The sequence below is a fragment of the Streptomyces sp. NPDC028907 genome (genome assembly GCF_055564995.1).
The window spans coordinates 226,814-282,079 of sequence record NZ_JBVHVE010000003.1; the positions used below are offsets into that span (position 1 = coordinate 226,814).

Annotated in this window: 53 protein-coding genes and 1 pseudogene (2 of these 54 only partly in view); 16 read left to right on the plus strand and 38 right to left on the minus strand. The window is 71.5% G+C overall.

The genetic code is table 11. The features are described 5' to 3' along the window. A protein-coding gene (locus tag ACZ4UU_RS09995; protein WP_468038253.1) for an ABC transporter permease crosses the window boundary here: on the plus strand, positions 1–44 show its 3' end. The gene continues 1,561 nt to the left of window position 1, outside the view; only the last 44 of its 1,605 coding nucleotides appear in the window; its start codon lies beyond the left edge, outside the window; the stop codon is at positions 42–44. Positions 45–53: 9 nt separating this feature from the next. On the opposite strand, the pseudogene ACZ4UU_RS10000 reads toward ACZ4UU_RS09995, so the two are convergent. From ACZ4UU_RS10000 to ACZ4UU_RS10040, 9 genes and pseudogenes are all read right to left on the minus strand, one after another. Then, positions 54–344, minus strand: a pseudogene (locus tag ACZ4UU_RS10000) (Uma2 family endonuclease); the annotation flags it as partial. Then, positions 314–1,558, minus strand: a complete 1,245-nt coding sequence (locus tag ACZ4UU_RS10005) for a cytochrome P450 (RefSeq protein WP_468038255.1) — start codon at positions 1,556–1,558, stop codon at positions 314–316. The gene ACZ4UU_RS10005 and the pseudogene ACZ4UU_RS10000, both read right to left, overlap by 31 nt. Before the next feature lie 65 nt (positions 1,559–1,623). Beyond that, on the minus strand, positions 1,624–2,289 hold the full coding sequence (locus ACZ4UU_RS10010; RefSeq protein WP_062723992.1) for a response regulator: 666 nt from the start codon (positions 2,287–2,289) through the stop codon (positions 1,624–1,626). Continuing rightward, positions 2,286–3,611 (minus strand): sensor histidine kinase, encoded by a 1,326-nt coding sequence (locus tag ACZ4UU_RS10015; protein ID WP_468038257.1) that lies wholly within the window; start codon positions 3,609–3,611, stop codon positions 2,286–2,288. The genes ACZ4UU_RS10010 and ACZ4UU_RS10015 overlap by 4 nt, the downstream gene beginning before the upstream one ends. Positions 3,612–3,748: 137 nt before the next feature. Continuing rightward, positions 3,749–4,423, minus strand: coding sequence for a response regulator (locus tag ACZ4UU_RS10020; RefSeq protein ID WP_468038259.1), 675 nt, complete (start codon positions 4,421–4,423; stop codon positions 3,749–3,751). 16 nt (positions 4,424–4,439) lie between these two features. Then, positions 4,440–5,786, minus strand: a complete 1,347-nt coding sequence (locus ACZ4UU_RS10025; RefSeq protein ID WP_468038261.1) for a sensor histidine kinase — start codon at positions 5,784–5,786, stop codon at positions 4,440–4,442. Beyond that, the gene (locus ACZ4UU_RS10030) at positions 5,779–7,005 is read right to left on the minus strand and encodes an acyltransferase family protein (RefSeq protein WP_468038263.1); all 1,227 of its coding nucleotides are present in this window, start codon (positions 7,003–7,005) and stop codon (positions 5,779–5,781) included. The genes ACZ4UU_RS10025 and ACZ4UU_RS10030 overlap by 8 nt, the downstream gene beginning before the upstream one ends. Beyond that, the gene (locus tag ACZ4UU_RS10035) at positions 6,998–8,011 is read right to left on the minus strand and encodes an alpha/beta hydrolase (protein WP_468038265.1); all 1,014 of its coding nucleotides are present in this window, start codon (positions 8,009–8,011) and stop codon (positions 6,998–7,000) included. Before ACZ4UU_RS10035 ends, ACZ4UU_RS10030 begins: the two co-directional genes overlap by 8 nt. 239 nt (positions 8,012–8,250) lie before the next feature. Then, positions 8,251–9,162: an alpha/beta hydrolase gene (locus tag ACZ4UU_RS10040; protein WP_468038267.1), complete on the minus strand. Its 912-nt coding sequence runs from the start codon at positions 9,160–9,162 to the stop codon at positions 8,251–8,253. Between the two features lie 209 nt (positions 9,163–9,371). Between ACZ4UU_RS10040 and ACZ4UU_RS10045 the strand changes: the two genes are divergently transcribed. After that, complete coding sequence (locus tag ACZ4UU_RS10045; RefSeq protein WP_468038269.1) at positions 9,372–9,974, plus strand: TetR/AcrR family transcriptional regulator; 603 nt, start codon at positions 9,372–9,374, stop codon at positions 9,972–9,974. A 34-nt stretch (positions 9,975–10,008) separates the two neighbouring features. On the opposite strand, the gene kynU is transcribed toward ACZ4UU_RS10045, so the two are convergent. The 3 genes from kynU to ACZ4UU_RS10060 form a co-directional block, all read right to left on the minus strand. Further along, positions 10,009–11,220 (minus strand): kynureninase, encoded by a 1,212-nt coding sequence (gene kynU / locus ACZ4UU_RS10050; RefSeq protein WP_468039176.1) that lies wholly within the window; start codon positions 11,218–11,220, stop codon positions 10,009–10,011. A gap of 19 nt (positions 11,221–11,239) precedes the next feature. Further along, the gene (locus tag ACZ4UU_RS10055) at positions 11,240–12,067 is read right to left on the minus strand and encodes a tryptophan 2,3-dioxygenase family protein (RefSeq protein ID WP_468038271.1); all 828 of its coding nucleotides are present in this window, start codon (positions 12,065–12,067) and stop codon (positions 11,240–11,242) included. 150 nt (positions 12,068–12,217) lie between these two features. Beyond that, positions 12,218–12,631, minus strand: coding sequence for a DUF3151 domain-containing protein (locus tag ACZ4UU_RS10060; RefSeq protein WP_468038273.1), 414 nt, complete (start codon positions 12,629–12,631; stop codon positions 12,218–12,220). A 216-nt stretch (positions 12,632–12,847) separates the two neighbouring features. Between ACZ4UU_RS10060 and ACZ4UU_RS10065 the strand changes: the two genes are divergently transcribed. The 4 genes from ACZ4UU_RS10065 to ACZ4UU_RS10080 all read left to right on the plus strand — a co-directional run bounded on the left by ACZ4UU_RS10065 (position 12,848) and on the right by ACZ4UU_RS10080 (position 17,214). Next, positions 12,848–13,645: an aldose epimerase family protein gene (locus tag ACZ4UU_RS10065; protein WP_468038275.1), complete on the plus strand. Its 798-nt coding sequence runs from the start codon at positions 12,848–12,850 to the stop codon at positions 13,643–13,645. A 10-nt stretch (positions 13,646–13,655) separates the two neighbouring features. Further along, positions 13,656–14,204: an orotate phosphoribosyltransferase gene (gene pyrE / locus ACZ4UU_RS10070; protein WP_468038277.1), complete on the plus strand. Its 549-nt coding sequence runs from the start codon at positions 13,656–13,658 to the stop codon at positions 14,202–14,204. 412 nt (positions 14,205–14,616) lie between these two features. Continuing rightward, the gene (fbaA, locus tag ACZ4UU_RS10075; protein ID WP_468038279.1) at positions 14,617–15,639 is read left to right on the plus strand and encodes a class II fructose-bisphosphate aldolase; all 1,023 of its coding nucleotides are present in this window, start codon (positions 14,617–14,619) and stop codon (positions 15,637–15,639) included. Between the two features lie 84 nt (positions 15,640–15,723). Then, on the plus strand, positions 15,724–17,214 hold the full coding sequence (locus tag ACZ4UU_RS10080; RefSeq protein ID WP_468038281.1) for an MFS transporter: 1,491 nt from the start codon (positions 15,724–15,726) through the stop codon (positions 17,212–17,214). A gap of 198 nt (positions 17,215–17,412) precedes the next feature. Here the strand turns inward: ACZ4UU_RS10080 and ACZ4UU_RS10085 are convergent, their stop codons facing one another. The 4 genes from ACZ4UU_RS10085 to ACZ4UU_RS10100 form a co-directional block, all read right to left on the minus strand. Then, positions 17,413–18,237 (minus strand): SRPBCC domain-containing protein, encoded by an 825-nt coding sequence (locus ACZ4UU_RS10085; protein ID WP_468038283.1) that lies wholly within the window; start codon positions 18,235–18,237, stop codon positions 17,413–17,415. A 130-nt stretch (positions 18,238–18,367) separates the two neighbouring features. Next, positions 18,368–20,026 (minus strand): polyamine aminopropyltransferase, encoded by a 1,659-nt coding sequence (locus ACZ4UU_RS10090; protein ID WP_468038285.1) that lies wholly within the window; start codon positions 20,024–20,026, stop codon positions 18,368–18,370. A 75-nt stretch (positions 20,027–20,101) separates the two neighbouring features. Further along, positions 20,102–20,650 carry a DUF2617 family protein gene (locus ACZ4UU_RS10095; protein ID WP_468038287.1) on the minus strand — a complete coding sequence of 183 codons (549 nt, stop codon included), beginning with the start codon at positions 20,648–20,650 and terminating at the stop codon, positions 20,102–20,104. 346 nt (positions 20,651–20,996) lie between these two features. Further along, positions 20,997–21,275: a hypothetical protein gene (locus tag ACZ4UU_RS10100; protein WP_468038289.1), complete on the minus strand. Its 279-nt coding sequence runs from the start codon at positions 21,273–21,275 to the stop codon at positions 20,997–20,999. 140 nt (positions 21,276–21,415) lie between these two features. On the opposite strand from ACZ4UU_RS10100, the gene ACZ4UU_RS10105 reads away from it, so the two are divergent. Then, the gene (locus tag ACZ4UU_RS10105) at positions 21,416–22,606 is read left to right on the plus strand and encodes a pyridoxal phosphate-dependent aminotransferase (RefSeq protein WP_468038291.1); all 1,191 of its coding nucleotides are present in this window, start codon (positions 21,416–21,418) and stop codon (positions 22,604–22,606) included. A gap of 77 nt (positions 22,607–22,683) precedes the next feature. Here ACZ4UU_RS10105 and ACZ4UU_RS10110 read toward each other — a convergent pair whose 3' ends face one another. Beyond that, the gene (locus ACZ4UU_RS10110) at positions 22,684–23,211 is read right to left on the minus strand and encodes a YbjN domain-containing protein (RefSeq protein WP_062723971.1); all 528 of its coding nucleotides are present in this window, start codon (positions 23,209–23,211) and stop codon (positions 22,684–22,686) included. Between the two features lie 148 nt (positions 23,212–23,359). Here ACZ4UU_RS10110 and ACZ4UU_RS10115 point away from each other — a divergent pair, with 148 nt between their 5' ends. After that, the gene (locus ACZ4UU_RS10115; RefSeq protein ID WP_468038293.1) at positions 23,360–23,494 is read left to right on the plus strand and encodes a hypothetical protein; all 135 of its coding nucleotides are present in this window, start codon (positions 23,360–23,362) and stop codon (positions 23,492–23,494) included. Positions 23,495–23,529: 35 nt separating this feature from the next. Here ACZ4UU_RS10115 and clpB read toward each other — a convergent pair whose 3' ends face one another. After that, positions 23,530–26,127 carry an ATP-dependent chaperone ClpB gene (gene clpB / locus ACZ4UU_RS10120; RefSeq protein WP_468038295.1) on the minus strand — a complete coding sequence of 866 codons (2,598 nt, stop codon included), beginning with the start codon at positions 26,125–26,127 and terminating at the stop codon, positions 23,530–23,532. 131 nt (positions 26,128–26,258) lie between these two features. On the opposite strand from clpB, the gene ACZ4UU_RS10125 reads away from it, so the two are divergent. Beyond that, entirely contained in the window at positions 26,259–26,672 is a 414-nt protein-coding gene (locus ACZ4UU_RS10125; RefSeq protein ID WP_234764987.1) for a pyridoxamine 5'-phosphate oxidase family protein, read from the plus strand. A 219-nt stretch (positions 26,673–26,891) separates the two neighbouring features. Here the strand turns inward: ACZ4UU_RS10125 and ACZ4UU_RS10130 are convergent, their stop codons facing one another. After that, positions 26,892–27,227: a hypothetical protein gene (locus ACZ4UU_RS10130; RefSeq protein WP_383456390.1), complete on the minus strand. Its 336-nt coding sequence runs from the start codon at positions 27,225–27,227 to the stop codon at positions 26,892–26,894. A gap of 307 nt (positions 27,228–27,534) precedes the next feature. Between ACZ4UU_RS10130 and ACZ4UU_RS10135 the strand changes: the two genes are divergently transcribed. Both ACZ4UU_RS10135 and ACZ4UU_RS10140 read left to right on the plus strand, forming a co-directional pair. Continuing rightward, on the plus strand, positions 27,535–28,554 hold the full coding sequence (locus ACZ4UU_RS10135) for a helix-turn-helix transcriptional regulator (RefSeq protein WP_468038298.1): 1,020 nt from the start codon (positions 27,535–27,537) through the stop codon (positions 28,552–28,554). Continuing rightward, positions 28,551–29,540, plus strand: coding sequence for a LuxR C-terminal-related transcriptional regulator (locus tag ACZ4UU_RS10140; protein ID WP_468038300.1), 990 nt, complete (start codon positions 28,551–28,553; stop codon positions 29,538–29,540). The genes ACZ4UU_RS10135 and ACZ4UU_RS10140 overlap by 4 nt, the downstream gene beginning before the upstream one ends. Here the strand turns inward: ACZ4UU_RS10140 and ACZ4UU_RS10145 are convergent. Beyond that, positions 29,503–30,549 carry a helix-turn-helix transcriptional regulator gene (locus ACZ4UU_RS10145; RefSeq protein WP_468038302.1) on the minus strand — a complete coding sequence of 349 codons (1,047 nt, stop codon included), beginning with the start codon at positions 30,547–30,549 and terminating at the stop codon, positions 29,503–29,505. The genes ACZ4UU_RS10140 and ACZ4UU_RS10145 overlap by 38 nt on opposite strands. A 533-nt stretch (positions 30,550–31,082) precedes the next feature. Further along, positions 31,083–32,216, minus strand: a complete 1,134-nt coding sequence (locus ACZ4UU_RS10150; protein WP_468038304.1) for a sugar ABC transporter substrate-binding protein — start codon at positions 32,214–32,216, stop codon at positions 31,083–31,085. A 294-nt stretch (positions 32,217–32,510) separates the two neighbouring features. On the opposite strand from ACZ4UU_RS10150, the gene ACZ4UU_RS10155 reads away from it, so the two are divergent. Beyond that, the gene (locus ACZ4UU_RS10155) at positions 32,511–34,592 is read left to right on the plus strand and encodes a fibronectin type III domain-containing protein (protein ID WP_468038306.1); all 2,082 of its coding nucleotides are present in this window, start codon (positions 32,511–32,513) and stop codon (positions 34,590–34,592) included. 12 nt (positions 34,593–34,604) lie between these two features. Here the strand turns inward: ACZ4UU_RS10155 and ACZ4UU_RS10160 are convergent, their stop codons facing one another. The 10 genes from ACZ4UU_RS10160 to lxmA all read right to left on the minus strand — a co-directional run bounded on the left by ACZ4UU_RS10160 (position 34,605) and on the right by lxmA (position 44,045). Further along, positions 34,605–35,252 carry a Uma2 family endonuclease gene (locus tag ACZ4UU_RS10160; RefSeq protein WP_468038308.1) on the minus strand — a complete coding sequence of 216 codons (648 nt, stop codon included), beginning with the start codon at positions 35,250–35,252 and terminating at the stop codon, positions 34,605–34,607. A gap of 154 nt (positions 35,253–35,406) precedes the next feature. Next, complete coding sequence (lxmJ, locus tag ACZ4UU_RS10165) at positions 35,407–36,384, minus strand: F420-dependent peptide dehydroalanine reductase LxmJ (protein WP_468038310.1); 978 nt, start codon at positions 36,382–36,384, stop codon at positions 35,407–35,409. Next, positions 36,381–37,670 (minus strand): M16 family metallopeptidase, encoded by a 1,290-nt coding sequence (locus ACZ4UU_RS10170; protein WP_468038312.1) that lies wholly within the window; start codon positions 37,668–37,670, stop codon positions 36,381–36,383. The genes lxmJ and ACZ4UU_RS10170 overlap by 4 nt, the downstream gene beginning before the upstream one ends. Next, positions 37,667–38,944: a M16 family metallopeptidase gene (locus tag ACZ4UU_RS10175; protein ID WP_468038314.1), complete on the minus strand. Its 1,278-nt coding sequence runs from the start codon at positions 38,942–38,944 to the stop codon at positions 37,667–37,669. The genes ACZ4UU_RS10170 and ACZ4UU_RS10175 overlap by 4 nt, the downstream gene beginning before the upstream one ends. Next, the gene (locus tag ACZ4UU_RS10180; RefSeq protein ID WP_468038316.1) at positions 38,941–39,750 is read right to left on the minus strand and encodes a class I SAM-dependent methyltransferase; all 810 of its coding nucleotides are present in this window, start codon (positions 39,748–39,750) and stop codon (positions 38,941–38,943) included. The genes ACZ4UU_RS10175 and ACZ4UU_RS10180 overlap by 4 nt, the downstream gene beginning before the upstream one ends. Further along, the gene (locus ACZ4UU_RS10185; RefSeq protein ID WP_468038318.1) at positions 39,747–40,808 is read right to left on the minus strand and encodes a T3SS effector HopA1 family protein; all 1,062 of its coding nucleotides are present in this window, start codon (positions 40,806–40,808) and stop codon (positions 39,747–39,749) included. The genes ACZ4UU_RS10180 and ACZ4UU_RS10185 overlap by 4 nt, the downstream gene beginning before the upstream one ends. Beyond that, positions 40,805–42,172 (minus strand): class V lanthionine synthetase subunit LxmK, encoded by a 1,368-nt coding sequence (gene lxmK, locus ACZ4UU_RS10190; protein ID WP_468038320.1) that lies wholly within the window; start codon positions 42,170–42,172, stop codon positions 40,805–40,807. The genes ACZ4UU_RS10185 and lxmK overlap by 4 nt, the downstream gene beginning before the upstream one ends. Further along, positions 42,169–43,110 carry a hypothetical protein gene (locus ACZ4UU_RS10195; protein WP_468038322.1) on the minus strand — a complete coding sequence of 314 codons (942 nt, stop codon included), beginning with the start codon at positions 43,108–43,110 and terminating at the stop codon, positions 42,169–42,171. The genes lxmK and ACZ4UU_RS10195 overlap by 4 nt, the downstream gene beginning before the upstream one ends. Beyond that, positions 43,107–43,715 (minus strand): peptide terminal cysteine decarboxylase LxmD, encoded by a 609-nt coding sequence (gene lxmD / locus ACZ4UU_RS10200; RefSeq protein ID WP_468038324.1) that lies wholly within the window; start codon positions 43,713–43,715, stop codon positions 43,107–43,109. Before lxmD ends, ACZ4UU_RS10195 begins: the two co-directional genes overlap by 4 nt. A gap of 111 nt (positions 43,716–43,826) precedes the next feature. Beyond that, positions 43,827–44,045, minus strand: a complete 219-nt coding sequence (lxmA, locus tag ACZ4UU_RS10205) for a lexapeptide family class V lantibiotic (RefSeq protein ID WP_217210041.1) — start codon at positions 44,043–44,045, stop codon at positions 43,827–43,829. Positions 44,046–44,325: 280 nt separating this feature from the next. Between lxmA and ACZ4UU_RS10210 the strand changes: the two genes are divergently transcribed. Together ACZ4UU_RS10210 and ACZ4UU_RS10215 are read left to right on the plus strand one after the other, a co-directional pair. Beyond that, the gene (locus ACZ4UU_RS10210) at positions 44,326–46,092 is read left to right on the plus strand and encodes an ABC transporter ATP-binding protein (protein WP_468038327.1); all 1,767 of its coding nucleotides are present in this window, start codon (positions 44,326–44,328) and stop codon (positions 46,090–46,092) included. Positions 46,093–46,128: 36 nt separating this feature from the next. Then, positions 46,129–46,758 (plus strand): hypothetical protein, encoded by a 630-nt coding sequence (locus ACZ4UU_RS10215; RefSeq protein ID WP_468038329.1) that lies wholly within the window; start codon positions 46,129–46,131, stop codon positions 46,756–46,758. Positions 46,759–46,836: 78 nt separating this feature from the next. On the opposite strand, the gene ACZ4UU_RS10220 is transcribed toward ACZ4UU_RS10215, so the two are convergent. Then, a complete protein-coding gene (locus ACZ4UU_RS10220; RefSeq protein WP_468038331.1) occupies positions 46,837–47,094 on the minus strand; it encodes a helix-turn-helix domain-containing protein in 258 nt (85 codons plus the stop codon). A 279-nt stretch (positions 47,095–47,373) separates the two neighbouring features. Between ACZ4UU_RS10220 and ACZ4UU_RS10225 the strand changes: the two genes are divergently transcribed. Further along, positions 47,374–48,384: a LuxR C-terminal-related transcriptional regulator gene (locus ACZ4UU_RS10225; RefSeq protein WP_468038333.1), complete on the plus strand. Its 1,011-nt coding sequence runs from the start codon at positions 47,374–47,376 to the stop codon at positions 48,382–48,384. Between the two features lie 159 nt (positions 48,385–48,543). Here the strand turns inward: ACZ4UU_RS10225 and ACZ4UU_RS10230 are convergent, their stop codons facing one another. From ACZ4UU_RS10230 to ACZ4UU_RS10255, 6 genes are all read right to left on the minus strand, one after another. Then, on the minus strand, positions 48,544–48,807 hold the full coding sequence (locus ACZ4UU_RS10230; protein WP_468038335.1) for a hypothetical protein: 264 nt from the start codon (positions 48,805–48,807) through the stop codon (positions 48,544–48,546). Between the two features lie 374 nt (positions 48,808–49,181). Further along, entirely contained in the window at positions 49,182–49,637 is a 456-nt protein-coding gene (locus tag ACZ4UU_RS10235; RefSeq protein WP_217210567.1) for a heat shock protein transcriptional repressor HspR, read from the minus strand. Positions 49,638–49,642: 5 nt separating this feature from the next. Then, positions 49,643–50,827 carry a molecular chaperone DnaJ gene (gene dnaJ, locus ACZ4UU_RS10240; protein ID WP_468038338.1) on the minus strand — a complete coding sequence of 395 codons (1,185 nt, stop codon included), beginning with the start codon at positions 50,825–50,827 and terminating at the stop codon, positions 49,643–49,645. Between the two features lie 36 nt (positions 50,828–50,863). After that, entirely contained in the window at positions 50,864–51,520 is a 657-nt protein-coding gene (gene grpE / locus ACZ4UU_RS10245) for a nucleotide exchange factor GrpE (protein ID WP_468038340.1), read from the minus strand. Then, on the minus strand, positions 51,520–53,367 hold the full coding sequence (gene dnaK / locus ACZ4UU_RS10250) for a molecular chaperone DnaK (RefSeq protein ID WP_048584191.1): 1,848 nt from the start codon (positions 53,365–53,367) through the stop codon (positions 51,520–51,522). The genes grpE and dnaK overlap by 1 nt, the downstream gene beginning before the upstream one ends. A 94-nt stretch (positions 53,368–53,461) precedes the next feature. Next, positions 53,462–54,526 carry an MraY family glycosyltransferase gene (locus ACZ4UU_RS10255; RefSeq protein ID WP_468038343.1) on the minus strand — a complete coding sequence of 355 codons (1,065 nt, stop codon included), beginning with the start codon at positions 54,524–54,526 and terminating at the stop codon, positions 53,462–53,464. Between the two features lie 204 nt (positions 54,527–54,730). Here ACZ4UU_RS10255 and ACZ4UU_RS10260 point away from each other — a divergent pair, with 204 nt between their 5' ends. Next, positions 54,731–55,266 carry the 5' end (the start) of a (Fe-S)-binding protein gene (locus tag ACZ4UU_RS10260; protein ID WP_468038345.1) on the plus strand. It continues 1,747 nt past the right edge of the window, so the window shows 536 of its 2,283 coding nt (coding positions 1–536); its start codon is at positions 54,731–54,733; its stop codon lies off the right edge, out of view.

The following is a 55,266-nucleotide window of genomic DNA, read 5'->3' on the forward strand; positions in this document are numbered from 1 at the left end:
CCGCAGGGCTGGCAGGGCTGCGGCGGCGGGACATGACGACTTGAGGTAGCGGCTCAGTCGACGTACTGCTTGAGGTCCTCAGTGTCGAGTTCGATGCCGACGGGATCTGGGAGGGTGACCTTGCCGCCAAGCCTGACCACGTGGATGTCCCGGTACCCATCCTCCACGTCCGGATCGCTGTGCACGAGGATGGACAAGTTGTCCCGGTCGATCAGCAGATAGACCGGGATACCTGCCTCGGCGTACGCCCGAGGCTTCTCGATCCGGTCGCGCTCATGGGTGTCCGAGTCGTAGGACGTGATTTCGACCGCCATCAGCACGCCCCGGGGGTCGGCCCACTCCCCACCTCGACGCGCAACCCCTCCAACCCCCGAATCACAAAGTGCGGCTTCCGCGCCGGCTCCGCGGCAAGTCGCAGCGTCGGCGCCTGTTCCAGCAACGCCGTCATCGACGCCGCCAGCTCGATCCGGGCCAGCGGCGCCCCGATGCAGTAGTGGATGCCGGCGCTGAAGGAGATGTGCGGGTTCTCCTTGCGGGTGAGGTCCAGCTGGTCCGGGGCCTCGAAGACCTCCGGGTCATGGTTGGCGGAGCCGAACAGCATCGCGATTTCCGCGCCGCGCGGGATCACCGTTCCGTCGATCTCGATCTCGTCCAGCACCCACCGCTCGAAGAGCTGCAGCGGCGTGTCGTAGCGCATCAGCTCCTCGATCGCCGAGGGGATCAGGGAGTGGTCGGCGCGCAGGGCGGCCAGTTGGCCGGGGTTGCGGAACAGGGCCCACCAGCCGTTGACCGTGGCGTTCACCGTGGCCTCGTGACCGGCGTTCAGGAGGAGGACGGCCGTGGAGATCATCTCCTGCTCGGTGAGGCGGTCGCCCTCGTCGTGCGCCTCGATCAGGCCCGAGATCAGGTCGTCGCCCGGCTCCTTGCGGCGGGCCGCGATCAGCTCACGGAGGTACTCCGAGAACTCGACCGAGGCCCGGACCGCCTTCGTCGCCGTCTCCTGCGACGGGTTCAGCTCGTACATCCCGCAGATGTCCGCCGACCAGGGCCGCAGCTGCGCCCGGTCCGACTCGGGGATGCCCAGCATTTCGGCGATCACCGAGACCGGCAGGGGCTCGGCCACATCCGTCAGCAGGTCACCGCCGCCCGCCTCGACCAGCCCGGCCACCAGCTCGCCCGCCAGCTGCCGCACATACGGTTTCAGCCGCTCCACCGTGCGCGGCGTGAACGCCTTCGACACCAGCCGGCGGATCCTGGTGTGGTCCGGCGGCTCCAGGTCGAGCATCCCGTGGTCGTTGAGGACGTGGAACGGCTCGTGCTCCGGCGGAGGTGCGGTCCGTCCGAAGTCCTCGTGGCTGAAACGGTGCTGGTACGTCCGGCCCAGGCGGCGGTCGCGCAGCAGCGCCGAGACGTCCGCGTGGTGCGGGACCAGCCACTGGTTCGTGGGCTCGTAGTAGTGGGCCCGGCCCCGGGCACGCAGTTCTGCGTAGGCGGGGTACGGGTCGGCCAGGAACGCCGGGTCCCACGGGTCGAAGGCGAGGGCGGAAGGAGCTGCCATGTCCGGACGTTAGCCCGGGCTCCCCCTGCCTGACCAGGGGGGTCGGTCGGCGGGCGGGTGTCCGCTCAGCCCGGTGTGACCAACCGTGCCTCGTAGGCGAACACCGCCGCCTGTGTACGGTCCCGCAGGCCCAGCTTCACCAGGATCCGGCTGACGTGGGTCTTGATCGTCGACTCGGCGACCACCAGCCGCTCGGCTATCTCCGAGTTCGACAGGCCCTGTGCGATCAGCACCAGCACCTCGGTCTCCCGCTCGGTCAGATCCCCGTACGCCGCGTGCGCGGAGGACATCAGACGCGGGGAGTCGGACAGCTTGGAGAACTCCGTGATCAGCCGCCGGGTGACGGAGGGGGCGAGCAGGGCCTCGCCGGCCGCCACCACCCTTACGCCGTCGGCGAGCTGGCGGGCCGAGGCGTCCTTCAGCAGGAAGCCCGAGGCACCCGCGCGCAGCGCCTGGTAGACGTACTCGTCGAGGTCGAAGGTGGTCAGCACCAGCACCTTGGACGTGCTGTCGGCCGCGACGATCTCGCGGGTCGCCTCGATGCCGTTCAGCTCCGGCATGCGGATGTCCATCAGCACGATGTCGGGGGAGAGCTCACGGACCCGGTCCACCGCCTCCCGGCCGTTGACCGCCTCGCCGACGACCTCGATGTCCGGCATCGCGTTCAGCAGGACCGAGAAGCCCTCGCGCACCATCATCTGATCGTCCGCGATCAGCACGCGGATGGTCATGAGCCGTCCTCTGTCGCCGTGACGACCGGCAGGAACGCGGCCACCTCGTAGCCGCCGTCCTCCGTCCGGCCCGCCGTCATCTCGCCGGCCAGCATGGTGACGCGCTCGCGCATCCCGGTGATGCCGTGCCCCGCACCGGGTGAGGGCTTCACCAGGGCCGGCGCGGGCGGCGGGCCGTTGACTATGCGCAGTCCGAGGCCGCCGAGCACGTACCCGATCTCCACCCGGGCGCTCGCGCCGGGCGCGTGCCGCAGGCTGTTGCTGAGTGCCTCCTGCACGATCCGGTACGCCGACAGCTCCACGCCCGGCGGCAGCTCGCGGACCGCGCCGGTCGTCGTCTTCTCGACGCTCAGTCCCGCGTCCCGCACGTTCGCCAGCAGCGCGTCCAGGTCGGCGAGGGTGGGCTGCGGGGCGTCCGGGGCCTCGTAGTCCTCGGCGCGGACGACGCCCAGGATGCGGCGCAGTTCGGTGAGGGCCGCCACCGCGTTCTCCCGGATGGTGACGAAGGCCCGCTCCAGCTCCGGCGGCGGGTTCTCCACCCGGTAGGGGGCGGCCTCCGCCTGGATGGCGACGACCGACATGTGGTGGGCGACCACGTCGTGCAGCTCCCGCGCGATCGTCGTGCGCTCCTCCAGCAGGGTGCGCTTGGAGCGCTCCTGCGTCAGCTGGGCGGTGACCTCGTGCCGGGCGTCGCGGCGTATGTGCCAGAGGGCGACGACGAGGAGGACCATCGTGGAGATGACCATCATGGGGCCGGTGTTCGTGCCGTAGTAGCCACTGCCGACGCCGGCATCCACCAGGAGGCCGTACGCCCCCGTCACCCCCCACATCCACGCCGCCGTGCGGGGCCTGGTGCGAATGGCCACGACGGTCAGCACGGTCAGATGGCAGGCGAGGCTGCCCGGCATCCACGGCCATTCGCCCGCGCCGCCGATCACCGCGACGATCGGGGTGGCGGCCATGGACAGCCAGAACGCTCCGACGGGCCGCGCCATGGTCAGCAGGATCGGGATCGCGCAGAGCGGGCCCACGAGCAGGGTCGGCCCGTTGGTGTCGACACTGCCGATGAACAGGGTGAACAGGGCCGCCGTGGCGATCAGGGCGTGCGGTGTCCAGGCCGCGTACTCGCGCAGACGGCCGGGCAACCGGTGGGTCAGCGGGCCGTCCACCCGCATCCGCTGCAGCGGACGGTAGGCGAAGGCGTCGTGGAACAGGTCCTGCCGCAGCCCTTGCAGGGCGTCCGCGGCCAGCCGGAACTCCGGGCTGCGCGGCTTGGCCCCGTCCCCCGGTGGCGGTGTCTGCATGTGAGTCGTCTCGGTCACGTACAGAACGGTAGGCGCAAGGCGGTGTCGCGGTCGTCCCCAGTGAGAGGGTTCCCACAGGTCCATCTCAGGTACTACGGGTATCGCCCCAGGTGGCACCGGATGTGACGGCCGGAACCGGACGGCGGTGCCCGCGCTCAGCGTCCCGAGGGCCGCACCAGACCTGACTCGAACGCGAACACCGCCGCCTGCGTCCGGTCGCGCAGCCCCAGCTTCACCAGGATCCGGCCCACATGGGTCTTCACGGTCTGCTCGGCCACGACCAGGCGCTCGGCGATCTCCGCGTTCGACAGGCCCTGCGCGATCAGCGCGAGCACCTCAGTCTCGCGTTCGGTCAGCTCACCGACCCGCTGCTTCAGCGGGGCCTGGGGCCGCTTGTCCAGGCGGGAGAACTCGGTGATCAGGCGGCGGGTGATGCCCGGCGCGAGGAGGGCGTCGCCGGCCGCCACGACACGGACCGCCTCGGCCAGCTGGTCGGCGGAGGCGTCCTTCAGGAGAAACCCCGAGGCGCCCGCCCGCAGCGCCTCGTACACGTACTCGTCGAGGTCGAAGGTGGTCAGCACCAGCACCTTGATCTGCGGTGTCGCCGTGGTGATGCGGCGGGTGGCCTCGATGCCGCCGAGCTCGGGCATGCGGATGTCCATCAGCACGACGTCGGGGGCGAGCTCGGCGACCTTCTCGACCGCGTCCAGGCCGTCGACCGCCTGGCCGACCACGTCGATGTCGGGCTTGGTGTTGAGCAGCACGGTGAATCCCTGCCGGACCATCTGCTGGTCGTCGGCGATGAGTACGCGGATGGGGCTGCTCGTCATGGGGTCGGTTCTCCTGTCAGGGGTGGACGGTCGGCGGGGTGTCGCCCCGCGGGAGGAAGGCCGAGACCGCGAAGCCGCCCTGCTCGGTGGGGGCCGCGGTGAGCCGGCCACCCAGCATCGTCGCTCGCTCGCGCATGCCCAGCAGACCGTGTCCCGCACCGGGGGAGGGCGGCACGGTCCGTTGTGGACGGGAGTTGACGACGCCCAGCCGCAGCCCGTGGAAGTCGTGGGAGATCTCGACGCGCACTTCCGATCCCGGGGCGTGCCGCAGGGCGTTGCTGAGCGCCTCCTGGACGATCCGGTACGCGGACAGCTCCACTCCCGTGGGGTAGGGGGGAGCCTCGCCGCTGACGTCGGTGACGACGTCCAGTCCGGCGGCACGGGTGTTCTCGATGAGGGCGTCGAGCCGGTCGAGCATGGGCTGGGGGGCGTCGGGGGCGGCTCCGGTGCCGGGCTGGCCGAGGCCGTAGGGGTCCTCGCGGCTCTCGGAGCGCAGGACGCCCAGCACATGGCGCAGTTCGGTGAGCGCGTCCAGGGCGTTCTGCCGGATGCCCGCGAGGTTCTCCTTCAGCTCCTCGGAGGGGTTCTCCACCAGATGCGGGGCCACCTGGGCCTGGATGGAGATCACCGACATGTGGTGGGCGACCACGTCGTGCAGTTCGCGGGCGATGTTGGCGCGCTCCTCCAGCAGGGTGCGCCGGGCCCGCTCCTCGGCGGTGATCGTGGCCTGCCGGCCGAGTTCGGCCTTGGCTTCCCTACGACCGCGCAGCGCCATGCCGAGCACCACGGCGATCGTGAACAGCCAGAAGGCGAGCACCCCGGTGCGCACATTGCCCGGCGCGCCCAGCAGGCCCTGGAGGACGTAGGTGGCCAGCAGGGACAGGGCCAGCGCCTCGGCGGCCACCCGGGCGGGCACCCGGAGCGCGAGCAGCAGCAGCACGACCAGGTGCGCGATGAGCCCGGCCGCCGTCCACGGCCAGGTGAAGTCCTGCGCGTCACCGGACAGCAGCCGTGGACGCACCACGAGGGCCGTGACCACGGTGGCCGCGAGCGACAGCCACCAGGCCGGGATCGGCCGCCGCAGGGCGAGCACCACCGCTCCGCCCTGCGCGATCGCGATCGGGAAGGCCAGTCCGAAGGCCAGCCGCCCGTTGTCCTGGAGCTGTCCCGTGTCGCCGATGGTGATGCCGAGCGCGGCCAGGCACAGCACGGCGTGCGGCAGCCACCGCAACCGCTCGGAGCGGGGCAGCGGGTCCGCCCTGCGGGTCCACAGGTCGTCGCGCAGTACGCGCAGCCAGTGGCGCACTCGGCTCGCGAACGAGCGCTGGGTCCCCGTCTCCGTCACATGGCCAACCCTAGGCATGGTGGTGTTCCTTCATGTCACTGCCGCGAGCGGACGGCCGGGACCGGACGATCCTGGACCGGCGGCCGGTCGAACGGCGAGGACCCTGTTCGTGGACCCGGAACGCCGCCCAGCACAGGGCCAGGACCAGGGTGAACAGCGGCAGCCGGGCCAGCCGGGCCGCCACCCAGCCCAGGTTGTCGGGGGCGGTGTGCAGGCCGGGGAGGTGGCCCGTCGGCAGGAGCGTGGCCGTGGTGGCCATCAGGGCCGTCTGGTGCCAGAGGAAGATCGTCATCGCGGAGAGGTTGAGCAGGGCCACCGCCGCCCAGGCCAGGGGACGGCTCATCGCACGGCGCAGGGGTTCGCGCAGCAGCAGGGCGAGGCCGCACTGGGCCACGCCGAAGGCCACGGCGGCCAGTGTCGGCGGGTTGAGGTTGGAGAGGACCGCGCCGGGGACGCCGACCATCGACGCCGGATAGCCCGCCCAGGCGACCAGGGCGGCGGTCGCCGCCGCGCCGCCCGTCAGCAGGATCCAGCCCGCGCGACGCCGCTCCAGCTCGCCCCGGGTCCAGGCCGCGCCCAGGGTGTACGGCACCAGCCAGCCGGCCGCCAGGTTCACCCAGCCGAGCCAGGCGGGGGCGCCCAGTGCGAAGCGCAGGAGGTCCACATGGAGGACGACTGCCAGGGGCCACAGAGGGTTGAGCCTGAGCAGGAGGGGCGTCGCCGCCGTCAGCGCCGCGAAGACCAGCAGGAACCACAGGGGGGACAGGGCCAGTTCGGCCAGGGTGTGGATCGTGTCGACGTCCGTGCCCGACAGGAGCAGCAGAGCCGACGCCGCTGTCCACAGGGTGAGGACGGCAGCCGCCGGTTTGAACAGGCGGGACAGCCGGGCTCTCAGCCACTGCGCGTACGTCGTCCCACGCGCCCGGGCCGAGGTGTATCCGCGGGTCGCGACATGGCCGCCGACCAGGAAGAACACGGCGAGCGTCTGGAAGACCCAGGAGATCGGGGCCAGCCAGGGCATGTGCCGCAGTGGGCTCGCGGTGTGCAGGCCGGTTCCGTCACCGTCCGCCACCAGCGCCGTGACCAGCCAGTGGCCGAGGACCACGCCGAGGATGGCGAAGGCACGCAGGGCGTCGACGGCCCGGTCCCGTCCGGCGGGAGTGGCGGCGTCGACGCGCGCGGCTCCCTGCCGGACCCCCGTCCACAGGGACGACAGGGACGCTGTGGACTCAGCCATGGGGTGCCTCCGGGGTTTCGCCGAGGACGATGCGGGTCAGGTTGGCCAGCGATGTCGAACCCGGCCTGAAGTAGTCGCTGTGACCGCCCGCGCCCGCCGCGAAGACGCGGGCGCCGAAGGACGGGGAGACCGGGTCGGTGCCGAATCCGACCGTCGTGCCGAGCAGGTCGAGCCTGATGTGCGGGACCTCCGCCACCCAGTCGTCACTGCCGCGAGCCGCCCAGACGCGGGCCGGGGTGTGCAGGGCCGCGGCGGTGTCGGCGCCGGTGCCGGGGCTGCCGACCAGGGCGATGTCGTCCACGGCGAGGTGGGAGGCGGCGCGCCCGCAGACCACCGAGCCGTAGGAGTGGCACAGGAGGGAGATGCGCGCCCCCTCGTCGGCCGTGACGGCACGCAGCTGCCGTACGAACTCACGGAGCTTCGGGGCCGCTTCCTCGGCTCGGCCCGGTGTCGTGACCGTGGTGCTGACCGTGGCCGGTGTCTCGTAGCCGAGCCAGGCCACCACCGCGGTGCGCGTGCCCCCCGGGGCCTGCCGGGTGAGCCGCTCGTGCAGGGCGCGGGCGGCGTCGCGGAAACGGTCGTACGTGTCGATGGAGGTGTCGGAGCCCGGAACCAGCACCGCGACACGGTCGGCCCGCGCCAGGTCGCCGAAGACCTCCGTCGCCAGGCCGGCGCCACGGCCGTCGAAGGAGAGGAAGTGCCGGGCCGGGTCGGCCATCGCACGGTCCGCGGCGGCGCGTTCACGGTCACCGTGGGCCGCGGCCATACGGGACGCCTCGGCGGCGTTGGCGCGATTGGCGGCGTACGTCTCGTCCAGTGTCGCCGCCGTCACCGAGGTGACCAGGGCGGCCGGGGCCGGGGCGGGTATCTCGGGACGCGTGGCACCGGACAACGGGACGACCACGGCACCGGTGATCAGGGTGGCGAGGATGGCCCGCCGCAGTCTGTGGGTGCGGCGGCCCTTGTCCGACGCCTTCGCCTCGGCCGCTTCCGCAGTGCGCCCCATGGTCGACTTCCCTCCCAGTCCGCCCGGCCATCGGGCTTGTCTGGATGGGAAGTTACGGATCAGCCTCGGTCGTCCGCGTCACGCCAAGGAGCTCACCTGCGACGTAGCTCTCAGGTATTACGGGTATGAAGGGGCCTGCGCCTTCCGGGTGGCCCCGTGCTGCGGGACGGCCCCCACACCCACCGCCGCCTCGCACCGACCGCCGCCGTCACACCCACCGTCGCCCCGCACCCACCCTCTCACCACGCCAGCTGCGCGATCTCCTCCACCACCACCGCGCACGCGTCCGCCGCCGGATCGATCAGCGGGAAGTGGCCGACGTCCTCCAGCAGTGTCAGTCCGACGACCTCCCCCGCCTTCGCCGCCGCGTCCGCGTAGGACTCGGCGACCGCCTGCGGGACGACGTTGTCCGTGCGGCCCTGGACGAGGGTCGTCGCGATGCCGGTCGGGAGCAGGAGCGCCGGGTCGGCGTAGGGCTGTCGCTCGGCGAACTCCACTACCCCGCCCAGTAGTTGACGCGCCGCTCCCCCGCAGACGTCCAGCTTGTCGGCGACCGTGAAGTCGGCGATCGGGGCCAGGGCCACCACGCCGCGCAGTGGCGCGGGGCGGTCGGTGCGCCAGGAGGAGTCGGCGGGCAGGACATGGCGGGCCGCGGCCCAGAGGGCCAGGTGGCCGCCGGCGGAGTGGCCGGTGAGGACGGTGCGGCGCGGGTCGGTCTGCGGGAGCGCCTCCCGTACGAGCGCGGGCAGCGCATCCAGCGCGGCGGCGACGTCGTCGAAGGTGTCCGGCCAGCGCCCGGCGACCGGCCCGCCGTCGACACCACCCGCACGACCGGCACCGCCCGCGCCGTCCCCGGCCTCCGCCCCCCGCCGGTACTCCACGTTGGCCACCGCGAACCCCCTCCGCGCGAGGAAGTCCGCGAACGGCGTGACATGCCGCCGGTCGTAGGGCGCCCGCCAAGCCCCGCCGTGCAGGACGACGACCAGCGGGGCCGGGACACCGGGAACGGCCTCGCCGCGCGGGGCGTAGAAGTCGATCACCTGGTCGGGGTGGTCACCGTAGGTGACGATGGCGTCGGGGTCGACGGGCGGGTGCGAGAAGACGGACTCCTCCTCGGCGGCGGCCCGGGCTGCTGCGACGTCGTCCGGCATGCTCCAACCTCTCAGCGACGAAACGGTTTTGGACGGAAGCGGGGGTGGCGGACCAGGTGGGAATTCGGCCGTTGGCGGGGACGGTATCAGGCGGGTGACGTGCGTGGACACGCGGATGTCACGCTGGGTGAGGGACAAACGGTTCTACTGTTTCGTTACGCTGGCAGCGCGGCACGCCCCGCAGCCCGTCCCGCACCAAGGAGGCCGATATGTCCGCCGAACCCGGCACCGTACGTCCCGGAGGGCGTACCGCGCGTGTCCGTGCGGCCGTGCTGCGGACAGCCGGGGACATCCTGGTGGAACAGGGTTTCGACGGCCTCGACCTCGCCGAAGTCGCCCGCCGCGCCGAGGTCGGCAAGACGACCGTGTACCGGCGCTGGGGCTCGGTGACCGGGCTGGTCGCCGACCTGCTCGCCGACATGGCCGAACAGTCGCTGCCGCGCGAGGAGACCGGGTCCGTCCTGGGGGACCTGCGGGCCAACGCCGCACTGGTGCGACGGACGCTGGCGGACCCCCGCCAGGGCGCCCTGTTCCGCGCCGTCATCGCCGCGGCGACCTGCGACGAACGTACCGCGCAGGCGCTCCGCCGGTTCTACGAGGTGCGGGTGGCGGAATGGGCGCCGTGCGTCGAACAGGGCGTCGCGCGGGGCGAGTTGCCCGTCGGGACGGACGCCGAGGAGGTCGTACGGGCGGTGTCGGCCCCCCTCTACTACCAGTTGCTGACGACCGGAGTGGTCCCCGACGCCCCCGCCGCGGAGCGCGCCGCGCGGGCCGCGCACGCGGCTGCCGTGGCGGGGGCGTACGTCGGTTGACGCGGCGCCCGTCGCCACGGCGGCGGCATCAGGGCTACGGCACCTGGGCCAGTACTTGCGCCAGCACCCGCGCCGCCCGCTCCACGTCCGCGAACCCGACGTACAGCGGCGTGAAACCGAAGCGCAGCACGTCAGGGTGGCGGAAGTCGCCGACCACGCCCCGTTCGACGAGCGCCTTCATCACGTCCCCGGCGCCCTCGCACCGCAGCGCCACCTGGCTGCCGCGCTCCTCGTGGGGCACCGGAGTCACCGACTCCACGCCCCCCTCGGGGACATAGGACGCGACGCACTCCAGGAAGAAGTCCGTCAGCGCGAGCGACTTGGCCCGCACCGCCTCGACGGACACGCCGTCCCAGACATCCAGCGCGGCCTCCAGGGCCAGCATGGAGAGGATGTCCGGCGTGCCGACGCGACCGCGCAGCGCGCCGTCCGCCGGGGTGAAGTCGCCGCGCATGCCGAAGGGGTCGGCGTGGGAGTTCCAGCCGGGCAGCGGGGAGTCGAAGCGGTCCTGGAGGTCCCTGCGTACGTACAGGTACGCCGGTGAACCCGGCCCGCCGTTCAGGTACTTGTACGTGCAGCCGACCGCCAGGTCGACCCCGTGCTCGTCCAGGCCGACCGGCAGCGCGCCCGCGCTGTGGCAGAGATCCCAGACGGCGTACGCCCCCGCCGCGTGCACGGCGGCCGTCAGAGAGGGCAGGTCGTGCAGCCGGCCGGTGCGGTAGTCGACGTGGTTCAGCAGGACGGCGGCCGTACGGTCGCTCAGCGCGGCCGGCACCTCCGCGGGCGTCACGGGGCGCAGCGTGCGGCCGGTCATGCGCGCCGCCGACTCGGCGATGTACCCGTCCGTGGGGAAGGTGGTCGCGTCGACGAGGATCTCGTCCCGGCCGGGACCGGAGGACTCCACGGATTCGGCCATCCGGACGGCCGCCACAAGTGCCTTGAAAACATTGACACTTGTCGAGTCCCCGACCACGATCTGGCCCGGCGCCGCGCCGACCAGCGGGGCGATCCGGTCGCCGATCCGCTCGGGCGCGGTCCACCAGCCGCTCTCGTCCCAGGAGCGGATGCGCAGCCGGCCCCACTGCCGCAGCACGACGTCCTCGACCCGCCCCGGCACGTTCACCGGCAGGGCGCCGAGCGAGTTGCCGTCGAGGTAGACGACTTCGTCGAGCACGAACTGGGCGCGCTGGGCGGCGAGTTCGTCGGCCCCGTCCAGCTTCTCGGCCTTCAGGACGAGTTCGGTCATCGTGGCGAGTTCAGCCTGCTCAGACATGGGACCTCGCCGTCCACAGCTCCGGGAAGACGTTCTTCCGAGCCCGCTTCTCCAGCCAGGCCACCCCGGCCGAGCCGCCCGTGCCGGACTTGGCGCCCATCGCGCGCCGGGTGGCGACCAGGTGGTCGTTGCGCCAGCGCCAGACCAGTTCGGCCACGTCGGTCAACGCCTCGCCGAGGCGGGTCAGTTCGGAGTTCTGGTCACCGGAGTAGATGTCCGTCCACACGGCCTCGACCGCGTCAGACGGCTCGTACCGCTGGGACACGTCGCGCGTCAGCACGCTCTGCGGGATCGGGCAGCCGCGCCGGGCGAGGAAGCGCAGCACCTCGTCGTAGAGGCTGGGCTCGTGCAGGGCCTTCTCCAGTTCCGCGTGGACACGCGGGGCGCCGCGATGCGGGACCAGCATGGACGCGGACTTCTCGGCGAGCAGGAACTCCATCCGGCGGTACATCGCGGACTGGAAGCCGGAGCCCTCGCCGAGGGCGCTGCGGTACGCGTTGAACTGGGCCGGCGTGAGCTGGCCGAGGGGCTTCCAGGAGGCGTTCAGGGCGTCCAGTTCCCGTACGGAACGCTTCAGGGCGTCGATCGCCACGCCGGGCCGGTCCTCGCGCAGCGCCCGCGCCGCGGTCTCCCATTCATGGACGATGACCGTGAACCACAGCTCCATCACCTGGGTCGTGACCAGGAAGACCATCTCTCCGGGGTCGTCGGAGAGGGTGTGCTGGAGGTGGGTGAGCACGTCCGCCTTGACGTAGTCCTCGTACGGCGTCGTGCCGGCGAAGTCGAGATTGGGAGTCTCGATCTCCTGAGGGTGGGACATTGCTGTCTCCTGTGTAACTCCGGGTAGCGGTCCGCCCTGCCGTTATCGACAAAGGGGCCCCGGTCCCCACCCGGCATCCTCAGGTATCTCCCCCCGCATCGCAAGGCCCGCCCGGGTCACATGGCGGGCCTCACGTGGGGCTGTCGCGCCCTAGCCCAGGGTCTGGGCCGCCGTCGGCGAGGAGTCCTTCAGGAACTGCGTGCAGCGCTCGTACTCCTCCTGCTCGCCGATGGAGCCGGCGGCGCGGGCGAGGGCGTGCAGGGCGCGCAGGAAGCCGCGGTTCGGCTCGTGCTCCCAGGGGACCGGGCCGTGGCCCTTCCAGCCGCTGCGGCGCAGGGTGTCCAGGCCGCGGTGGTAGCCCGTGCGGGCGTATGCGTACGACTCCACGACGCTGCCCCGCTCGAACGCCTCGTCGGCCAGCTGGGCCCAGGCCAGGGAGGAGGTGGGGTACTTCGCGGCGACGTCCGCGGGGGCCGTGCCGCCGGCGAGGAGCTCGCGCGGCTCCGGGTCGTCGGGGAGGTGGGTCGGGGGCGGGCCCCCGAGGAGGTTTTCGTGAATGGCCATGGGTTCAAGTGTGGGCCATAGCCCCGGGCCCCGCGCACAGCCTCTCGCCCCCGCCGCCCCTACCCGTCCCGTCCCTGGGGGCTGCGCCCCCAGACCCCCGCTTCGGCCCCGCGGGCCTCGTCCTCAAACGCCGGACGGACTGAAAACGCCTGGGGCGGGAGGGAATCGGCCCCCTTGAAGGAATCGCCCTCTTGATCGTCCCAGTAGGGTCGTCCCGTGAGTAACGAACACATCACGCTGACCGCGGGTGACGCGGAGGTGGACGTGCTGCCGGGGAACGGTGGGCGGGTCGGGGGGCTTCGGGTCGCGGGGCGGGAGTTGTTGCGGCAGGGGGAACGGTTCGGGTGTTTTCCGATGGTTCCCTGGTGTGGGCGGATTCGGGACGGGCGGTTCCTGGACGGGGCCGTCGTACGGCAGATGCCGCTGAACGCGCCGCCGCACGCCATCCACGGCACGGTGCGGGACGGTGTCTGGAAGGTCGCCCGGGCCGTCGGTGACGAGGCCGTCATCACGTACGACCTGGTCGAGCCGTGGCCCTACGCCGGCCGGGTCACGCAGGTCGTGCGGCTCACGGAGGACAGTCTCAGCCTCACCATGTCCGTCGAGACGTACGAGACGTCCTTTCCGGCGCAGATCGGCTGGCACCCCTGGTTCAACCGGAATCTCGGTGGGGAGGGGGCGCAGGACGTCCGGCTCGACTTCACGCCCGGTTGGCAGGAGGAGCGGGGGGAGGACCACCTCCCCACCGGCGAGCGGATCGAGCCGCTTCCCGGGCCCTGGGACGACTGTTTCGGGATGCCGGACGGGGTCGACGTCACGCTCACCTGGCCGGGGCAGTTGGAGCTCAAGGTGAGCAGCCGGGAGGAGTGGGTGGTCGTGTACGACGAGCAGGAGGCCGCCGTGTGCGTCGAGCCGCAGACCGGACCGCCCAACGGCCTGAACAGCCTGCCTCGCCTGGTCACACCCCTGGAGCCGCTGGAGGCCACGACCGTCTGGAGCTGGCGGCGCCTCTAAGCTGGGCGGCATGACTGACGTACGTGGCGAGCTGTTGCAGCAGATCAAGGACAAGGCCGTGGTGCACGGCAAGGTGACCCTGTCGTCGGGTCTGGAGGCCGATTACTACGTCGACCTTCGGCGTATCACCCTCGACGGGGAGGCCGCCCCGCTCGTCGGGCAGGTGCTGCTCGATCTGACGGCCGAGCTGGAGTTCGACGCGGTGGGCGGGCTCACCATGGGCGCCGACCCCGTCGCCGCCGCGATGCTGCACGCCGCCGCCGCGCGCGGGAAGCGGCTGGACGCCTTCGTGGTGCGCAAGGCCGCCAAGGCGCACGGGCTCCAGCGCCGGGTCGAGGGGCCGGACATCGCGGGGCGGCGGGTGCTCGTCGTCGAGGACACCTCCACCACCGGGGGTTCGCCGCTCGCCGCCGTCGAGGCCGTGCGCGAGGCGGGCGCCGAGGTCGTCGGCGTGGCGACGATCGTCGACCGGGCCACCGGCGCCGCCGAGAAGATCCAGGAGGGCGCGGGGGTGCCATACCTGTTCGCGTACTCCAAGGACGAGCTCGGGCTCGACTGAAGCAGGCGGGCTGGGAAGCGACAGGGCACTCCCCGTTCAAACGTCCTCAGCTCGGCACCCGGCTGACACGGCACGTCGACGACTTCGACGGGATCATCGCACGTGACCCCGGTCACGTTCGCGGGCATCTACACGTGCAAGGGCGAAGCCGTCGAGGACGACGACGGGACGGCAGCGGGTCTCGAAGCACTTCCTCACGGGGATGTCTGTCTGCGGCCGCTGTGGCAGTGCGCTCGGCTCCACCTCCGTCAGCCTGGCGATCATGAGCGGACAGATGAGCGGAAGAGGGGACTTTTGGGCGCTGTCACCTCTCCGAGGCAGGGGTAGCCTTAGCGGCGCATGCAGAAGGCCGAACAAGCCACGGCGCAGTGGCTCTCCAGGCCCGCGGATCCCGCACGAGAGGACTGTCGTCTTGGCTATCGCAACTCCTGAGGTCTACAACGAGATGCTCGACCGGGCGAAGGCAGGCAAGTTCGCCTACCCGGCCATCAACGTGACCTCCTCCCAGACCCTGCACGCGGCCCTGCGCGGCTTCGCGGAGGCGGAGAGCGACGGCATCATCCAGATCTCCACGGGTGGTGCGGAGTTCCTCGGCGGTCAGCACAGCAAGGACATGGTCACCGGCGCGGTCGCCCTGGCCGAGTTCGCGCACATCGTCGCCAAGAAGTACGACATCACCGTCGCCCTGCACACGGACCACTGCCCGAAGGACAAGCTCGACGGGTATGTGCGGCCCCTGCTCGCCGTGTCCGAGGAGCGGGTCGCGCGCGGTGAGAACCCCCTCTTCCAGTCGCACATGTGGGACGGCTCGGCCGAGACCCTCGCCGACAACCTCTCCATCGCGCAGGAGCTGCTGGAGCGCGCCCGCGCGGCGAAGATCATCCTTGAGGTCGAGATCACCCCGACCGGTGGCGAGGAGGACGGCGTCTCGCACGAGATCAACGACTCGCTGTACACGACCGTCGACGACGCCTTCCGCACCGTCGAGGCCCTCGGCCTCGGCGAGAAGGGCCGCTACCTGCTGGCCGCCTCCTTCGGCAACGTCCACGGCGTCTACAAGCCGGGCAACGTCGTGCTCCGCCCCGAGCTGCTGAAGGAGCTGAACGAGGGCGTCGCCGCCAAGTACGGCAAGGCGTCCCCGTTCGACTTCGTCTTCCACGGCGGCTCCGGCTCCACCGCCGAGGAGATCGCGACCGCGCTGGACAACGGCGTCGTCAAGATGAACATCGACACCGACACCCAGTACGCCTTCACGCGTCCGGTGGCGGCCCACATGTTCCAGAACTACGACGGTGTCCTCAAGGTCGACGGCGAGGTCGGCAACAAGAAGACCTACGACCCGCGGACCTGGGGCAAGCTCGCCGAGGCGAGCATGGCCGCGCGTGTGACGGAGGCCTGCGGCCACCTGCGTTCCACGGGTACGAAGATCAAGTAGTTCTCCGGGTCTCTCCCGGGACCTGTCGGGGACTTCCGAGCCCGGCGCCTGCCCACGGCGCCGGGCTCGTTGTATACCTGGGTCATGCCCGACGTCCGGCTGGCCTCATCGCAGGGCAGATGGATCCTGCTCACCACCGTCCTCGGTTCCAGCATGGCGATGCTGGACTCGACCGTCGTCAACGTCGCCCTCCCGCGTATCGGCGAGGACCTGGACGCCGACCTCGCGGCGCTCCAGTGGACGGTCAACGCGTACATGCTCACGCTGGCCGGGCTGATCCTGCTCGGCGGTTCGCTGGGGGACCGGTACGGGCGGCGTCGGATCTTCGTGGTGGGCGTGGTGTGGTTCGCCGTGGCCTCACTGCTGTGCGGGATCGCCCCGAACGCCGGGGTCCTCATCGCGGCCAGGGCGCTCCAGGGCATCGGCGGGGCGCTCCTCACGCCGGGCTCGCTGGCGCTGATCCAGGCGTCCTTCCACCCCGACGACCGGGCGCGGGCCGTCGGCCTGTGGTCGGGTTTCGGAGGCATCGGCGCCGCGGTCGGCCCGTTCCTGGGCGGCTGGCTGGTGGACGGGCCCGGCTGGCGCTGGGTGTTCCTGCTCAACGTCCCGGTGGCGCTGGTCTGCGTGCCGGTCGCCGTACGGCACGTCCCGGAGTCGGGGGACGGCCGCGCCCACGCCGCCCGCTTCGACGTGCTCGGCGCTGCCCTCGGCGCGCTGTCCCTGGCCCTGGTGACCTACGCGCTGATCGAGGCCCGGTCGGGCTCGCTGGTCGTGGCCCTCACCGCGGTGGGGGGTGTGGCGGCCGGGGTCGCCTTCGTGTACGTCGAGCGCCACCGTCCGGACCCGATGATGCCGCTGGACATCTTCAGGTCCCGCCAGTTCACGGCGGTCAACCTCGTCACCCTCTGCGTCTACGCGGCCTTCGGCGGCTTCTTCTTCCTCGCCGCCCTCCAGCTCCAGGTCGTCGTCGGCTACACCGCGCTCGGCGCCGGTACGGCCCTGCTGCCGACCACCGCCCTGATGCTGCTGTTCTCGGCCCGCTCGGGTGCCCTCGCCGACCGGATCGGTCCCCGGATCCCGCTGACGGTGGGGCCCCTGCTGTGTGCGGCCGGAATGCTGCTGATGCTGCGGGTCGGCCCGGACGCCTCGTACCTCCTCGACGTCCTTCCCGCCCTGCTCGTCCTCGGGCTCGGCATGGTCACCCTGGTGGCTCCTCTGACAGCCACCGTCCTGGCCTCCGTCGACACCGCCCGTGCGGGGCTGGCCAGCGGTGTCAACAACGCGGCGGCGCGGGCTGCGGGGCTGGTCGCGGTGGCCGCGCTGCCGTTGCTCGCCGGGATGGGGGAGGAGGCGTATCGCTCGCCGGCCGCCTTCGACGACTCGTTCGGGCAGGCGATGGTGTGGTGTGCGGGGACCCTCGTGATCGGCGCCGTGGTCGCCTTCGCGACGGTACGTCCCCTCCCGCCGGACTGCCGCAAGCCGGAGTGCCTCCACCACGGGTCGGTCACGGCGCCGCCGTTGGAGGGGGTGCGGAGCAGGGGGCGGTTGACGGTTGAGGGCGACGGGCCCGGATGACCAGTTTCCTCGCCCCCGCCGCCCCTACCCGTCCCATCCTTCTGGGGCTCCGCCCCAGACCCCGCTCCTCAAACGCCGGAGGGGCTGGGTTGTTCAGCCCGTCCGGCGTTTGAGGACGAGGCCCGAAGGGCCGATGGCGGGGGTCTGGGGGCGCAGCCCCCAGGGACGGGACGGGTAGGGGCGGCGGGGGCGAGAATCTCACCGCCGCCGCCGCAGCACCCGACTCACCACGATCGCCGAGGCCAACACCACCGCGGCCGCCGGCGCGGCCCACCGCAACGTCGAACTCGGCACAACCGTCTGCGGCGCGGGAACCGGCGCATACCGCCCCCGCGGCGGCGCATGGTCCACTTCCTCCGCACTCCGCCCGATCATCGTCCGCCGAGCATGAGCCGCCTCGGCAACGGGAGGCTCACCGTCAGCGGCATCCACAGGCACCGCCGCATCCTCCGCATCCGGCGTCGTCTCGAAGTCACTGGTGACCCGAGTCTCGAACTCCCCCGGCGCCAAGCCCTGGTCAGCGGTCTCGTCGACAGCCTCCTCGGCAGTCCCGTCGGCAGGACTCCCGTCCTCGGCGTCAACGTCCCGCCCCTGATCCGCCACAACCCCCAACTGCTCCCCGAACCGGTTCAGCAGCCGCCCCACAGCCGCCGAGACCGCGTCGGCCGAGAACTCCGCGACCCTCCCGTCCGCGGAGGCCGCCCCCTCGAACCGCACCGTGGCCCCCGAGCCCCCCTCGGCCTCCCGCACCCACACCGTGAGCGCGAGCTTCACCGACCCGGTACCGCGCGCCTCGGTCGCGTCGCCCTCGACGGCGTACGACCCGTCCTCCCGCGCGGACACCCGAGCGGTGCCCCGATAGGTGATGGTGTGACCACCGACCCGCACCTTCAGCCGCCCGGCGACGGGCTCGGCACCGGCGTCCTGCTGGAGCCCGGGGACGGCCCGGGCGACCCGTACGGGATCGGCCAGCACCTCCCTGAGCCGCTCGGCCGCAACCGGAACGAACACCTCATGCTCCATGAGGCCCGAGCCTACCCAGCATGGCGAGAAGCGCACCCGAACATCCGGGGATTCTCACCGGGCACCGTCCCCGCGGGCGTATGCTCCCGGCCCCGACCGCCGACCCCGCTGGCCCGCATCCCGCATCCCGCTACCCGGAGTACCGCGGGTGCACGAGCGTCGATGCCGCGAGCCCCCCGACCCGTGTCCCCTCCGCCGCCCGCGCACCCGCCGCCAACCCCGCCCGCGTCAGCGTCCCCAACCGCGGCGCCCCCTCCCCCGCACCGAGCCGCAGCGCCGGCCGCTCTCCCCGGCTCGCCAGGATGAACCCCCAGTCGTCCGGCGGCCGCGTCGGCCCCGCCGAGCGGTCGGGCCCCGCCGTGAAGACGCCCCCGCCGGTGCCGGTGCCTCTGACGCTGTACCGGGCGGTTCGCAGGCCCGCGGCGCACAGGGTCGTGTCGACGGTCCAGAAGACGCGGGGCCGGGAGGAGACCGGCCCCGCGTGCACGGCGAGGCGGCCGGTCGGGGTCAGGGCGCGGCGGGCGAGGCCGTAGAACTCCTGCGAGTACAGCTTGGTGCTGGCCGTGATGCCCGGGTCGGGCAGATCGGAGAGGACGACGTCGTACGTCGCCCGCGGTGCCGCGCGCAGCCACTGGAAGGCGTCGCCCGTCATGACGTGGACGCGGTAGTCGTCGTAGGCGTGGCCGTTGAGGGCGGACAGGGGAGGGTCCCGGCGGGCGAGGCGCACCACCTCGGGGTCGACCTCGACGACGTCGACGCGGTGCACCCCGGGGTGGCGCAAGACCTCGCGCAGCGCCAGTCCGTCGCCGCCGCCGAGGATCAGGACACGGGTGTGCTCGCCGCTCATCGCGGGGTGGACCAGCGCCTCGTGGTAGCGGCGTTCGTCGCGGCCGCTGACCCGTAGGCGGCCGTCGAGGAAGAGGTCGAGGGGGCGGCCGTGGGTGCCGCCGGTGATGACGACCTCCTGGAGGTCCGTCTGGAGCGCCACGCGTACGTCCCTGCCGTACACGGCCTGCCGGGCCGCGCGCTCGAAGTCGTCGACGAGGACGGCGGCCGAGGCGAGGACGCCGAGGACGGTGATGTTGGCGATCACCAGGAGCCAGCGGGCGCGGCGGGTGAGGTCGCGCCGGAACAGGCCGAGGACGAGCGCGCCCCCGGCGACCGCGTTGACGGCGCCGGTGATCAGGGCCGAGGTCAACTGGCCCAGCAGGGGCAGGAGCAGGAAGGGGAAGGCGAGGCCGCCGACGAGGGCGCCGACGTAGTCCGCGGCGAACAGGTCGGCCACCGCGCCGCCCGCGTCCTGGCGCCGGATGCGCTGGATCAGCTCCATCAGCAGCGGGATCTCGGCGCCGATCAGCAGGCCGATGGTGAGGGAGAAGGCGACCAGGAGACAGCGGGGGCCGTTGGCCCACAGGCCGCCCCAGTCGCCGGTCCAGGCGAAGACGGCGTACAGGGCGAGCGCGCTGCATCCGCCGACCAGCGCGAGTACGGCTTCGATGGCGCCGAATCCGGCCGCCGCGTAGGGGCGCAGCCGCTTGGCGACGAGGGAGCCGATGCCCATCGCGAAGACCATGACGGACAGCACGACGGAGGCCTGGGTGACCGAGTCGCCGATCAAGTACGCGGCCAGGGCGACGAGTTCGAGTTCGTAGACGAGTCCGCAGGCGGCGCAGACGAAGACGCCCGCGAGGACCAGGAACCGTCCCGTGCCCGGCCGGACCGGGAGCCGCGCGGGGCCGGCCCAGGGTGGCGGGGCACCGGGCGGGGCGGGCGCGTGCGGTTCGATCACGTTGCCGACGGTACGTTACGCCTGCGGCACGCTGGGTCACCCACACGTGTGGTGTTGCCGCGGGGGACGTTTGCGTCAGGACCGCAGAGATCCCGCCCGGCGCCGTGGCCCGGCCGCGACCGCGCGTACTCCCACCCTGGTCCGCGTGGCCACCAACTGCCCGTCCTGCGGGTAGGCGTGCCAGGTCCGCCAGTGCACCTGTCCCTCGTGGTGCTGGGCGAGCATCGCGGTGAAGGCGTGCGGGCTGCCGGGGAAGACTCCGGCGAGGCCGTGCGGGTGGTCGGCGACGAGGGCCAGCAACTCCTGTGCGCGTCCCGCGAACTGACCGGGCGACAGCATCTCCACGCGGGCCGCGAACTCGTACTCCCAGTCGCCCACCCGCTTGGCCACCCCGAGCGGCAGCGGCGTGCTGCTGCCGGGCATACAGGCCACCGTCTCCGAACAGATGCCGCGCTCCTCCTCCAGGAGCACCTGGTGGGACGCGCCGAGCAGTCTCAACTGGAGCTTCGTGCCGGTCAGTTCGAGGTCGAGCGTGGCCAGCGAGGGCAGCGGTTCCCGCCCCAGGGCCCAGGCGAGGTCGGCCGCGCGCGTGTCGGTATAGGCGGTGTTCAGGGTCGTGAGCATGGGTCGGCTCCGCAAGCACGCAAAGAAAGGAGGAAGGTGTCGGGCTCCGGCGGCGGACCCGGCCGACACCGGGAGGGACGGCCCGGTCAGCCCGGTCGGCCGGTCAGAAGGGGTGTCCGCGGGACTCCGAGGGGCTGCGTTGGTGAATTTCACTGAATCATGAACTGTGGCGCCGCCACAGCGTTTTTACCCAAGTTCGTAGGCTTTCCATCCCTCAGAGGGCTTATCAGCTCAACTGTTCAACTCCGGCGTGCGCCGGGGCGCACAAAGCGGGGCCGGTCCCAGGTACCGGCCCCGCTCCGTCCGGATGCGGTTCCCCCTGCTCGGGGAGCTCAGCTGCCCCGTGTCAGCTGCCTCCGCCACCGCATCCGCCCCCGCCCCCGCCCCCGCCCCCGCAGGACGACCCGCCTCCGCAGGACGAGCTGCTCCCGCAGGACGAGCCACCCGAGCCGCTGTCTCCCCCGCCGGCCCACCAGCTGCCGTCGGCGGCGGCTCCCCCGCTGTCGTACGAGTGCGCCCGGCCGCGGTGCGAGCGGTGGGCCGGACCTCCGCTGCGGCGCGCGACGGACACGACGATCACGACGAACAAAACTGCGACCAGCGCCCCCACGATGACTGTGGCCATGGCGTCAGCCTCCTTCCGTTCCCCCGAAGCGGCCCGAGGCGTCCCCCCGTGGGCGCCTCCCGCTCGGTGCGTGGCAGTCAGATGCCCGCCCGTCTCAAGGCCCAAAGCAGAGTTGAGGAACTCCAGAGCTTGGGCGCAGGATGACCGGCATGACCTCCACCTCCCGCCCCCTGCTCAACCGCCGTCTCGCCGAGTTCGGGACGACGATCTTCGCCGAGATGTCCGCGCTGGCCCTGAGCACCGGCTCCATCAACCTGGGGCAGGGCTTCCCCGACACCGACGGGCCCCAGGAGGTCCGTGAGGCGGCCGTGCGGGCGCTGCGGGACGGGCGCGGCAACCAGTACCCGCCGGGGCCCGGCGTCCCCGAGCTGCGTGCCGCGATCGCCGCGCACCAGGAGCGGCGCTACGGGCTGGCGTACGACGTCGACACCGAGGTCCTGGTCACCGCGGGTGCCACCGAGGCCATCGCGGCGACCCTGCTGGCGCTGCTGGAGCCGGGCGACGAGGTCATCGCCCTCGAGCCGTACTACGACTCCTACGCGGCCTGCATCGCCATGGCGGGCGGCACGCGCGTGCCGGTCACACTGCGTCCGCACGAGGGGAGCTTCCGGCTGGACCTCGACGAGCTGCGCGACGCCGTCACCGACCGCACCCGGCTGCTGCTGATCAACACCCCGCACAACCCGACCGGCACCGTCCTCACCCGTGCGGAGCTGGCCGCGATCGCCGAGCTGGCCGTCGAGCGGGATCTGCTGGTCGTGACCGACGAGGTGTACGAGCACCTGGTCTTCGACGACGCCGAGCATCTGCCGCTGGCCGGCTTCCCGGGGATGCGGGAGCGGACGGTGACGATCGGGTCGGCGGGCAAGACGTTCTCGTTCACCGGCTGGAAGGTCGGCTGGGTGACCGCGGCGTCCGGCCTGGTCACGGCGGTGCGGTCGGCGAAGCAGTTCCTGACGTACGTCTCGTCGGGGCCGTTCCAGTACGCGGTCGCCGAGGCGCTCGCCCTGCCCGACAGCTACTTCACGGCCTTCCGGAAGGACATGCTGGCCAAGCGTGACCTGCTGGCGGCGGGTCTGACGGAGGCGGGCTTCGAGGTCTTCCGGTCCGCGGGCACCTACTTCATCACCACCGACATCCGTCCCCTCGGCGAGAGCGACGGTTTCGCCTTCTGCCGTGCGCTGCCGGAGCGGGCCGGGGTGGTCGCCATCCCCAACGCGGTCTTCTACGACCACCGGGACGCGGGGGCGCCGTTCGTACGGTTCGCGTTCTGCAAGCGGACGGAGGTCCTTCAGGAGGCGGTGAAGCGGCTCAAGTCCCTGGCGGGCTGAGCCCGCGGACAGGACAGGGCCGTTTGTCCACAGGCTGTGGACAAACGGCCCTGTCCGGTCGCGGCTGGTGCGCCGCCCTACTCGTCGTCTTCCTCGGGCTTGTCCGCCTCGTTGATCTCCTGCTCCAGACCGAGCTGCTCGACGAGCCACTTGTCGAACTCGATGGCGGCCCGCACCCAGCTGACCGTCGACGAGACGAAGTGCTCCAGGCTCACGCCGGTGCCGATCAGCATCTGCGCCTCGCCGATCAGGCGGACGGTGCCGTCGTCGTGCGTGTGGCTGTAGACCTTGGGCCACAGGGTCCGGCGGTTCCAGTCGTCGATCGACTCCAGAAGCAGGGGCTTCTCGTCGATCTTGTGGGGCCGGTCGTAGAACGTCCGCACCGAGAAGACCTGCTGGTCGCCCTCGCCGCGGAACATGAAGTACGTACGGAACTGCTCCCACGGCGCCGCGAGGTCACCCTCGTCGTCGACGACGTACTTCAGCTCCATCTGGTCCAGGAGCTGCTTCACGAGGTCCTGATCCGGGACGACGGGGCCGGCCGGCTGTTGCGGCTGCGGCTGCTGGCCCCCGAAGTTCGGAATCGAGGACGGGTCGATGGTCACCGTGATTTTCCCTTCGTACGGATTCAGTCATCCTCCCCCATGCGGGGTGGGGGGTGGCAACCCCCGTCGGCCCTGTCAGCCCTGGGCTGACACGATCCGGTCACCTGCGGATGACGGTGCCATGACCGGCGCGCGGCAGGATCGCGACATGCGGATGAGAAGAGAACTGCGGTGGCTGCTGTGGGGCCTGTGGCTGGTGTGCCTGGGGGTCGCCATCTGGTTCGTCGTGGTCGTGATCACGCTGTGGGCGGACGCGACGCCGCTCGACCAGCTCCAGAACTGACACCGGCCCGCCCGCTCAACGCCGGGTACCCCGGATCACAGCGTCTTCCCGCTCGCCGGCCCCACGATCAGACCGTCCCCGAACGCGTCCACCCGGACCGTGTCGCCGTCCTTGACCTCGCCGGAGAGGATCTCCTTGGCCAGCCGGTCGCCGATGGCGGTCTGGACGAGGCGGCGCAGGGGGCGGGCGCCGTAGGCCGGGTCGTTGCCCTCGTCCGCGAGCCAGGCCAGGGCCTCGTCGGTGACCTCCAGGGTGAGACGCCGCTCCGCGAGGCGCCCCGCGAGCCGGTCGATCTGGAGCCGGGCGATCCGGCTGAGCTCGTCCTTGCTGAGGGCCGAGAAGACGACCAGGTCGTCGAGCCGGTTGAGGAACTCCGGCTTGAAGGAGGTGCGGACCACCTCCAGCACCTGTTCCTTCTTCTCCGCCTCGCTCGTGACCGGGTCGACCAGGAACTGGCTGCCCAGGTTGGACGTCAGCACCAGGATGGCGTTGCGGAAGTCGACGGTACGGCCCTGACCGTCCGTCAGCCGCCCGTCGTCCAGCACCTGGAGCAGGATGTCGAAGACCTCGGGGTGCGCCTTCTCCACCTCGTCGAGGAGCACCACGCTGTACGGCCGCCTGCGCACGGCTTCCGTCAGCTGGCCGCCCTCCTCGTAGCCGACATATCCGGGGGGCGCGCCGACCAGCCGGGCCACGGTGTGCTTCTCGCCGTACTCGGACATGTCGATGCGGACCATCGCCCGCTCGTCGTCGAAGAGGAAGTCGGCGAGGGCCTTGGCGAGTTCGGTCTTGCCGACGCCGGTCGGGCCGAGGAAGAGGAAGGAGCCGGTCGGGCGGTCCGGGTCGGCGATGCCGGCGCGGGTGCGGCGTACGGCGTCGGACACGGCCTGCACCGCCTCCGTCTGGCCGATCAGCCGCCTGCCCAGCTCGTCCTCCATGCGCAGCAGCTTCTGCGTCTCGCCCTCCAGCAGGCGTCCCGCGGGGATGCCGGTCCAGGCGGCGACGGTGTCGGCGATGTCGTCGGAGCCGACCTCCTCCTTGACCATGGTGTCCTTGGCGGCCTCCTCCTCGGCCTGCGAGGCGGCCTCCAGGTCGCGCTCCAGGGTGGGGATCTCGCCGTAGAGCAGCTTGCTGGCGGTGTCGAAGTCGCCGTCGCGCTGGGCGCGTTCGGCCTGGCCGCGCACCTCGTCGAGCCGTTCCTTCAGCTCACCGACGCGGTTGAGGGACTCCTTCTCCTTCTCCCAGCGGGCGGTCAGGCCCCGCAGCTCCTCCTCCTTGTCGGCGAGGTCGCGGCGCAGCTTCTCCAGGCGCTCGCGGGAGGCCGGGTCGGTCTCCTTGCCGATGGCCAGCTCCTCCATCTTCAGCCGGTCGACCGACCGCTGGAGTTCGTCGATCTCGACGGGGGAGGAGTCGATCTCCATCCGAAGGCGGGAGGCGGCCTCGTCGACGAGGTCGATGGCCTTGTCGGGCAGGAACCGGGAGGTGATGTACCGGTCGGAGAGGGTGGCGGCGGCCACCAGCGCGCTGTCGGCGATCTGCACCTTGTGGTGGGCCTCGTAACGCCCCTTGAGCCCGCGGAGGATGGCGATGGTGTCCTCCACCGTGGGCTCGGCGACGAGGACCTGCTGGAAGCGCCGCTCCAGGGCGGGGTCCTTCTCGATCCGCTCGCGGTACTCGTCGAGGGTGGTGGCGCCGACCATGCGCAGCTCGCCGCGCGCGAGCATCGGCTTGAGCATGTTCCCGGCGTCCATGGCGGAATCACCGCCGGCCCCGGCCCCGACCACGGTGTGCAGCTCGTCGATGAAGGTGATGATCTGCCCGTCGGAGTCCTTGATCTCCGCGAGCACGGTCTTCAGCCGCTCCTCGAACTCACCCCGGTACTTGGCGCCGGCGACCATGGCGCCCAGGTCGAGTGCGACGAGCCGCTTGTCCTTGAGGGACTCGGGCACGTCCCCCTTGACGATCCGCTGCGCCAGCCCTTCCACGACGGCGGTCTTGCCCACGCCGGGCTCGCCGATGAGGACGGGATTGTTCTTGGTACGGCGGCTGAGCACCTGCACGACCCGCCGGATCTCCTGGTCCCGCCCGATGACAGGGTCGAGTCGCCCTTCCCGGGCGGCGGCGGTGAGGTCCGTCCCGAACTTCTCCAGCGCCTTGTACTGCCCCTCGGGGTCGGCGGTGGTCACCCGGCGTGCGCCGCGCGCCTTCTGGAAGGCCTCCAGCAGCTTCTTCGGGGTGGCCCCCTGCTGGGCAAGCACCTCTCCGGCGCGTCCGCCCTTGGCGGCGGTGCCGATGAGCAGGTGCTCGGTGGAGAGGTATTCGTCCCCGAGCTCCTTGGCCCGCGCCTGGGCGTCCGCGATCACCGCGAGCAGCTCGCGGTTGGGCTGCGGGGGCGCGACGGTGGACCCGGTCACGCTGGGCAGCGCGGCGAGTGCCTTCTCGGCACCGGCCCGGATGGAGGCCTGGTCGGCGTCGACGGCGGCCAGCAGATCGATGACGTTCTCGTTGTCCTGCCCCTGGAGCAGAGCGAGGAGCAGATGGGCGGGGGTGAGGTCCGCGTGGCCCTCGGTCAGGGCCCGGTTGCTGGCCGCGTTGATCGCGTCCCGGCTCCTGTTGGTCAGCTCGGCGTCCACGTGTCCGTTCTCCTCCTGGCGTCAGCCTCTCCCAGTACTGACTGAGTCAGCGTACACAAAGTTGAGCCTATTCCGCTCAAGTTCTGTTACAGGGTAGTCCTGGGAGACGTACGGCGGCTAGGTTCCGGGTCATGGCCACACACCCCCAGGACCCGGGCGCACCGGACGCGCCGTACCTCACCTTCTGGCAGGAGAAGCACGTCTGCACCCTGACCACCCTGCGCCCGGACGGCACCCCGCACGTCGTACCCGTCGGAGTCACATACGACCCCGAGGCCCGACTGGCTCGCGTGATCACGAGCAAGTCGAGCGCGAAGGTACGCCATGTACTGGCCGCCGGCCCCGACGGGGCACGGGTCGCGGTCTGTCAGATGGAGGGGCGACGCTGGGCGACCCTGGAGGGCCGCGCCACCATCCGGACCGAGCCGGAGCAGGTCGCGGACGCGGAACGACGGTACGCGGAGAGGTACGGGCGGACACCGAGACCGAATCCCGAGCGGGTGGTCATCGAGATCGCGCTGACTCGGGCTATGGGGCGGGGGTGACGTGGAGGGGGAAGGCGACGTCGAGGGGGACGCGGCCGGATCCGGGGCAACCGCCCCCCGAACGGCCGAATACCGGGCGACCGGTTTTGGCCACTGCCGCAACGGGGGGATACGGGGAAATGTCCGCGCAAAACTGCAGCGGCGTCACCGTGTTCAGGTCACGGTGACGCCGCTGCGGGGGGAAGCGCCTGAGCGATCTGTTACGACGGGGGAATCGCGTCAGGCACTGCGGGGGGTGGCTGAGACTGTCCTTGGGGCCGGGGCCTCCGGTTCCACCAGGCGATGGTCGCGCTGATCGAGGTTGACGAAGATCATTCCGTACCGGATGGCACACCGAACCGGCTGCGGCGCCCCCCGAGGCCGCCGCAGACACCGGTACGCCCGGACGTCCTCGTCGTCGTCCCGCGTGACGACGACCGGCTCGCCGAACACGGTCACCATCAGTGAGTCACCGGGGTGGGGGATCGCGGTGACCAGGTCGATGAAGTGCCAGCCCGAGCGGTAGGCGGTGGCCATTTCCCTACGGAAGGAGCGGTCGTCGGGTGGGGTGGTCATGCCGACTCCTGCTCGCCACTGCTCTCCACGGCGATGGCCGGCCAGGAACTGTCCCCGGCGATCGTGACAGTCTCGGCCCGGGTGGGCCAGCTGCTGTCCGCTCGCGAGTCGCTCTTCGTTTCCGAGAGGCCACTCAGCGCTCCCAGGGCCATAACGGTGGAGAAGGCGGCGACAAGAATCGAGCGAAGCATTCTGTTCCGCATAGTCGGCTTCGTCCTCACTTGAAGGTCCCCTCTTCCCCCGTCGAGTAAGACGATGGCTCATTCGGGCACTTCATGGCCACACGATCGGTGCATCATGTTCCTGCATGTTCAGGACCCTGGGGGGTGGAGATTTGCCAGCGAATCAGACTAAAGCGACACATCCCCATGCGTTGGCCGAGATGTGCGCCGAAGGTAGCCGTCTCTATGCGAACGCGCTGCGCAACGGGCGCATCGCACGCACCGACGTGGAGTCCGCGCCATGCCTGACGGAGTTCGCTCTGCTCTACCCCGATCCTGACGACGCGAACTGGCTGCGTCCCGTTCCGGCGTCGGTCGCCCTGGCCCAGCGGCTCAATCCCATCGAACGGGAGATCTCCGAGCGCAGGCGGCTGTCCGTCGAGCTGGCCGACGCGCTCCAGCCATTCATGGACCTCAGCGCTCAGGTGACGGGAAGCACGCACTCCATCACCGTGCTGGAGGGCGGCGAGCGCATCAACGCCGCCCTCAATCTGGCCACGGCCCAGTGCCAGGTCGAAATGCTCACCATCCAGCCGAGCAACCGCATCTCGGAGCACAGCCTCCTGCAGGGTCTGGAGCGGGACCGGCCCCTGATCGAACGCGGCGTTCGCATACGGACCCTCTACCAGCACACCGTGCGGCACAACCCGGGCAAACTTGCCTATGTCGCCCAGCTCTCCGACGGCAAGGTGGAGTACCGGACCATCGACGAGCTGGTCGAGCGCCTCATCATCTGCGACGAGTCGGTCGCCTTCATCCCCACCCGCGACGACCAGCAGGTGGCCCTGGAGCTGCGCCACCCCGGCCTCATCCGCTACCTCATCAAGGTCTTCGAGTTCATGTGGAGCCGCGCGGTGCCACTGACCGAGCACGCGCCCTACGAAACCGCGCCCGACGGCATCACGGAGATCCAGCACTCCATCGCGAAGCTCCTCGTGGAAGGGCACGTGGACGAGGCGATAGCGCGCCGCCTCGGGATGAACGTACGCACGTGCCGGGCCCACATCGCCAAACTCGCGACGGCCCTGGGCAGCGGCAGCCGGGCCCAGCTCGGCTACCTCATCGCGGAGTCAGGAATCCTGAAACAGGGAACGGCCGACCAGTGAGTGGGCAGCCGCATCGGGAGCACGACCCGCAGGATCTGTGCCCCGCGGGAGCTGCCCTCTACGAACAGGCTCTGCGCGAGGGCCGGATCCGCTCCGAGGACACCGTGGCCGCCCCTTGTCTCGTCGACCTCGGCCTGCTGCGCCCCGCTCCCGACGACCTGAGCCTGCTGGAGCCGGTTCCACCGGCGGCCGCTCTGTACGAGGTGCTGCGCGCCTCCGAGAGGCGTGTCGCGAGCGAATGGCGGCGCAAAGAGCGGCTGACCGAGACGCTCGCCGAGTTGATACGGGTGGAGGGGTCTCGTACGGCGGTCGGGGAATCGCCGGCGATCACGGTGCTCAGCGGTATGGAGCGCATCAACCAGGTCATCACCGGGATGATGGCCGACGCGACGCGGGAGGTGCTCTCCGTCCAACCCCGCACCGCCGACAACAGCTCACGCGGCAAGGCGGAGGCCGTTGCCCTGGAGCGCGATCAGGCACTGCTGGACCGGGGCGGGCGCATCCGTGCGCTCTACCAGCACACCCAGCGCCACTCACCCCTGGTCATAGCCAGATACGAGCAGCTGAGAGGCGATGCCGAGGCCCGCACCCTCGATGAGGTGACCGGTCGGATGATCATCGTCGACCGTACCGTCGCCTTCATACCGGCGAACCCGGACCGCACGATGGCGCTGGAACTGCGACAGCCGGCCCTCGTGGACCACCTCGCCACGACCTTTGACCGCCTCTGGCGCCTGGCCACCCCCATGTATCCCGAGGCGGCCGGGCGACGTCCGTCCCAGCAGGGCATCACCACCCGCCAGCGCGCCATCGCCGGCCTCCTCGTCGAAGGCCACACCGACGCCGTCATAGCCGACCGTCTCGGCATGAACGTCCGCACCGTCCGCGTCCACATCGCCAAACTCGCCGCCGCCCTCGGCAGCGAAAGCCGCGCTCAACTGGGCTACCTCATCGGGCGGTCCGGGATCCTTGATCAGGCAGGCTGAGTGACGGCTGCTGTGCGACGTCCGCAGTCCGCGGTGGCCTGTCCAGTCCCGCCTGCGCGATACGGACGCCCAGTTGCGTACGGCTCGCCGCACCCAGCGTCTCCGAGAGCCGGGCGATGTGGGCTCGGCAGGTGCGGACGCTTATGCCGAGCCGCTCCGCGATCACCGCGTCCTGGTGTCCCTCCGCCAACAGCGCGGCGATGGACTGCTCACGGTGGGAGATGCCTTCGATACCGGTGTCGGGGAGGGGAGCCGTGAGCGGGATCGCGAGGCGCCAGAAGCGTTCGAACACCGTCAACAAGTAGTGGACCAGTGCCGGGTGCCGCAGTTCCAGCGCCATCGTGCGGTCGGAGTTCGCGGGGACGAAGGCGACGGTACGGTCGAAGACGATCAGCCGGTCGATCACCTCGTCCAGCGTGCGCGCCTCCACCGAATCACCCATCAGCTCCAGGTAGTTGAGCAGGCCTTGGCCGTGGCGTGCCACATGCGTGTACAGGTCGCGCATCCGCACACCGCGTCCGCGCAGTTCGAGGGCCCGGTGCAGGCCCTCCGTCAGTTCGTGCTCCGGGCGGATGCCGCCGGGCTGCACGGTCAGCACCTCCGTGGTGCACGCCTGAGTCGCCTCGTCCAGCGCTGCCTGGATGCGGGCGGAGCCGTCCAGCACACGGATCGCCGCGCTCTCCGTGCCGGCCGCCGTCGGCAGCGCGCCGAGCCCCGCGTACCACTCGAACGCCGCCACCGCCGACCCCATCCGCCGCTGGCTCGCGCTGACCTCGTCGTACACGCCGCGCAGCAGCCGGGTCATGACCTCCTGCGGGGACGTCGGGACCAGCCAGTCCATGTCGTCGGGGTCGGGGTGCAGCAGTGCCAGCTCCAGCAGACAGGGCACCGGCTCGGCGTCGCGGCGCGGCACCCGGCCCCGCCGTACGGCCCGGGAGTACACGCGGTCCCCGGCCTCGCACAGCCGGTCGGCGCCGTGGGGATGTTCCTGAGTTCCGTGCCCGGCCATCGCCCATCCACCCCCGGTTCCTGCCTCTTCGCCGGCTCACTCACCTCCGGAGCGCGGTGCCGACATCACTGCGGGACACCTCTGCCGGGCGGGGCCCAAGGGCCTCTCCGGCGGATCATGCCGGACAGGCCCTGGTCGACGGGCCCACCGTGCCGGACCCGTCGTCCTACGGTTCGTTCGCGCTTCCGCAGCGCAACTATGCGCGGACAGGCCGTGCTCCGCAACACGGCTCACCCGGGGACGGGAGCCGTTAACCACCGTTGTGCCCCGCTATTTCCGGGCCTCCGCCAACTGACTTGCAACAAGCTGATGGTGCCGGGCCGGGGTCGGCCGTCCGCCCGGAAACGGTGGTCGCACGGGCGTGACGTGGCACGTCGCGGAGCAAGGTCACACTCGCGAACGCGGCTGGACCGGGCCCCTGGGCCGGTGATGGCGCGAGGGAACGCACTCGCAAAGCGCGGGGCATGCCGACACCCCCCGCGCCGAGTCGGCCGGGGGGTGATCGGTGAGCGCCGGGCGGCCCGGCGGGTGCGCTACTTGCTGAGGCCGATCTGCGAGCACGCCGCCTTGTACTTGGTCGTACAGATCTCCGACAGCTTGTAGATCCCGTCGGCGACGACGGTCTGCTTGATGTTCTTCTGGGTCAGCGCGACCACCGGGACCAGCAGGGCCCGGATGCCCTTGTCGGTCGGGCTGTCGACCTGGTCCTGGGTGAGGGAGTCGAACTGGATGTCGTGGCCCTGGACCTTGGCCACGGCCATCTCCGCGGCGCTCTCGGCCTCCTGCGGGTAGGACTTGTACACGCTCATGTACTGCTCGCCGGCCACGATCCGCTGGACCGCGTCGAGTTCGGCGTCCTGCCCGGTGATCGGCGGCAGTTCGGTGACACCCGCGGCCTCCAGGGCCCTGATGATGCCGCCGGCCATGCCGTCGTTGGCGGAGTAGACGCCCTTGATGTTGTTGACGCCGATGTCCTTGATGGCCTGGGCCATGTTGGCCTCGGCGTTCTCCGGCTTCCAGTCCTTGGTGTCGTAGGACTTGGCGATGCCGACCGTGCCCTTGAGCTCGGAGAGCGCGCCCGCCTTGAACTGCTTGGCGTTCGGGTCGGTGGGCGAGCCGTTCATCATCACGATCTTGTCGGACGAGTCGACGCCGGAGCCGCCCATGGCCTCCAGCAGAGTGCGGCCCTGGACCTCGCCGACCAGTTCGTTGTCGAAGGAGACGTACGCGTCGATCGGGCCCTCGGCCAGACGGTCGTAGGCGATGACCGGAATCCCGGCGTCCTTGGCCTTCTTCACGCCGGGGGCGATGGCGTGCGCGTCGACGGCGTCCAGCAGGATCACGTCGACCTGGTCGTTGATCATCTGCTGGAGCTGGCTCGCCTGCTTCGTGGCGTCCGCGTCGGCGTTCTTGTATACGACCCGGCCCTGCTTGTCGGTGAGCTCCAGGACCTTGTTGCGGATGATGGGGAAGTCGAACTTGTCGTAGCGCGTGTTCGCCGTCTCCGGCAGCAGCAGCCCCACGGTGATGTCGTCGCCCTTGGTCGGACTCGCCTCGCTGGTGTCCCCAGTGACGCCCAGTGCCCCGCACGCGGCCAGCGAGAGGGTCATCGTCGACGCGGCGGCCACCGCGGTGGCGGTACGGCGCAGGGGGCGCAAGGGACGCATACAGGAGCTCACTTCTGGTGCCTTCGGAACACGGGCGCGCCATTGCGCCCAGATGTCTGAAAAGACAACGCGCCGACAGCCCCCACCGTCAAGCGGAACTACTTAACGAGTGCGCAACACCACGCTCCGCTTCGATGTGAAGACATGACGGAACGTCTCCAAACACCCACTACACCCCCTCCACCAAAAATCGATCAAGGAACTGGTTGAGAACCGCACAACCAACGTCATTCCTCGCGAGTCGTGATCACGACAGCTCGCTCAACGCTGTCCCGTACTCGACCAGAGGATCGAATGAACCCAGCCAGACGCACGACCGCCGCGGCCGCGACGACGGTCGTGCTCGCCACCGCGGGCACGTTGCTCACGACGGCCCCCTCCGCGTCCGCCGCCGTGACCTGCGCCTCACCCGTCTTCAAACGGCAGTTCTTCGCGAACACCACCTTTTCGGGCACCGCGAAGAGGACGGACTGCGACACCGCGATCGACCAGAACTGGGGCACGAACGCCCCGGCCTCCGGCCTGCCGAGGGACAACTTCTCCGTCCGCTGGACGGTCACCCGGGACTTCGGCTCCGGCGGCCCGTTCTCGCTGGCCGCCTCCGGGCTGGACGGCATCCGCGTCTACGTCGACGGCAGCCGCAAGATCGACCTGTGGAAGAACACCTCCACGACCGTCTCCAAGACGGTGAACGTCACCATCCCGTCCGGCAAGCACACCCTGCGCGTCGACTACGTCAACTGGACCGGCAGCGCCCGCGTCAAGTTCGGCTACACACCCCGCACCTCGGCCACCGTCGACAAGGTCAAGCCCCTCACCCCCACCGGCACCACGGTCACGTACGACAAGACCACCGGCAAGGCCAAGCTCACCTGGGCGAAGAACAAGGAGATGGACCTCGCCGGGTACCGCGTCTACCGCCGCCTCAAGGGCGCCGCGTACGGCGGCACACCCCTCGCGACGGCCACCTCCGCCGCCACCTCGTACACGGACACCCCGCCGGCGACCGGCGCGACGTACTACTACGAGGTCCGCGCCTACGACAAGGCCGGCAACGTCTCCGGCGGCAGCACCGACCAGCCCGTCACCACCGTCGACCGCACGGGCCCGGCCGCGCCCACGGGGCTCACGGCGCACGGCGACCTGTGGGGCATGATGATCGAGTGGGACGCCGCGCCGGACGCGGTCTCCTACGAGCTCTTCGAGAAGGACCAGGCCACCGGCTCCCTGACCCTGCTCAAGCAGCTCACCGGGACCTCCTTCGTCCACCACGTGGGCCACGACGAGACGAAGCACACCTACCTGGTCCGGGCCCTGGACGCCGCCGGGAACGCGGGCGCGTACTCGACACCCGTCACCTCCGACGGCATCGACCGCACGCCCCCGGACGCGCCGCAGAACCTGCAGGCGACGGCCACTTACGACGCGGTGCGGCTGCACTGGACCATGCCGGAGGGCCGCCTCTCCGACGAGATCAACAACGACGCCTACTTCACCGTGCTGCGCTCGCCCGGCACCACGCTGGGCGCGGACGCGGTGGCCGTGCCCTGCACCGTGAACACGACGCTCGACAGCGCCGCCGGCGAGTACTCCTTCGGGTGCGCCGACGAGGAGTTCGAGTTCGACACCACCTACACCTACGGCGTCGTCATCAGCGACTGGCAGGATAACCGTTCCGCGCCCTCCAACACGGTCACCGTCACCACGTCCGACCGCACCGCCCCGCTCCCCCTCACCGGCCTGACGGCCACGCCCCGCGCCGACGGCACGGAACTGCGCTGGAACACCCCGGCCGACGACGACATCTCCTCCTACCGCGCGCTGCGCGGGGTACGGCAGGACGACGGCACCGTGAAGTGGATCGGCGAGCTGGCGCACTGCGCGGACGACGCCGAGGACCCGCTGGCCATGCTCTGCATCGACATCCCGGACGGCGAGACCTACGTCTACACCGTCATCGCCGAGGATGTCTGGGGCAACGAACTCTCCGCGAGCGACCCGTCGATCCCGGTCGTCACCGCCACGGAGCTGAACATCGCCCCTGCCGAGCCGATCGGCAAGGACTTCGAGACGGGCGGCCCGCTCTACGGCGCCGGCGGCTGGACGGTCGCCGAGGCGGCGAAGCCGATCCAGTGGCACTGCTCCGGCGACGTCTGCGCCCAGGTCACCGAGTACCGGGTGAGCCGCTGGAACCCGGAGACCCGGACCTACGACCTGCTGGGCACGGTCTCCCCGACCACGGACTACTACCAGTCCTACGACGACGCCACCCAGCCGCTGGGCTCCGTCTCCTACTACCGCGTCGTCGGGGTCCTCGCGGACGGCACGCAGACCCCGGCCGCGCATCCGTGGAGGATCCGCCCGGACCTGCTCTGAGACTCCGCCCGGTCAGCCCCGCTTCGGTCCCGTGATCGCCTCACCGATCACGAAGCCCTTGGCGGGGCCTTCGGGGATGGTGACGTCGGTGCCGTAGGGGACGCGGTGGATGTCCTCCCAGTCGGCCTTGTCGGGACGGGGGTTGGTGAAGAGGGTGACGGCGCCCTGGCCGTCGTAGTCGTCGATGAGAAGGTAGGCGGGGATGCCGGCGCGGGCGTATTCGCGGCGCTTGCGGATGCGGTCACGATCCTGGTTGGCCTTGCCGGGCGAGACCACTTCGACGACCAGCGAGACCACGGAAGCCTTGATCCCGAGGCCTTCCTCGTCCTCGATCAACTCTGCGTCCCGAGGAGCCACGAGCCCGTCCGGAATCCATGCCTTACGCGTGTGGATCACGTTCGCGTCGTTCCAGGCGCAGCATTCGCTGCCCTTCAGATGGAAGGCCAACTCGTCCCGCAAGCGGTTGACGATCTGGGAGTGTGCAAAACGACCAGTGGGCGACACCTCGATGGCTCCCTCGATGATCTCAGCGCGGTAGCCCTCGGGGAGTTCCATGGCCTTCCACAGCTGCCACAGGCCCTCATCCGGGTCGGATACGTTCAAGAATTCAGCCTGAGCCTCGGACATGGTCTCGGGCCTCTCATGTGCGAGAGCGGTCAAGGTGGCACCTCCTCCTCAAGTGTGGGCTGGGTGTGCTCGGGGCACAAGCAACGCGATCACGGTAGGGACAGCGTGGGTGCTGACCAGCCCAGATGTCCCTGGTTCACCCGTTCGAGCGAAGCTGGAACGTTCCCCCCCGGCTGCCACCACCCCGCTACCGCATCGCCCCGACGATCTCCTCCAGGTCTCTCACCGCCGCGTGGACGCCCTCGGTGAGCAGGACGGCCGTGGGGTTGAGGAGGATCTCGTCGACGCCGGCGGCGCGGTAGGCCGCGAGGGTGGCGGCGATCTCGCTCGGGGTGCCGGTGACGACTACGTCGGCGCGCAGGAGTTCGGCCGCGGGGTCGGGTGCGTCGAGGTCGACGCCCGCGCGGCGCAGCATGTCGGCGTAGTGCGGGGCGCGCAGGTGGGTGCCCGCGGCGGCCTCCGCCAGGCGGCGCGGGTCGCGGCCGGGGCGGCTCACGGCCACGTGGACCGCCGTGGCGATACGGGGGCGGGCGGCGCGGCCCGCCTCGGCTGCACCGGCGGCCAACTGGGGTGCGAGGGTCCCGCGTACGTAGTCCGGCGGGGTCATCCAGGTGATCGCCACGTCCGCGGTCGCACCGGCCGTACGGGCCATGCCGGGCCTGAGTACCCCGGCGCCCACCTCCACCGGCGCGTGCGGGCCGACCGGCGGCAGGGTGGCGTGGAGTCGGTGGTACGGGCCGTCGTGCGCCACGCTCTCGCCGGCCAGCAGGGCCCGTACGGAGGTGACGTACTCCCCGACCGCGGTACGCGGGCTGCGGTACGGCTCGGGGGTGAGACCGCTCGCGAACTCCGGGGTGCCGATGCCGTATCCGGCCACGACCGGCTGCCCGGTGAGCAGCGCCAGGGAACGCGCCTGGAGCGCGGCCTCGTAGGGGTGCCGCAGCGGCATCAGGGTGACCGCCGTGCCCACCGGCACGGTGTGGCCCATGCCCGCGAGGTGGGCCAGTACCTGGTGCGGTTCCGCCCGGAAGGACTGGCACAGCCAGAGGCGCCGGGCGCCGGTGCGCGCCACCAACTCGGCGAAGGGCGCGACCAGTTCGGGGTGGTCGGGCTGGAGGGGGTAGAGGACGGCCGGGGGTGCGGGTGCGGGTGCGGGTGCGGTCACTGGGTGAGTCCTTCGGGCGCCGGTGCGGGGTCGGCGGTGTGGTCGAGGGTGGCCACCAGCGTGCGGGCCGGGGCCAGGAAGTGCGCGGCCGCCTCCGCGATGTGGGCGTCCGTCACCTCGGCCAGCGCGTCCGGGTAGCGGGTCAGCCAGTCCAGGTCCAGGCCGCCCGCAGCGAAGCCCGCGAGGGCGCTGGCCTCCTCCGCCCGGGTGGCGAGGGCGAAACGGGTGAACCCGGCCGCGTACCGGCGGGCGCGGTATGCCTCCCGGGGCGTGGGCCCGGCCTCGGCAAGTTCGGCGAGGCAGTCGGTGACCTCCTCGGCGAGCCGCTGTCCCGTGCCGGGGGCGCCGGCGCAGTCGATCTCCAGCCAGCAGCCGGCGCGGTTCTGCCGGATCCGGGCGTCGACGGCGTACGCCAGCCCGTGCCGCTCGCGCAGCCGCCGGGTGAGCCGGGAGGAGGTGTGGCCGCCGAGGACGACCTGGGCCAGGTGCAGCGCGGTGTGCCCGGGGTCGGGGGCGGGGACGGCCGGGCCGGCGGTGAGCAGGAGAGCCTGGTCGGTGGACGGGTCGTGCATCGCGAGCCGTCCCGGAGCGGGCTCACGGCGTGGGAAGGGCGGCAGGTGCAGTCCGGACGGACCGCCGGACCACGCGTCCAACTCCTCGCGCACCCGCGCCAGTACGCGGTGCGGGGACTCGCCGCTCAGCACCAGGAGTACGGCCCCCCGGGGGACGATCACCCGGTGGTGCAGGGCGAGCGGGTCGACCTCCTCCCGTGCTTCGGTGCCGGGGGCGTCGTCGACCAAGGGGTGCGGGCCGCCGAAGGCATGGCGGAGCTGGGCCCGGCGCAGACGTGTGCGAGGGCCGGGGGGCTGCTGTGGCGCGGGGCCCGCCGCCACGGGCGCGGTCGGCCCGTACAACGGGCGCAGCAGCAGCTCGGCCAGCAGCTCCAGCGCGCCCGGCAGCTCCTCCCCCGGCACGCTCACCGACAGCACCAGTTGCTCGGCGGTCACCACGGTGCTGAACTCCGCCCCGAGGTCGGCCGCCCGGTCAGCCACCGCCTGCCGGTCGCGGACGGTCGTGGCGGTGCCGAGACGGGCCGCGAGCAGGTCCTGCGCGGCGCGCAGAGCGGGTTCGGTGCGGGCGTAGGGCAGGACGAGCCGGAGCTCGGCGAGGGGGGCGCCCGGCACGTGCACGAGAGCGGTGTCCAGGCCGTTCGGCAGGACCGTGCGGAGGGTTTCGCGCGCGGCGGGCGGCCGTGGCGCCGGGCGGGTCGGCGAGGTGGCCGTCATGGGGCGACTCCCTCCAGGGTGTGGACGGTTCGGGGTGCGGCGAGCAGGGCGCGGGCGGCGGCCGACACGTCGGCGGCGGTGACGGCGGCCAGGCCGCGGGGCAGGGCGTCGGGGCCCGCACCCTCGCTGTCGCCCTCGCCCTCGCCGTCGCCCGGGAAGAGCAGCGCGGCACGGCCGTGGGTGATCGCCCGGGCGGTGAGCGAGTCGGCCTGGCGGTGGCAGGCGGCGCGCAGCACGGTCACCGCGCGGCGCAGTTCGGGTCCGTCCGGCGGGGCGTCCGCCAGCGCGCCGAGGGCGTCCAGCCACCGGCGCACGGCCTCCTCGGTGCCGATGCCCGGTGCCCTGCCGAGCAGGACGAGCGCGAGGTCGGGTGCCGCCGAGGCGAGCCACTGGCCCTGGTAGCCGCACATCACGCTCGCCGCGTCCACCACCTCGCGCTCGGCGACCAGTTGGCGCAGCCGACCGCGGCGCAGGATCTCGCAGAGGACGACCTGGGCGAGGTACGGGCCGAGGCCCTGGCGTGGATCGGCGAGGGCGTGTCCGACGGCGACGCCGTTCCTGCCGTAGGGGATGGCGGGCCGGGGTTCGTCCCCGCGACGCTCCGGCCGTACGACCGGATCGGCCGGCCCGGCATCCCGGGCCCCTCGGCCCCACGCCCCGAACTCCCGCTCCACCAGCTCCCCCACCGGCCCGGCGTCCACGTCCCCGACCACGGACAGCACGGCCCGCTCGGGCCGGTAGTGGCGGCGGAAGAACGTCTCCGCCTCCCCGGCCGTGGCGTCGCGCAGGTGCGCCGTCGTGCCGTAGGCGTCCCGGGCGCCGGGGTGGAGGGCGGTGAGCACGGTGTCCCACAGTCGGCCGCCGGACCCGGCGGCGCGGATCTCCTCGCCGATGACGGCCGCTTCGGAGCGCACGGTCGCGGGCGACGGCCCGAAGCGGATCAGTCGGCGGGCCTCGTGGGCGAGGACGTCGGGCAGTGCGTCGGCGGGCACGACGGTGTGGAAGACGGTGTGGTCGCGGTGGGTCTCGGCGTTGCACATGCCGCCCACCTCCTGGACGAGGGCGACGAAGGAGTCGTCGTCCCCGGACCCGGACCCGGACCCGGACAACTGGTCACGCGGGAACATCAGGTGCTCCACGAGATGCGCCATGCCGTGCCGACCGGCCGGATCGTCGTCGCCGCCCGCGGCCACGGTCAGGGCCACGGCCACGAGCCCGCGCCCGGGGGCCTCCTCCGTGACCAGCCGCAAGCCGCTCTCCAGCCGGAGGCTCACGGCAGCGGCCGGTACACGGAGACGCACATCTTGCGGCTGTCGCCCCCGTCGAAGGGCTGCTCGCGCCAGCCGGAGTAGCGGGCGGACAGCTCCAGGCGGGCGATCCCGGCGAGCAGGTCCAGCTCGCTCGGCCACAGGTAACGCATCACGGTGGTCGCGGACTTGGGCGGCTCGCCGTCGAGGAAGAGGGTGTTGTGCACCATCATGTTCTGCGAGGCGGGCAGCACCCCGATCGACTCGATCATGGCGCCGCGCCCGGCGACGGGGTACGTGCTGATCTCGTTCTTCTTCTGTACGTGGTAGTCGCTCGGGTCGAACGTCTCGATGACGACGTGTCCGTCCGGCGCGGTGTGCCGGGCCACGGCGTGCATGAGGGCGATCTGCTCGTCCGGGGTGACCGCGCAGCAAAGGGAGTTGAAGGGCGCGAGGACGACGTCGAAGGCACGGCCCAGGTCGAGGGCGGCGAAGTCGGCGTGCACGGGGGTGATCCGGCGTTCGGGGTCCTTCTCGGCCAGCCGGGCGAGCATGCCCTCGGAGGAGTCGACGCCGTGCACCCGGAAGCCCTTGTCGGCGAGCGGCAGCGCCACCCGACCGGTACCGACGCCGAGTTCGAGGACGCTCGCACCGGGTGCGGTGAGGGTGAGGAGGAAGTCGGCGATGTCCTCCAGGTCCGGGGTGGAGGGGTAGATCTCGTCGTACACCTCGGCGAGCGCGTCGCTGTAGGCGGTGGTCAGGGCGGTGCCGAGCCCGCCGGACACGGCGTCCGCCGGGGTGTCGGCCGGGGCCTCGGTGGTCGTCGTGGTCATCGTGCGTCTCCCGGGCGGGTGTCGAGGTTGTTCTGGGGGTGCAGCGGGTCGATTCCGGCCTCGTGGAAGGCCTCTACGACGAACTCGGTCAGCGCGTGCGGGCCGTCGTTCAGGGCGTGCGCGATGAGTCCGCAGGCGAGGGCGAAGGCGCGGTGCTGGCCGAAGCTCATGCCGTTCTGGCCGGGGCGCGGGTCCTCGGGGTCCCAGGCGGCGGCGACACCGGGCGCCAGTTCCTCGGTGAACACCGAGGTGGCGGGGCCGGTCAGGGTGCCGGCGTGCGGGGCCACGGCCGCCGCGACCGCGCGCTCGCCGGGGCGGTGGTCGCCGTGCAGGTACACCACCACGGCGTCGCGGCGCGGGAAGTCCTGCGGGTCGGAGAGCACCTTCGCGTGGTACCGGGCGCCCGCCGCCTCCAGCGCGTCGAGCGCCGCGCCCCACAGCACGACGGCCGCGTCCGCGTCTCGCGCGTGCAGGAAGAGTCGGCGTACGGCGCCGGCGGGGCGGGGGAGCGGGCGGGAGCCCATGACGTAGAAGAACCCGGGGGACAGCGCGGGCCGCGCGGCCTCCAGCGCGAGTTCGACGTACGCGCCGGGCGCGGGCGGCGTGGCCGGGGCGAGCAGCCGGTCGGCCGGGACGCGCGTGGTGACCTCCGCGAGGCGTACGACGAGCTGGTCGCCGTCCGGCCGGGACAGCACCTCGACGAGGCGCCCCCGGGTGGGCGTGGTCCGGTGCGGCACGGCGGCGGCGAGCCGCTCCTCCAGGGCCGGGTCGCGCAGGGTGCGCCGGGGCGGCGGACCGTCGGGGAGGGCGCCGCCCTGGTGGCGGCCCGCGTGGAGTTCCTCGTACAGCGCGTTGGTGAGCCGGCCACGCAGGTCGCGCGGGCTGTCGGCGGTCACCGTACGCCCGGCGACGGTGGCCTCGCGGGCGCCGGGTGCGACGGCGACGGCGTCGAGCGCGGCGGCCAGCCGGGGTGCGAGGCCCTGGTGCCGGACGTCGGGGGACGGGTCCGGCACCGGGGGGTCCAGGAGGGGGTGGGGCGGGGGGACGGCGAGGGTCATCGGGGGGTGCTCCCGTTCCGGGCGGTCGTGACGCGCACGTCGCGCGGCGCGTGCGCGTCCTGTGCGTCCTGTGTGTCGCGGGTCGCGGGCGACGCGGGCGGGTCATGGGGGTCGGCCGAGCCATGAGGCGGGTGCGGGTCGTCCGGCGCTGCCGCGACCTCCGGGCGTGCGTGCCTCCTCGGGCGGTGCGGGTGGGCGTCGGCGGCCTGGGTGTCACTCGCGGGCGTCAGGCCGAGGGTGCGTGCCGCGGCGTCCGGGCCGAGGAGGACGGTGCGGCCGATGCCGGCCGCCGCCCGGGCGACCGGGTTGAGCGTGGCGTGGGACTCGGCCGTGGCGATCAGCCGGTCGAACATGTGCCACCCGGCGTACGCGGCGGCCCGCCCGGGCAGTCCGGCGTCGGGCGTACGGGACTCCAGATAGCCCTGCCAGAAGGCGCCGATCCGGGGCAGATGGCGGCGCAGACTGGCCGAGCCGCGCGCCACGATCTCCTCGTGCGACAGCCCGAACCCGGCGGTGTCGCTGTCCTGTCGGGGTGTGCCCTCACCCGTCGGCGCGAACACGGAGTACGTGGCGTGGAAGAGCCACTCCCCGGCGAACGCGCCCACGTCGCGGGCGGGGTCGGCGAGCCGGAACTCCTCCCAGTCGCACAGGTAGAGGTCCCCGGTCCCCTCCTCCGCCCGGATGAACTGGTCGAAGCGCAGGTCGCAGTGGGTCGGCGCGTGCGGCACGGTCTTCTCCAGGTCCCGCAGCCGGTGCAGCGCCGCGACGACCTCGGTGTCGTCCTGGACCAGCTGCCAGGCGGCGATCTGCGCCATGCTGCGCTCCTGGACGGCGCTCCATGGCAGGGCCTTCAGCCAGGCCAGCGGCGGCAGCGGTGCCTCGCCGGTGTCCACGTCCTCGGCGGGACCAAGACCGTGCAGGGCGCCGACGGCCCGCCCGGCCGCACGGCACAGCTCGTCGTCGAAGTCGCCGTCCAGCGCCAGCTCGGCCCCGGAACGGGCGCCCGGCACGAGACGGTGCACGGTCACCCCGGCCGCGCGGTCCGCGCCGAGCAGCGCGGGCGAACGCAGCGGAGACCCCGGCGGCAGCCGTCGCTCGGCCAACTCCTCGAAGCTGAGAGCGCGTTGGAGTTCGGGGCAGTCGCCGTCGGGCGTCAGGGCGACCGTCTTGACGAAGACCTGCTCGCCGGTCGTGGTCGGCCCGGCCCAGTTGTCGTTGCGGCCGCCGAACGCGGTGACGGCCGATGGGTCGAGGCGGCCGAGACCGAGCCGCTCCAGCAGCACGTTGACGGCGGGCACGGTCTCCAGCTCGGTGGGCCGGTAGCGCTGCCGTGTGGGCGGCCGTTCGGTCGTCGTGGTGGTCATGGTGTGGCTCCCCCGGGGACCGCGCGGCGGCCCTCCTCGTCGATCAGGTCAGCGATGAAGGCGGTGTAGTCGGTGAGTTCGTCGCTCCAGCCGCGGTACGCGGCGAAGTCCCGCATGTGCAGGGCGATCCGCAGCACGGCGGCCCGCGCCGCCGTCTCCCGGTCCGCGCCGGGCCCGTACGTGTCGAGCAGCACGCGGGGCAGATCGGGACCTGCGTCGCCGTCCCCGAACACCGGCACCGCCCAGGCCAGTTCGGCCAGGTCGCCCAGCAGCCAGCCCAGGTCCAGCTCGGGCCGGGCGGCCCCCAGGTCCTCGCCGGTCAGCAGCGCCACCGGGCCCCGGTGCAAGGGCGGGACCAGCGCGCCGAGGGAGGCGAAGCCGTGGACGAGGACCGTCTCGCCGGGGGCGGCGAGTTCGGCGCACCAGGCGCGGAGCCGTGCCAGCCGGGTGGGCCCCCAGGCGTGTGCGACGTGCTCACGCAGCCGGTGTACGGCGGGCTCGGGCGCCTCCGGGCGGTTCTGGCCCTCTACGAAGGACCGCAGTCGGGCGAGTGCGGGCGGAACGTCGGCCGTAGGCGCGTCCGTCGCGTGCAGCGCACGCAGCGCGGTGCCGGCCGCGGCCAGCGCGTGCGCGACCAGCAGCCGTGCCTGCGGCCGAGCGTCGCGCAGCCAGGCGGCGGCCGAGTACGGCCCGTCGGCGAGATGGGCGAGGCCGTCGCCCACGGGGCGCGCGGTGGCGAAACCGGCACCCCGGGGCACGTACGACACGAAGGGTGCCGCCAGTGGTCCCGACCGGTCCGCGCCCGGCCCGTGCCACCACTCGTAACGCCCGTCGGCGGTCCGCGTGACGCGGGTGACCTGGAGCCCGGTGCCGTACTCCGCGACCGGCTGTGCGGGAGCCGGCGCAGGAGCGGCCGGCTGTCCGATGGCCGCCGTCACTCCTCCTCCCCCCGCTGTGTCCTCGCGTACGCGCCCACGCACAGCCCCATCAGCTCCGAGAGCGGGACCGAGCCGCCGTCCTCGCGTTCGCCGGTGCTCGCGCTGACCGCGGGCACGGTCGGCGCGACGACGACACCGGGGCGGCTCCGCAGGGTGTCGAGGTGCGCCTGCACGACGGGGCTCAGCTGGGCGCGGGGCGGTAGTGAGGGGGCCACGCCGACCAGGGCGGTGGTGGACTGGAGGGCGCACAGCAGCGGGGTGTCGGTGAGTCCGAGGGCGTACCGGCTCAGGAAGTGCATCGTCGCCGGGTGGACGAGGACGAGATCGGGCCAGGCGGCCAGTTCCACGTGCGGGGCGGTGCCGGGTTCCGCGTCGTTCCAGTCGTCGGTGACCACCCTGTTTCCACAGAGTGTGGATATCGCGTCCACCGAGACGAACCGGCGAGCGGAACGGGTCAGCACGACCCTTTTCTCCATCTCCGGAAAGGTGTTGTTCAGCCAGTTGGTCCAGAAGGGCAGGAATGCCACACTGAGCGCTCCGGTGCCCACGAGGAGCACTCGGCGGAATCCGGGATCCGCGACACCGGTGGGGTCCGGGACCTCCATGACCGTCCTCCTGGGAAAAGCTCGGAAAAAAATGGTGTGGTTGCCCGGGGAGGGACCGGACCGGCGACCGGCGCCGGCCCCTCCCCGCGGGTCACTGCTCGGGGTGTCCGATCAGCACTTGTTCTCGATGGTCTTGGCGGTCAGCGAGCCGATGGCCGCGGCGCACTGCTGCGAGGAGCGGGCCGTGATGATGGTCGCGCGGATCGCCCACGGGATGGTCGGGCTGAACGCGGGCGCGGCGTCCTTGCCGTCGTACAGGCCAAGCTCCTCGGCGGAGGTGTAGGCGGTGTAGCCCTCGAACAGGTCCATCTCGTTCTGCGTCGACTGCATGAGTCTCTCCCTTTGGTGAATAACCGAAGTGAATAACGGCCGTTGGGTTCTTCGGCCGCTTTCCGTCCGCCGCTGTTCGCTGCGGACAGGAGAAATATGACCCACCGAAAAGACCGCCCGCCATTGTCAGTTACGGCATGACCGCCGTAGGCAATACCGCTCCGGGCAATACCGCTCCAGGCAACGCCTCTCAAGGCATGACCCGCCCGGCATGGCCGAAAACGGCATTGCCGCAACCGCCAATACCGCCGCCCCCACCCGTACGCGTAAAAAGACCAGGGTGAACTCACCTGACTCATCAACCAACCAGGCCCCGCGGCCCGCGCCCCGGCCGCCGCTGCGGGCCCTGCTCGCCCACGCGCGCCCGCACCGGCGCGTCCTCGTGCTGGTCCTGGCGCTGACCCTCGCGGGCAGCGCGGCGGGGCTGGCCCAGCCGATGGTCGTCGAGTCGGCGCTCACGGCGCTCATGACCGGCGGCGGCCTCGGCGACGAGATCCTGCTCATGCTGGGCCTGCTGGCCGTGTCGATCGCCCTCACCTGGAGCCAGGCCCTGGTGAGCGAGCGCACGGCCGAGAAGGTCGTCCTCCAGGTCCGAAGGGGCCTGATCCACCGTCTGATCCGGCTGCGCACCAGCGAGTTGGACCAGACGGAACCCGGCGGTCTGACGACCCGGGTGACCTCGGACAGCACACTCGTGCAGCACGCGGCGACCAGCGGACTCATCCAGCTGCTCGACGGAGGCATCCATCTGCTCGCCACCATCGTCCTGATGGGCATGACCAGTCTGCCGCTGCTCGGCATCACCTCCGGCGTCCTGCTGGTGGTCGGTGTCGCCATGGGCGTGGTGATGCCGCGGATCCGCCGGGTGACCACGCGCGCGCAGACCTCGGTCGGCGAGATCGGCGCCGCGCTGGACCGCTCGCTCGGTGCCGCCCGCACGGTCAAGGCCAACGGCGGCGAGGCGACGGAGACTTCGCGGGCCGTGGCCGCCGCCGAGGACGCCTACCGTGCGGGTCTGGCCGGCGCCCGCTACCAGGCCACGATCGCGGTGCTCTCCGCGCTGGTGGTGCAGGCCTCGTTCCTCGCGGTCATCGGCTTCGGCGGCGCCCTGGTCGCGACCGGCGCGCTGGACCTGGCCGCGCTGATCGCCTTCCTGCTCTACCTGTTCAACCTCGGCGGCCCGGTGCTCTCCCTCGTCGGCGGCACGGCCTCCCTCCAGCAGGGCCTCGGCGCGCTCGCCCGGATCGAGGAGGTGGAGCGCATGGAGATCGAGACGGACGTGGACGAGACCCCCGCCCGCCCGACGGGCCCGGCGCCCCGCGTCACCCTGGAGAACGTCACGTTCGCCTACCAGGGCCGCGACACCACCCTCGACGACGTCAGCCTCACCGCCCCGGCCGGCGCCGTCACCGCGCTCGTCGGCCCGTCCGGCAGCGGCAAGACGACCGTATTCTCACTGCTCCAGCGCTTCTACGACGTGGACCACGGCCGCATCCTGCTCGACGGCACCGACATCGCCACCCTCAGCCGCGCCGAGGTGCGCCGCCGGATCGCCTACGTGGAGCAGGACACCCCCATGCTGGCCGGCACCCTGCGCGAGAACCTGCTGTACGCCGCCCCCGACGCCACCGGGGAGGAGGTCGACCGGGTCCTGCGGGACACCCTCCTCGACTCCCTCGTCGCCCGGCTCCCGGAGGGCCTGGACACCCATGTCGGCGCCCGCGGCCTCGCCCTGTCCGGCGGCGAACGCCAGCGTCTGGCCATCGCCCGCGCCCTGTTGCGCCGCCCGCAGGTGCTGCTGCTCGACGAGGCGACGGCCCACCTCGACGGGCTGAGCGAGACCGCGCTGCGGCACACCGTGGAGCGCGCCGCCGAGCACTGCACGGTCGTCCTGATCGCCCACCGGCTCTCCACGGTGACCTCCGCCGACCACATGGTGCTGCTGGCCGGTGGCCGGGTACGCGACCATGGTCGGCACGGGGAACTCCTGGGCAGGGACGAGCTCTACCGGGACCTCGCGGCCACCCAGCTGACGACGGCGAACTGACCATCCGTCAGAAACAGAGAAGCAAAGGAAGATCCGATGCCGAAGGACCCGGCACCCGCTCCCGCCTCCGCGTCCACCGACGCGAACGACCCCCACGCGTACGACGAGTACGACGACCACGACGAGTACGAGGACGACGAGTACGAGCCGAAGCCCGTCGTCGAGGCCGTCGTCGAGGAGGAGCGGTTCGGCACGATATCGGTCCGGCTCGACATGGAGGTGGGCGAGGTCACCGTCGAGGGCGAGTCGGTCCCCCGGATCGAACTGCTCCGCGCGCAGGAGACGGAGGCCGACGACCACATCCCGATCGGCACCCGGGACGCGAGCCGGCTCACGCTGACCGTGGACGGCGACGAGGCCGTCATCGACCCCGCCAAGGGCCGGCTGACCCGCCGCTCCTACCGCGTCGACGTCCGCCACGCGGACCACACCTGGCGCCTGGTCCCCGACTCCATCCCGGGCAGCCGCCTGCTGCGCGACGACGAGCACATCGGCGACTTCTCCTCCGACGGCGACGGACGCGTCCTCGCCGAGTGGCGCGAGGGCGCCGAGCCGGAGGCCCTGGACGCGGCCCTCGGCTACGCCCTCGCCGCCGCCTTCGGCACGGGCGCCCAGCCCATGTGGATGCTCGCGGTGGAGGCGGCGAGCGAGATGCTCCCCGGCTGACCACGCCCGGAACGACCGAGGGCCCCTCCGGTTTCCACCGAAGGGGCCCTTCGCATACGGCCACGGCCACGGCCGTTGTCACACGCGGTGGCCGCCCGCGTCCCCCCTGATGTCGTCGGCGTACAGGTGGGAGACGATCGCCGCCTCGAACCGCGACTTGAGGTCGAGCTTGCGCACGATGCTGGTGGTGTGGGCCCGTACCGTGCGCTCCGCGATGCCCAGACGCCGGGCGAGCCAGCGGTTCTGCTCCCCCGTGGCGAGCAGAAGCAGGACCTCCCGCTCGCGGTCGGTCAGCGCGGAGAAGTCCAGCGTGTCCTCCCGTACGACCACAGTCATGTGATTCCCCCAGTCCGTATTCGGTCGTGTCGGTTCGTGTCCGACGCATTCCAGACTGCCAAGCGCCGGTGCGCCGGACAGGAGGCGTCCGCAGCAGCTTGCTGCACGGGGCCGACACGATCCTGCCGACGGCGCACCCCCTCGCACCGGCCGCGTCCTTGACCAACGCGTTACCCTGTGTCCGAATCAAAAAGGTGGATTCCGCATCGTCGCGGCCTGACCAGCCATACGCGGTGATGCCCGCCACCGACCCGGTCTACGGGGGAACACGGGGGAAGGATGAACAGCGCGGGCGGCATGGGCCTGTTGGGTATCTCCGCGATGGAGGAACGCGTCTACCGGCACTTCCTGAGGAATCCGGACACACCGACGGAGGACATCCATCTGCTCCTCCACGCACCGCAGGACGACGTACGCGCCGCCCTGCACCGGCTCACCGAACTGGGGCTGCTGCGCCGCGCGGAGCACGGGAACGCCCCGGCCGGCAGTCTCACGGCGACGGACCCGGAGATCGCGGTCGGCCTGCTCACCGACCGAAGACTGAGCGAGCTGCACCATGAGTTGCAGCAGGTGACCAGGCCTCACCACCTGGTGGCGGAGCTCCGGGCGGAACAGGGTGCCCATACGCCGTCGGGCGGCGGGGTGGAGCGCATGACGAACCTCGCGCAGATCCGCAACCGCATCGACGACCTCGCCTTCTTCGCCCGCGAGGAGATCCTCTCCGTCGAGCCCTACAAGGCGCTCACCCCGGCGAACATCGAGCACGCACGTCCGCTCGACAAGCGCTGTCTGCGCCGGGGCGTCCACATCCGCAGCGTCGTGCTCAAGGAAGCCCTGGACGACCCACCGACCGCGGCCTACCTGCGCGAACTGTCCGCCCAGGGTGCCAGCATCCGGGCCGCCTCCGACATCGCCGAACGCATCCTCGTCTACGACCGCCACACCGCCCTGGTCCCCGCGGACCCCGCGGACACCTCACGCGGCGCCCTCGTCGCCCAGGAGTCGGGCCTGGTGGCCAGCATCCTCTCCCTCTTCGACAAGATCTGGAGCCAGGCCACCGACCTCTCCCACCTCCTGGCCGACCCGACCCCGGACGCGATCACCCTCTCCCCCATGGAGCTGGAGGTCCTCAAATCCATGTGCCGAGTCACCAAGGACGAGATCGGCGCCCGCCAACTCGGCATCTCCCTACGCACCTACCGCCGCCACGTGGCCGATGTCCTCCGCCACCTCAACGCCACCAACCGCCCCCACGCGGCCCTTCTGGCCCGCGAACGAGGCTGGATCTGACCACCTGCCCGACGACGACCACTTCCAGCCCGTCCGGCGTCTGAGGACGAGGCCGTTGAGGCCGATGGGGGTCCAGGGGGCGGAGCCCCTTGGCGGGGTCGAAGGGGCGGAGCCCCTGGGGATGGGACGGGTAGGGGCGGCGGGGGCGAGGAACGTCCGTCAGCCGCCCGGCGCCTCCGCCCGCCACGCCCCCAACGCCGGATCCCCCAGCACATCCGCCCACCACACCCGCACCGCATCATCCGCCGAACCCGACGGGGGCCGGATCCGCAGATGGATCCGGCCCCCGTCCTCGTCGAGTCGCCAGTCATGGCCCCAGCCCTCGGGCAACTTCCCGAGCACCCGGATCACCGCGGTCACGGCCGCCGCATCCCCGCCCGCCCTACGGACCAGCACCAGGTCCTGGAACTCCACAGTCGTCATCCACTCCGCTCACTGCCACCCGTTCACAGCCACCTGAACCGACGGCCCACCCCGACCGGCGACGGTCACCCCCGCACTCACCGGCAACGCGACCAGCAACGCCAGCGCGAGCACCGAAATCCCTCTCCGGCGGGCACCTTTGGCCGTCGTCATGTCCGTGATCGCCGCGTTCCCCGCGTTCCCCGTGTTCCCCCTGATGTCCATGCCCACGACTCTGCCAGCGCGCACCCGCCCCCCTCCAGAGCGACCGCTGTCAGGATCCTGCACGACAGGGGCACCTTCCTGTCAGCACCCAGCACCCAGCACCCAATGCGCAACGCGCAGGGCCCGGAGGTTCACCAGAACCTCCGGGCCCACGAACAGACGACCGCGCGTCAGTCGGACTGCTGTTTCCGCTTGGGCGGCCGCCACACCACCAACGCACTGGTCTGCTGCACTTCCTGATACGGCACCAGATCCCGCCGGTACGACGCGTGCACCGCCGCCTCCCGCTGCTGCATCGCCGCCGCGGCCCCCTCGACGGCAGCCTGCAACTCGGCCACCCGGGACTGCAGCGCCGCGACCTGGTTCTCCAGTTCGATGATCCGCTTGATGCCGGCCAGGTTGATGCCCTCGTCCTGCGACAACTGCTGGACGGTGCGCAGCAGTTCGATGTCACGGGCCGAGTAGCGCCGGCCCCGGCCGGCGGTGCGGTCGGGGGAGACCAGCCCCAGACGGTCGTACTGACGCAGGGTCTGCGGGTGCAGGCCGGAGAGCTGGGCCGCCACCGAGATGACGTAGACCGGGGTCTCCTCGGTCAGTTCATACGGGTTGCGTCGACGACCGTCCATCTGACTCATGCTCCCTTCGCGGCCTGGAACAGCTCCGCCCGCGGGTCCTCGCCCGCGGTCGCCTCGCGATACGCCTCCAGTGCGTCACGAGCCTTCCCCGTCAGGTCCTTCGGGACACTCACCTCGACGGTGACGAGAAGGTCACCGCGGGTGCCGTCCTTGCGGACCGCGCCCTTGCCCCGCGCCCGCATGGTGCGGCCGTTGGGCGTGCCGGGCGGCAGCTTCAGGGTGACCGGCGGTCCGCCCAGGGTGGGGACCCTGACCTCGCCGCCGAGGGCCGCCTCCGTGAAGGTCACGGGGACGGTCACCGTGAGGTTGTCGTCCTTGCGGCCGAACACCGGGTGCGCGTCGACGTGCACGGTGACGTACAGATCGCCGGCCGGGCCGCCGCGCTCGCCCGGCGCTCCCTTGCCGCGCAGCCGGATGCGCTGGCCGTCCGACACCCCGGCCGGGATGCGGACCTGCATGGTCCGGGACGACTTCGCGCGGCCGCTGCCCTTGCACTCCATGCAGGGGTGCTCGGCCATCAGGCCGCGCCCCTTGCAGTCCGGGCACGGGTCGGTGAGGGAGAACCCGCCACCCGAGCCACGCGCCACCTGGCCGGTGCCGACGCAGGTCGGGCACACCCTGGGCGTGCCGTTCTTGTCTCCGGTGCCGGCGCACGCCTTGCACGGCGACTGCGAGGACATCCGCAGCGGGACCGTCGCCCCCTCGATCGCCTCGGTGAAGCTGAGGTTGACCTCGGTGTCGATGTCCTGGCCGCGCCGGGGCTGGGTTCGGGTCGTCCCCGTGCCACCGCGGTTGAACAGGCCCCCGAAGACGTCACCGAGTCCGCCGCCGAAGCCGCCGGCTCCCCCTTGGCCGCCCTGGGCACCGCCTCCGAAGAGGTCGCCGAGGTCGAAGTTGAAGGAACCGCCGCCCGCGCCGCCCGGCCCCGGGCGGAAGCCGCCGTTGCCGAAGAGGGCGCGCGCCTCGTCGTACTCCTTGCGCTTCTTGGGGTCACCGAGGACGTCGTTCGCCTCGGAGATCTCCTTGAAGCGCTCCTCCGCCTTGGCGTTGCCCTTGTTGGCGTCCGGGTGGTACTCGCGGGCGAGTTTGCGGTACGCCTTCTTGATCTCGGCCTCGGTGGCGTCCTTGGGGACGCCGAGGACCTTGTAGAAGTCCTTCTCGATGAAGTCCTTGGTGCTCATCCTCGACGTCCCTCCTCTCTCGTCGTCAGTTCAACGTCAGCCCTCGTCCGGGCCACCGCTCTCCTTGTCGTCGGACGCCTCGGTCGCCTCGTCGCCCTTGACGGTCTGCGCGCCCGGCTGGGGCTCGGCGACGGCCACCCGCGCGGGGCGGATGGTGCGCTCGCCGATGCGATACCCCGGCTGGAGAATCGCGACGCAGGTCGTCTCGGTGACGTCCGGCGCGTACGAATGCATCAGGGCCTCGTGGATCGTCGGGTCGAAGGGCTCGCCCTCCTTGCCGAACTGCTGAAGGCCCATCTTCGCCGCGACGGTCTCGACCGATTCGGCGACGGACTTGAATCCGCCGACGAGTTCGCCGTGTTCCCGGGCGCGGCCGACGTCGTCGAGCACGGGCAGGAGCTCGGTCAGGAGGTTCGCGATGGCGATCTCCTTGACCGCGATCCGGTCACGCTCGACGCGGCGGCGGTAGTTCTGGTACTCGGCCTGGAGCCGCTGGAGGTCCGCCGTGCGCTCACCGAGCGCGGTGCGCACCTGGTCCAGCTGGGCCACCAGACCCGCGTCTGCTGCTCCGTCCCCGGCCGGGGCCGCCCCCTCCGCGTTCGAAGAGGGTGCGGCCTTCGACTCGGCGCCGTCAGGGGTCGCGCCGGAGGGGACGTCGGGCTTCTCCTCGAAGCCCGGGGTCTCCTCCGTCATTACGCGACACCGTCCTTGCGCTCGTCGTCCACGATCTCGGCGTCGACGACGTCGTCCTCAGCGGCCTTGCCACCCGGGGCAGCGCCCTCGGGACCGCCCGCGGCCTGCGCGCCCTGGGCGTCGGCGTACATGGCCTGGCCGACCTTCTGCGAGACCGCGGCGACCTTCTCGGTGGCGGTGCGGATCTCGGCGGTGTCCTCGCCCTTGAGCGCGGTCTTCAGCTCCTCGACGGCGGCCTCGACCTCGGTCTTGACCTCGCCGGGGACCTTGTCCTCGTTGTCCTTGAGGAACTTCTCCGTCTGGTAGACGAGCTGCTCGCCCTGGTTGCGGGACTCGGCGGCCTCGCGGCGGGCGTGGTCCTCCTCCGCGTACTTCTCGGCCTCTTCGCGCATCCGGTTGACCTCGTCCTTCGGCAGCGAGGAGCCACCGGTGACGGTCATCTTCTGCTCCTTGCCCGTGCCGAGGTCCTTCGCGGTCACGTGCATGATGCCGTTGGCGTCGATGTCGAAGGCGACCTCGATCTGCGGGACACCGCGCGGGGCCGGCGGCAGACCGGTCAGCTCGAACATCCCGAGCTTCTTGTTGTACGCCGCGATCTCGCGCTCGCCCTGGTAGACCTGGATCTGCACGGAGGGCTGGTTGTCCTCGGCGGTGGTGAAGATCTCGGACCGCTTGGTCGGGATCGTCGTGTTCCGCTCGATGAGCTTGGTCATGATGCCGCCCTTGGTCTCGATGCCGAGGGACAGCGGGGTGACGTCGAGGAGCAGGACGTCCTTGACCTCACCCTTGAGGACACCGGCCTGCAGGGCGGCGCCGATGGCGACGACCTCGTCCGGGTTGACGCCCTTGTTGGCGTCCTTGCCGCCGGTCAGCTCGCGCACGAGCTCGGCGACGGCCGGCATACGGGTGGAGCCACCGACGAGGACGACGTGGTCGATCTCGTTGATGGAGACGCCGGCGTCCTTCATGACATTGAAGAACGGGGTCTTGCAGCGCTCCAGCAGGTCGGCCGTCAGCTGCTGGAACTGAGCCCGGGTGAGCTTCTCGTCCAGGTGCAGCGGGCCCTCGGCGGAGGCGGTGATGTAGGGCAGGTTGATCGAGGTCTCGGTGGACGAGGACAGCTCGATCTTGGCCTTCTCGGCGGCCTCGCGGAGGCGCTGGAGGGCCATCTTGTCCTTGGCGAGGTCCACGCCGTGACCGGACTTGAACTGCTGCACCAGGTAGTCGACGACGCGCTGGTCCCAGTCGTCACCACCGAGGTGGTTGTCACCGTTGGTGGCCTTCACCTCGACGACGCCGTCGCCGATCTCCAGCAGGGACACGTCGAAGGTGCCGCCACCGAGGTCGAAGACGAGGATCGTCTGGTCGTCCTTGTCGAGGCCGTACGCGAGCGCGGCCGCGGTGGGCTCGTTCACGATGCGCAGGACGTTCAGACCGGCGATCTCGCCGGCCTCCTTCGTCGCCTGGCGCTCGGAGTCGTTGAAGTACGCCGGGACGGTGATGACCGCGTCGGTCACCTTCTCGCCCAGGTAGGACTCGGCGTCCCGCTTCAGCTTCTGGAGGATGAAGGCGGAGATCTGCTGCGGGTTGAAGGGCTTCCCGTCGAGCTCCATCTTCCAGTCGGTGCCCATGTGACGCTTCACGGACCGGATGGTCCGGTCCACGTTGGTGACCGCCTGACGCTTGGCGACCTCGCCGACGAGCACCTCACCGTTCTTGGCGAAGGCGACGACGGAAGGCGTGGTCCTGGCGCCCTCGGCGTTGGTGATGACGGTGGGCTCGCCGCCCTCCAGAACGCTGACGACGGAGTTAGTCGTGCCCAGGTCGATGCCGACCGCACGTGCCATGGTGAATTCCTCCAGCTGACTTGAGTGGAACGGACTCAAGTGTGCATGACGGCTTCCACTCGGTCAACAGAGCTGAGTCGACCCCACTCAACTCTTATCCGTTCCTTACACGCAACCGGGCTCCTACCTGCGACGACGTGGCCTGAGCGGGCGGGCGGACCGTACCCCCCACGGGAAAAGAGGGTTGACGGCGAGGGCCGTAGGGCTTGATGTGCAGAAGGGCGAACACGGCGATGAGGGCGACGCCTCCCACCCACAACACCCGGACCTGCGCCATCCATCCCATGTGCACGAGGACACCGACGAGCACCGAGGCGAAGGCCCCGAGCCCCAGGAGGACGGTCACACCCTGCGGGGTGAGGCCGACCCGGCGCAGCCGGTGGGCGACATGGTCGGGCCCGCGCCGCAGCAGCGGCCGTCCGGCCAGCCGGCGGGACAGCGCCACGAGGAGGAGGTCGGCGGTGGCGAGGGCGGTGAGCGAGTAGAGCACGCCGATGCTCGGCACGGGGTCGTGCCCGGCACGGGTCATCACGGCCGACGACGCCAGCACGAACCCGACGAACATCGACCCGCAGGCCCCGAGCCCGATCCGCGCGGGGTGCCAGTTCTGCATCAGGAAGCCGGTCAGGGCGGCGGCCAGCACGCTCAGCAGCACGGCGAGCTCGTCCATCACCTCGGCCGCCGCACAGAGGCCGACACCGAAGGCGGTGACGACCCCGACGGTGCCGACCAGGGCGTCCGCGTGGTCCAGCGCCTTGAAGCCGACGGTGACGAGGACGATCCAGCCCACGGCCGGCAGCCCCAGCAGGAACCCCGTGTCGCCGTACGGCACCACGCAGGCCGCCGCCACGGCCGTACCGCCGACCAGGAACCGCGCCTTGACCCGTCGTACGTCCGCGACCAGCCCGAGTACGGCGACGGCGCCCGCGGCGATCAGCAGCCGGCCGATCTCCGAGCCCAGCGGGGCGAACCGGGTCCACTCACCGGCGGCGGCCACCAGGCAGGTCACCAGCGCCACGGCCACCCCGCCGAGCAGGGGCAGCGGCCGCTGCCGCCGGCGGTCGAGGATGCCGAAGCGCAGGGCGGGCAGCCGGAGCAGCGCCGCGAGGCAGGCGGCGAGGAGCAGGGCGGTCGTGGCAGCGGCGATCCCGTAAAGCACGGGGATAGGTTAGTGCCGTATATACCATTTCGGGATGAATAACACGATCAGTTCTTAAGGCAACCCTCAGCGACTCACATCACTCCGCGCCTGGCTACAGTGCGGTTGAAGATGGGGGTAGTCTCAGACGGACTGCATAAGTTACCGCTTAGTAATGTCGAGGACCCCCTCGAACCACCCCTCGCAGGCCCGAGGAGCCCCGAAATGCAACTCGCCGCGATCATCGTGTCGCTGGTTCTGATCGTGGTCGGCGTGGCCCTGTTCGCCCGCGCCCTCCTGCAGATCTACACCTTCATGCGGCTCGGCCAGAGCGTGCCCGCCGGTACCCGTACCGACGAGCCCGTCCAGCGCACCGTCACCGTGGCCAGGGAGTTCCTCGGCCACACCCGGATGAACCGCTGGGGCATCGTCGGTGTCGCGCACTGGTTCGTGGCGGTGGGCTTCTTCTCGCTGCTGCTGACGATCGTCAACGCCATCGGCCAGCTCTTCCAGGCCGACTGGCTGCTGCCGGTCATCGGCGACTGGGCGCCGTACAACGTCTTCGTCGAGTTCCTCGGCACGATGACGGTGCTCGGCATCCTCACCCTGATCGTGATCCGCCAGCTGAACCGCCCGGGCAAGCCCGGCCGCAAGTCCCGCTTCGCCGGGTCCAACACCGGCCAGGCGTACTTCGTCGAGGGCGTCATCCTGATCGTCGGCGTCTGCATCTTCATGCTGCACGCCCTGGAGGGCGCCCAGCA

Coding starts and splice junctions, on each gene's coding strand:
- ACZ4UU_RS10005 (WP_468038255.1), bottom strand. CDS start 1,558: ATGGCAGCTCCTTCCGCCCTCGCCTTCGACCCGTGGGACCCGGCGTTC.
- ACZ4UU_RS10130 (WP_383456390.1), bottom strand. CDS start 27,227: ATGACCACCCCACCCGACGACCGCTCCTTCCGTAGGGAAATGGCCACC.
- ACZ4UU_RS10085 (WP_468038283.1), bottom strand. CDS start 18,237: ATGGAGCATGAGGTGTTCGTTCCGGTTGCGGCCGAGCGGCTCAGGGAG.
- grpE (WP_468038340.1), bottom strand. CDS start 51,520: ATGACGGAGGAGACCCCGGGCTTCGAGGAGAAGCCCGACGTCCCCTCC.
- ACZ4UU_RS10025 (WP_468038261.1), bottom strand. CDS start 5,786: ATGCCTAGGGTTGGCCATGTGACGGAGACGGGGACCCAGCGCTCGTTC.
- ACZ4UU_RS10100 (WP_468038289.1), bottom strand. CDS start 21,275: ATGGCCACAGTCATCGTGGGGGCGCTGGTCGCAGTTTTGTTCGTCGTG.
- ACZ4UU_RS10225 (WP_468038333.1), top strand. CDS start 47,374: ATGAACAGCGCGGGCGGCATGGGCCTGTTGGGTATCTCCGCGATGGAG.
- pyrE (WP_468038277.1), top strand. CDS start 13,656: ATGACTGACGTACGTGGCGAGCTGTTGCAGCAGATCAAGGACAAGGCC.
- ACZ4UU_RS10215 (WP_468038329.1), top strand. CDS start 46,129: ATGCCGAAGGACCCGGCACCCGCTCCCGCCTCCGCGTCCACCGACGCG.
- ACZ4UU_RS10040 (WP_468038267.1), bottom strand. CDS start 9,162: ATGCCGGACGACGTCGCAGCAGCCCGGGCCGCCGCCGAGGAGGAGTCC.
- ACZ4UU_RS10185 (WP_468038318.1), bottom strand. CDS start 40,808: ATGACCCTCGCCGTCCCCCCGCCCCACCCCCTCCTGGACCCCCCGGTG.
- ACZ4UU_RS10155 (WP_468038306.1), top strand. CDS start 32,511: ATGAACCCAGCCAGACGCACGACCGCCGCGGCCGCGACGACGGTCGTG.
- kynU (WP_468039176.1), bottom strand. CDS start 11,220: ATGACCGAACTCGTCCTGAAGGCCGAGAAGCTGGACGGGGCCGACGAA.
- ACZ4UU_RS10230 (WP_468038335.1), bottom strand. CDS start 48,807: ATGACGACTGTGGAGTTCCAGGACCTGGTGCTGGTCCGTAGGGCGGGC.
- ACZ4UU_RS10045 (WP_468038269.1), top strand. CDS start 9,372: ATGTCCGCCGAACCCGGCACCGTACGTCCCGGAGGGCGTACCGCGCGT.
- ACZ4UU_RS10095 (WP_468038287.1), bottom strand. CDS start 20,650: ATGCTCACGACCCTGAACACCGCCTATACCGACACGCGCGCGGCCGAC.
- ACZ4UU_RS10150 (WP_468038304.1), bottom strand. CDS start 32,216: ATGCGTCCCTTGCGCCCCCTGCGCCGTACCGCCACCGCGGTGGCCGCC.
- ACZ4UU_RS10060 (WP_468038273.1), bottom strand. CDS start 12,631: ATGGCCATTCACGAAAACCTCCTCGGGGGCCCGCCCCCGACCCACCTC.
- lxmA (WP_217210041.1), bottom strand. CDS start 44,045: ATGCAGTCGACGCAGAACGAGATGGACCTGTTCGAGGGCTACACCGCC.
- ACZ4UU_RS10135 (WP_468038298.1), top strand. CDS start 27,535: ATGTTCAGGACCCTGGGGGGTGGAGATTTGCCAGCGAATCAGACTAAA.
- ACZ4UU_RS10115 (WP_468038293.1), top strand. CDS start 23,360: ATGCGGATGAGAAGAGAACTGCGGTGGCTGCTGTGGGGCCTGTGGCTG.
- ACZ4UU_RS10220 (WP_468038331.1), bottom strand. CDS start 47,094: ATGACTGTGGTCGTACGGGAGGACACGCTGGACTTCTCCGCGCTGACC.
- ACZ4UU_RS10055 (WP_468038271.1), bottom strand. CDS start 12,067: ATGTCCCACCCTCAGGAGATCGAGACTCCCAATCTCGACTTCGCCGGC.
- ACZ4UU_RS10030 (WP_468038263.1), bottom strand. CDS start 7,005: ATGGCTGAGTCCACAGCGTCCCTGTCGTCCCTGTGGACGGGGGTCCGG.
- ACZ4UU_RS10105 (WP_468038291.1), top strand. CDS start 21,416: ATGACCGGCATGACCTCCACCTCCCGCCCCCTGCTCAACCGCCGTCTC.
- ACZ4UU_RS10125 (WP_234764987.1), top strand. CDS start 26,259: ATGGCCACACACCCCCAGGACCCGGGCGCACCGGACGCGCCGTACCTC.
- ACZ4UU_RS10145 (WP_468038302.1), bottom strand. CDS start 30,549: ATGGCCGGGCACGGAACTCAGGAACATCCCCACGGCGCCGACCGGCTG.
- ACZ4UU_RS10080 (WP_468038281.1), top strand. CDS start 15,724: ATGCCCGACGTCCGGCTGGCCTCATCGCAGGGCAGATGGATCCTGCTC.
- dnaK (WP_048584191.1), bottom strand. CDS start 53,367: ATGGCACGTGCGGTCGGCATCGACCTGGGCACGACTAACTCCGTCGTC.
- ACZ4UU_RS10035 (WP_468038265.1), bottom strand. CDS start 8,011: ATGGGGCGCACTGCGGAAGCGGCCGAGGCGAAGGCGTCGGACAAGGGC.
- ACZ4UU_RS10235 (WP_217210567.1), bottom strand. CDS start 49,637: ATGGACGGTCGTCGACGCAACCCGTATGAACTGACCGAGGAGACCCCG.
- ACZ4UU_RS10010 (WP_062723992.1), bottom strand. CDS start 2,289: ATGACCATCCGCGTGCTGATCGCGGACGATCAGATGATGGTGCGCGAG.
- ACZ4UU_RS10170 (WP_468038312.1), bottom strand. CDS start 37,670: ATGACGGCCACCTCGCCGACCCGCCCGGCGCCACGGCCGCCCGCCGCG.
- ACZ4UU_RS10180 (WP_468038316.1), bottom strand. CDS start 39,750: ATGACCACGACGACCACCGAGGCCCCGGCCGACACCCCGGCGGACGCC.
- lxmD (WP_468038324.1), bottom strand. CDS start 43,715: ATGGAGGTCCCGGACCCCACCGGTGTCGCGGATCCCGGATTCCGCCGA.
- dnaJ (WP_468038338.1), bottom strand. CDS start 50,827: ATGAGCACCAAGGACTTCATCGAGAAGGACTTCTACAAGGTCCTCGGC.
- ACZ4UU_RS10020 (WP_468038259.1), bottom strand. CDS start 4,423: ATGACGAGCAGCCCCATCCGCGTACTCATCGCCGACGACCAGCAGATG.
- lxmK (WP_468038320.1), bottom strand. CDS start 42,172: ATGACCACCACGACGACCGAACGGCCGCCCACACGGCAGCGCTACCGG.